Genomic DNA, 57,493 nt, shown 5'->3' on the forward strand with positions numbered 1-57,493 from the left:
CCTGCCGCTCCAGCACCCCGAGCAGCGCCCTCGAGGCGTCGATCACGTCGCGGCGCTTGCCGGCGGGCTTGAACATGGTCGGGGCGGCGCCGAGCTGCTCAGAGACCGGGATGTAGACATTTTCCAGCACCGAGAGCCCCCGGAACAACCGGTTGATCTGGAAGGTGCGTGCGATCCCGCGCTTGACCCGTTCGGCCTGCGCCACCTGCGTCACGTCCTCGCCGTTGAGCAGCACCTGACCCTCGGTGGGAGCCAGAACGCCGGTGAGCAGATTGATGAACGTGGTCTTGCCGGCGCCATTCGGTCCGATCAGGGCATGACGCGCACCCCTGTCGAGCCGGAAATTGATGTTGCTGGCGGCGACCAGCGCGCCGAACGTCTTGCCGACATTGCGAGCCTCGAGCAGGGCTTCGGTCATGGCGCCACACGCTTGCCGCGCAACCGGTCGAGCAGCGTATCGAAGATGCCGAGGATACCGTTGCGCGCAAACAGCGCGATGATCATCAGCATCAGACCGAGGCCGAGCTGCCATGCCGTCGGATAGATTTTCGCGAGATAATGCGACAGCACCATATAGGCGACCGCTCCGACGAACGCGCCGTAGAGCCGGCCATAGCCGCCGAGAACGAGAATGATCAGAACGGTTGCCGCGCGGTCCAGGCTGAGCACGCTGAGATTCACATAGGCATTGGCCTGTGCCCAGAGGCCGCCTGCGATCGCGGCGATCGCGGCCGAAATCGTATAGCACAGCACCAGCCGCTTGCGGACCGGCGCGCCGACGGCGTACATGCGCAAGGTGTTTTCGCGAATGCCTGTCAGGCTTTGCCCGAACGGCGAATAGACCAGCGTCCGCAGAAAGATGAAACAGAGGAACAGGATGCCAAGCACATAGAGATACTGGGTCGTCGGATACAACGGGCTGAACTCGAAGATGCCGAACAGCGGCTGAATCGTGACATTCGGAAGCCCGTCGAATCCGCCGGTCCAGTCGTGCCCGAGATTGGCGGCCTCCTCCAGAAGCACCATCGTGCAAAGCGTCAGCATCAGCAGCGTCAGCCCGGTCGTGCGCAGCAGCACATATCCGGACGCAAGGCCGCACAGCGCGCCGACGACTGCCGCGATCAGCAGGCCCGACAGCGGCTCGTTCCAGATGCCGTGGTTGGCCAGCATGCCGACGGCATAGGCGCCGACGCCGAAAAAGGCGGCGTGCCCAAGCGTGACGATGCCCGCATAACCAAGCGCAAGATCGAGCGACAGCGCGAACAGAATCATGATCAGCAGTTCGGCACCGAAGCCGAGATGATTCGGAAAGGCGAAGAAGAAACCAAGCGCCAGAATCCAGGGAAGCGGCTCCCACCAGCGCAGCCGGTGGCGTTCGGTCAGGCTTTGCGTCGGAAGCGGCACGGTCATGCCTCTTTCCTCCCAAACAGGCCCTGCGGGCGCCACAGCAGAAGCAGAATCGTCAGCACATAGATGAACAATGTGCCGCCCTGCGGGACGTATTTCTTGAGCACGAAATCGAGCACGCCGATCAGGAGCGACGCGTAGAATACGCCGGTGACGCGTCCCAGCCCGCCGACCGACACCGCAATCAGGAAGTACACGAGATACTTCAGGGCATATTGCGGATCGAGGCCGAGGAATTCGGCGCCGAGCCCGCCGCCGAGCGCGGCCATGCCGCTGCCGAAGGCGAACACGATGGTGAACAGGCGATCGATGTTGATGCCGAGCGATTCGGCCATGCGCCGGTTGTCGACTGCAGCGCGGATCTGGGCACCGATACGGGTGCGCTCGAAACCGAGCCATAGCCCGAGCATGATGATCGTGCCGATGACGATCAGTACGATCGAATAGGTGCGATATTCAATGAAGCCGAGGTCGAGCTGGCCCTGCAGCCAGGGCGGAAGGATCAGCGGCTGGTTTTCCGGCCCGACCAGCAGCGTCACCGAAGAGATCATCACGAAGACCAGGCCGATGGTGAACAGCACCTGGTCGAGCTCGGTCGCACGATAGAGCTTCGAATAGAACAGCCGCTCCATCACCACGCTGAACGCTGCGATGACCACAAAGCCGACAATCAGCGCGGGGACAAACGGGATGCCAAGCCTGGTCATCGACAGGACGATCACGTAACCGCCCAGCATGGCAAAGCCGCCATGCGCGAGATTGACGAATCCCATCAGCCCCATCGTGATCGACAGACCGACCGACACGATGAACAGCACCATTCCCGCGGCAAGGCCGCCGAGAATCATGCTCGCGACATCGATCCCGAAGATCACAGAACCCCGCCCCAAAAACCGTTCAAGGCCGCCGCGACGCGGGTGCGAAGCAGCGGCCTTGTACGAAACCTCAGATTAAAGCCGAATCACTTCTTGGTCGCGCAAGGCCCGATCTGCTGGACCTTGCACTGATCCTTCACCGCGTCGATCTTGCCGATCACCTTCTGCTCGAGCTTGCCGTCCTTCTTGATCAGCTCGGACAGATACTCGTTCATGACGATGTCGCGCGTCTCCGGATCGATCGAGATAGGCCCGCGCGGGCTGTTGAATTTCCAGCCCTTCAGCGCGGCAAGAGCGGCGTCGGTGTCCATCTTGCCCTTGGTCGCCTGGATCGCGGCGACGATGGCGGCCATGCCGTCATATCCGCCGACCGCCATGAAGTCCGGGGTCGAGTCCGCCCCGTAGTCCTTCTTCCAGGATTCCACCAGCCGCTTGTTCTCCGGGTTGTCGAGGAAAGCGTGATAGTGATGCATGGTGATGAGACCGATTGCGGCATCGCCCATCGCCTGCAGCTTGTTGTCCTGGGTGATGTCGCCCGGACCGATCAGCTTGATGCCCGCATCCTTCATGCCGAGTGCGTTGTAGGTCTTGACCACCGCCGAAGCATGGTCGCCGGCCGGGACGAACACGAAAAATACGTCCGGCTTCTTCTCCTTGGCGCGCTGGAAGAAGGGCGTCATGTCCGGCACCGCACCGGCGCCGCCCATCGGAATCTCGTCAATCACCTTGCCGCCGAACTTCTCGAAGCCGTTCTTGAAGGCGGCCAGGCTGTCCTTGCCGGGCGGGAAGTCGGTGTAGCCGACTACGGCGGTCTTGGCGCCGAGCTGCTTGGCGGCGGCTTCGCCCATGGCATAGCCCGAATGCCACATGCTGAAAGCGGTGCGTACATATTGCGGGGCCATGTTCGTAATATGCGCGGTTCCCGCATTCATGATGACGGCAAGCTTCTTGCCCGCGTTCACGATCGGCGCCGAGGCGATCGCGTCCGGCGAATAGAGGAAGCCGGCCAGCGCATCGACCTTGTCCTGCGTCAGCAATTCCTGGACCGCGACCTTGGCGTCGGCGCCGCCCGGATTCTTCGAATCGCGCTTGATCAGCGTGATCTTGTAGGGCGCGACCTTGTCGGCATTGAGCTTCAGATATTGCTCCATGCCGCGCTGGACCTGCTGGCCGAATTCGGCCCCGATCCCGGTATAGGGAAGCACGACCCCGACCTTGACCTCCTGAGCGCAAGCAAGACCGGTGGCGGCGGCCAACATGGCAGCCGAAAAGACAGCTCGTTTGATCATCTATAACTCCCTCTGGCGTGGCGCTTCAGCGCGCATTTGTTGGCTGCAAATCTATAGGGCAAGCGCCCACAGGCGCAAGCCGCGAGCGCGCACCAGATGGTAGCAGAAGCCGAATTCATCTCGTCAGGTGAAAATCATTGCTTATTGTTAAGGCGCGCCCGCGCCGCTTCACAGCACGCACTGCACAACCGCGTGGCGGCGACCGAACCAGTCCCGGCAAAACCTGATTTTCTCACATCACCGGCCAGCCCTCGGCCGGGGTCTTCCGCGGCGCACGGTTCCGCAATTCTTGCAGGAGCGAGCTTTCTGGTTCGATCAGAGCGCCACTCAAACGGGCTCACTGAATAGGCGTCAGCTCGCGCGTAGCAATGTAGCCGACAGGCCGGCCTTCGTGCGCGACAAGGGTCCAGCCTCGCTCACTGCGCACCACCGTCACGGGTGTCTTCGCATCCAGCTTGCGGACCCGTCGGGCGCCGAGCGCAGGCAGCACGAGAAGGTCAGACGCGGCCCCCGACACAGTATGGGTCGGCTTCGACGAAATCAGAATGTCGGGCGCGGCATCGGGAAAAATCCTGCTCGATTTCGCGATCGGATAATTCCCGGTAATGCGTACCTGCGGCACCTGGCGCCTGTTGAATACTTTCTGGCTGAGGGAGGTCACCTGGGCATGCACATAGGCCGCGAGTTCGGGCAGTTCCACAGTGCCGTTGCCGTCGCTGTCGGCGGCTCCGAGCGCTTCCAGGAGATTGTATGTGAAAAGCCCGTGCCCGCGGTATCCCTCGAATGCATCGGCGGTGTCGCTGGTCGCGGTCAGCACCGTGCGGCCGGTTGACTGCACCAGACGATCGTTCGCTGCGGCGCGTTCGAGCGCGCGGGTCTCGAAACCGTCGCTGGCCAACGAACCGCTCTCGCAGGTATCGAACAGCAGCACGCTCTTTCGCGCCGGGATCGATGCGAACCAACGCTGCCATTCGTCCTGTGCGATTCCCTGCTTTACGACCGACGACGCCCCGTTGAGCCTGAAGTTCTGCGGAATGAAGTAATAGCGGCCGTCCAGGGTTTTGCCGTGACCTGCGATGAAGAACACGAACACGTCGCTCGGACGGACCTCGCCTGCAAGCTTGCGGAACGCGTTATCGAGCGGCTCGCGCCGAACCTCGTCATCCCTGAGCAGGGTGACGTGGACGGATTCAAACAGCCCCTGTCCCGCTTGGCCGAGCGCCCGGGAAATCGCGGTCGCGTCCGGCACCGCATATTTGAGGCGAATGCCGGCATCCTCGTATTCGTTGAGCCCGACCGCCAGCATGAAAAGCCGCGGCCTTGCCGCATCGACCGCGGCCGGCGCCGTAACGGTGGCGCGTGCCGGCACCGATGCCACCAAGTTCTGGCTGTTATAGACGACTACTTCGATCTCGTTCTCGCCTTCGTCGAGAACCAGCGATCGCGTCAGACGCAGCGACTGCGGCCCGGATGGCGGCTGCTCGATGCCGACGGTCACGCCGTTGATGCGCCATTCGACGCGGCCGACGCCGCCTTCATGCGGTGTGATATCGATTGCCGCTTCCATGCTTGACCGCGCGAGACGCTCACCATCGCGCGGCGCGGCGATGCTGACGGACGGCGCGTTGCCGCTCGCCATGACGCGCGAGAGGTCGAGCCGAGCCGCGGCCTCGCGCACAAGACCACGTTCATCGCCGTTCAGCTTTTCCTGCACGAGATCGGGACGGTAAAGCGACTGGAAGAATTGCGAGATTGAGCGAACTTCGAGGCCGCGCACGACGCTCAGGAGTTCGCCGCCCCCTTCAGACGCCGCGAAAAACCCTTCCGGCGTTATCGCAATCCATTCTCCATTGGTCGCTGCAAGCACGCTCAGCAGCAGGCTGCCGGACGCAGCGTCCCAGATTCGAATCGTCGTATCTTCGCCCGCCGAGACCAGGCGCCTGCCATCGGAAGTTTGCGCGATCGCTTTTATTCCCGCCAGATGCCCGTTCAATGTTCGCAGGAGTTGCCCGCTTCCTGCGTCCCAAATTTTCAAGGAAGCATCGCCGCTGCCCGAGATCACCCGCGCGCCGTCGGGCGAAAATACGACCGAACTGACGCCCTGGGCATGCCCCTCCAGTTTTCGTGTCGATTGCGCTCCGGTAACCGCCCATAGTTTGACGGATTTGTCGGCGCCCAAAGTCGCAAACGTTCCTAATGCGACAAAGGCGCCGTCGGGTGACAGCGCCCCCGACGCAATTCCATTCTCATCCCGAAACAACCGGATTACTTTCCCGGTAGCGGTCTCAAGCAGTTTCGCCGAGGAATCATCCGTTCCAACGAGCAGCCGCGAACCATCGCGCGAAAAGACGATCGAGTTTACCGTGGGCACAACCCATGACGCCCATGAGGAGACTGGCGGCGAGAAATTCCGGACCAATCGGCCCGTCGAAACCTCCCAAAGACTGATACGGGCGCCATCTTTGCCGGGAGAGGTCCAGTTGGTGGTTCGCAGCAGTCGTCGGCTTGCGGCGTCCCAGACGCTGACAGCGCTGTCACTCGCTGAGGCCATTCGCGCGCTGTCGGCTGAAAAGGCGATGGTTCGCGCGCCGGAAGCGGCGACTTTGCTTCCATCTCCGGAAAAATCCACGCTCGCGACGATCTCCGAATGTTCGCCGATGTCGTGGATCAAGCGCCCGCTCACCATATCCCAGAGCCGCACAATCTTGTCGTCCCCACCCGAGACCAGCGCGCGACCATCTTTCGAAATTGCAACTGCGTTGACCGACATGGACTGCCCGCCGAAGGTCCTAATCAGCCTGCCCGTCCCTGCATCCCAAAGCTTCGCCGCCGCACCATCCGCACTCAGCACGGATTTCCCATCAGGAGAAAAAGCAACCGCATCCACCCGTTGGTCATGCGGATATGTTTGAAGCAATCGGCCGCTGTTGACGTCCCACAACTGCATCCCTTTTTCGTGCCCGGAAATGGCCTGCGCGCCATCTTGCGACAGAGCGACTGCCACTGCCGCCGAACCACCGAACGTTCGCAGGACGCGTCCGGATTCAATGTCCCACATGCGGAGCGCCTGATCCCATCCTCCGCTGAGAAGTTTCCGACCGTCCGGAAAGAACGAAATACCATCGCTGCTGGCCTCGAAGCCGACCTTGCTCGCGCCCGGATAGGTGTAGTTTCGAACAAGCCTGCCGGAGCCAACGTCCCACAGATAAAGCAGCCCCCTCTTTCCGTCCGCCGTCGCCCCGGATGCGAGCCTCGATCCGTCAGGGGAAAACGCAAGCGCGCCCGACCAGCCGCCAGTACCAAAATCAAACCGAATCGTATGGATGATCTGTCCGCTCGCGAGATTCCAGATCCTGATGGTCTTGTCCTGACCGGCAGACGCGAAACGTGTACCGTCCGGTGAGACGGCCAGCCGAACGACTTCGTCTGAATGTCCGGCGAAGGATTTCATCAAGCGACCGCTTGATGTTTCCCACATCCGAACGACCTTGTCTGCGCCTCCCGTGACGATGTGTGTGCCATCTCTGGAAAATGCCGCGGTCGAGGCTCCACCGGTGGCGTGGCGGCTCAACGTGCGGATGAGGCGACCAGAGCCAACGTCCCAGACCTTTACCGAGTTGTCGGCCCCAACCGTCAGAATCTGACGACCATCCGGAGAAAACGATACCGTGGATATGCCTATGGTATGCGAGACAAGGGGCACAATCTCGATTGGAGGCGACTGCGTCACCGGTTGCGCGACTGCAGGCGGTGTCCAGGGGGAGAAAAGAAGCAGTATCGCAACGCACTGTGACGCGGCGTAACGCATTGTGTTCCTCCGATACCCCGACAGCAGGCACTGGATCGCGGAGCAGCGCAATCCGCGTTCCGCCGCCGTCGCTGCCAACTCACATTGCCGCCCAGCCCTCGGGTGGAGTCTTGCCGGGATGCACGGTTCCGCAATTCTTGCAGGTGCGGGCCTTCTCGTCGGAATAGAATGCCTCGAACAGGGGCGGCAGGTCCTTCACGATATCCTTCACCTGGACCTCCACCCGGTGAACGCGCTCACCGCATTTGAAGCAGAACCATTCAAATCCGTCACGCATCGCATCCGTGCGGGTGCCTTCGACGACAAGCCCCACCGAGCCCTCCACCGGCCGCTGCGGGGAGTGGCGCACATGCGGCGGCAGGAGGAACACCTCGCCTTCCTTGATGATCACATCGAAGATTTTCCCGTCCTCGGCGATCTTGAGCATCATGTCGCCCTTGAGCTGGTAGAAAAATTCCTCGACCGGGTCGTCGTGAAAGTCGACCCGCCGGTTCGGGCCGCCGACGATCATCACCACCATCCCGGTCTTCTCGTCGAACAATTGCTTGTTGGAAACCGGCGGCTTCAGGTTGTTCTTGTTGCGCTCGATCCAGTCCTGGAAATTGAACGCCTTCATGCGGGGATGGATGGTCATCGTGGTCTCCTTCGGATCAGCGGTGGGTGGCGCCGCCGTCGACCGTCAGGCATTGCCCGGTCAGAAAGGCGGCGGAATCGGATGACAGGAATAGCACCGTGCCGGCAAGATCGTCGGGTGTTTCGGGCCGGCTGATGCATTGCTGCGCGACGATTCGCAGCTTCTGCTCGGGGCTGACGGTCTTGCGCTCGATCTCGGTGAAGGTCGCACCCGGCAGGATCGCATTCACCGTGATGCCATCCGGTCCAAGCTCGCGCGCCATCGAGCCGGCCATGCCGGCGAGCGCACTCTTCGACGCAATATAGTGAAGATAATTCGGCCGGCCGAGCGTGACGGCGCCCGAAGCCATATGGATGATGCGCCCCCATCGTGCGCGCCGCATCGCCGGAAGCACCGCGCGCGAGCACAGGAACGGACCGGTTACGTTGACGCGCAATACGCGCTCCCATTCCTCCAGGGGTATCTGGTCGAAGGGCCGCATCTCGAGCGTGGAGAAGATGCCGGCATTGTTGACCAGAATGTCGATGCGTCCGTAGCGCTGCTCGACCGCATCGACCATGGCTGCAATCGATTCGACCGACGCCACATCGGTCGCGATCGCGAAGGCCTGACCGCCACCGTCCACGATCTCCTTTGCCACCGCCTCCCCCTTGGCCGCGTTGAGTTCGGCGATCACCGGGATGGCCCCGCATGCGGCGTAGGCCTTGGCAAACACCTTGCCGATGCCCTGTCCGGCTCCGGTGATGACCGCGACGCGTCCGCGCAGCGACCCGAAATCGGTCCGGGACGCCGGGACATTCACGGTGGCATTTGCCGGAACATTCATGTCATGCCGCCTTCGATGCCGTCAGTTTCTCGAGCGCCGCACGCGCGTCCCATGGCGTCCACCACGGCTTCAATCCGAGGTCGCGCGCGATGATGCCGGCCGCAATATAGCTTGGGCCGCCCGAAATCGCTCCGCCCGGATGCGCGCCCGAGCCGGCGTAATAAAGGTTCGGCAGCGGGGTGCGATAGCCGAAATGGTTGTACATCACCTGTTCGGCATTGAAGGCGCCCATGAAGATGTCGCCGCCGCGCATGTTCGGCATCTCCAGCACATATTCGCGCGCGGTGTAGGCGTAGCGTCCGATGATATTGTCGCTGGTCATGTTGGGACAATAGCGCGCATAGACCTCCTCGATCCTGTCGGAGAATTCTTCCTTGAAATTCTCGAAGTCGCGGTCGCTCATCTCATCGAGCAGAGGCATGACGTGCCATGCATAGGTCGTGTGCTTTCCGGGCGGCGCCTGGGTCGGATCGAGCAGGCTCAGCGGCCCGGAGCCGAACTGGACGAGCCTTGGCACCCGGCCGGCCTGCACGTCCTGATGGGCCGCAAACAGATCGTGCATGGTCTCGGCGCCGAGGCTCCATTTCAGCGCGCGATTGACGTTGGGGTCGAACGCCGCCGCGGCGAAGGATGGACTCTCGTGCAGCGCGTGATGCAGTCCGAACAGCGTCCAGGCCGTGTATTTGAAATCGTCCAGCTTCCTCCTGAAATGCTCCGGCAATTGCTCGCGCCCGAGCAGGTCTTCCAGCGTCGTGTGCACATCGACCGTGCTTGCCACGAATTGCGAGGCGCGCACGGTCCGGCCATCGGCAAGCGCGATGCCGGTCGCACGCCCGCCCTCGACAACGACCTTGTCTATCGCGACCTGCGGCTGGAACGTACCGCCCGCGGCAATGAACGTCTCCATCAGTCCGCGCGCCAGATTGAACGAGCCGCCCTGACAGAGCTGGTAGCCGGTCTGCAGATCGAAGGCGCGAATCACCGAACCCATCGGGCTCGACTTCGACATCGTGTCGGTGAGCCAGGTGCCGAACAGCGACACCTTGAACAGGAACAGCAGCTTCACATGCTCGTTCTCGAACAGTTCCTCAACCACATCGAGCGGCTGGCGCCTCGTGACGGCGAGAAAGTCCCGCCCGATCGCGGTGCGCGCCAGCAGCGCCTCGCGCTCGGCCTGCAACAGCGGTTCGGCATATCGCTCCGGAATCAGAATTTTCGCAGTGATCTCCTCCGCGCGCGCATTCCAGTCGCGGAAGGTCTGCGCGTCCCTGTTCGAGAAGCGCGCGATATTGGCGACCGTCTCCTCCAGATCGCGACCGAGGACGAGCGCGGTACCGTCGAGATGCGCCTGGCCGAATTCGTAGCGCGGCGTGATGTAGGTTACCTTGTCGGCGAGATTCAGGTCGGCAAACCACGGCGTGTCGCTGATGCTGAAATGATTGATCGAGTGCAGGTTATGGTAGAAGCCGGGCTTGGTCACCTCGCGCGTGCACAGCCCGCCGCCATAGGTGAGCCTGCGGTCGACCAGCAGAATCTTCAATCCGGCCTTCGCAAGATAGCAGCCGAGAACGAGGCCATGCTGGCCCGCGCCGATGATGATGCCGTCATAGGTCCGCTCAAGTGGAGCCGCCACGCGCATTCCTCCGTCCGATATCGCCGGCCCATCTTATACAGCGAACACGGCGGGAAAATCCCGCGCGCGCATGGCGGACCTGCGTCCGCGCATCGCGACGGAACCGGGATTTCAGTACGGCTCACATTCGCAGGAGAGCTTCCCGGTAACGGGAGCGGATGTCAGAATCGATCACTGGCCTCTCGGGATTGCGAATTCTGTCCCGCGCGGCTTCATTCTTGACGTGCCTTCCGTCCGCCCTCATGCTGAAGAATGCTGAGTTCGTCATGAATCTCAAGACGGCAAGCACGCTCGGCCTTGCGGTGTCACCAGTGCCGCTCGCTCGCGCCCACGGGGTGATCGAATAGCGAATGAACAGGACACAGCCGGCAGGCGCGCTCGCCGGACGCCTCAAGCAGCCGGGTCTGATCTCGGCACCGGGCGTTTTCGACATGGTCTCGGCGAAGATCGCTGACGGCAGGGGTTTCGACGCACTGTACATGACCGGTTACGGCGTCGTCGCCTCGCATCTCGGCCTTCCCGATGCCGGTCTTGCGAGCTACACCGAAATGGTCGGCCGCGCAGGTCAGATCGCGAAGGGCACGACGACGCCGCTCATCGCCGACGGCGATACGGGCTATGGCGGCCTGCTCAATGTCGATTTCACCGTGCGCGGCTATGAGGCGGCGGGCGCACAAGCGATCCAGATAGAGGATCAGGCATTTCCGAAGAAATGCGGGCACACGCCGGGCCGCCGGGTGGTACCGCTTGAAGACGCCGCCCGCCGCATCAAGGTGGCGGCGCAGGCGCGATCGACGAAGGACTTTCTGATCGTGGCGCGCACCGACGCCCGCACCGCGCTCGGTCTCGACGAAGCACTGCGGCGCGGCGAAGCCTTCCTGGAGGCGGGCGCCGACATCCTGTTCATCGAAGCGCCCGAGAGCGAAGCGGAGATGGAGACGATCGGCCGGCGCTTCGACGCGCCGCTGATCGCCAACATGGTCGAGGGCGGCCGCACGCCGATCCTGTCCCGCAGCGAGCTGGAGCAGTTGCGCTTCAAGATCGCAATCTTCCCGGTTGCAGGCCTGCTCGCGATGGCCGCTGCGCTGCGGTCGGTCTATGGCGGGATCCGCGATACCGGATCGACCAGGGACTGGGACGGCGATCTGTACGATTTCGGCGCTTTCTCGCGGCTGATGGGCTTCGAGCGAATCTGGGCATTCGAGCGCGAGCACATGGAGACCTGAGAGCCATGCGCCGCAAGCGGACGCGCAGGGCACCGCCGCATGGCGATAGCGCGTAGAACGTCTCCCCGGTAACTCCCATTCAAGAACGGAATGCGGCGATGTCTGCGAATAACGGAGCGCGCGCAAAACCGCATGTCGGCGTTGGTCTGGTCCTAACGTCGGCGGTTGCCTTCGCCATCGGACCGACCTCCGCCAAGGTCGCGCTCGACAATGGCGCCAATATCCTGACCGTCGTGACGTCGCGCGGACTGATCGGCGCGACGCTGCTGGCGCTGCTGGTCGTTGTGTTCCGGCAAGGCTTTCGGATCAATCGCCCCGCCTTGCGCTGGTCTCTGCTGTGCAGCGGTTTTTCCGCACTCATGGTCTACGGACTGATCGGCGCGGTCGCGACCATTCCCGTCAGCGTCGCCATTCTGATTTTCTTTGTGCATCCGATCGTGATCGCGACCATCGTGCATTGGCGCGGCGGCGACCGGCTGACCGGCGGCAAGCTGCTGCTGGCTCTGGGTGCGCTCGCGGGCCTGGCGCTGGCGCTGGCGCCGACCTTCGACACACTCGATCCCAAAGGCGTTGCGCTTGCGGCGCTGGCTGCCGTCACGGTGTGCGGCGCCATCCTGTCCGGTGCGCACGCCCAGCAGCATGCCACCAGCACCCAGGTCAATCTGTACGTGACCGGACTTGGCGGCGCGCTGTTCGCCGTCATCACCTCGGCGCTCGGCGCCTGGTCGCTGCCGGCGAACGGCATCGGCTGGCTCGGACTTGCCGGGGCCGGCATCGGCATCGGAGTCGGACTGCTGACCTTCTTCGCGTCGTTTCGCTATCTCAGCGCGGTGCGGGCCACAATGCTGAGCAATGTCGAGCCGCTGCTGAGCATCCTGCTGGCCGCAGTGATCCTCGGCCAGTGGCTTGCGCCGGTCCAGTGGATCGGCGCCGCCATCATGATCGGCGCCATCGTGCTGTTCGAGGCCGCGGGCCGTCGCGAGCGTCTGATTGAAGGACACCCGATATCCCACGAGACTCGATAGGCACGCCTGTGCCTTGCGCCGTTGAGTATCTGCCCGCCAGGTGGGTACGGATCGACACAGTGGCGGTCGGCGCGCATTTTCGATCACGGCTGCAAGATCCAGGTTGTCTCAGCCTTGCCGAAGCGGTTTCCCGGTCTTGTCTCGCAATGCTTCGACGTCGGGCGCAAAGCGATCCAGGATCGCCTTTTCGAGATGCCGCGATACGTCCGCGCGTTTGCAGCCTTCGGGACTTCGGTTGACCAGGTCCAGCTTCCGCTCGGGTATATCCAGACGACGGCAGACGGCCGGCCATTCTGTCGATAGATTGGCGTAGTTGATGATGTAGTCGGCGCTCATTTGGCCGTTCTTGTCGAGAAACCGCGAAATTTGCGGAGAAAACACCCATCCGAAGGGACGCTCTTCCGACCACTTCCGCCAGAAATCCTCGAAGCTCATCCTGCCGGTATATTGCGGGAGGCGTGAGAAGGCCGGCTTTCGGTGAGAATTGTAGACGCTGACAATGTAATCCACGGGATCACGGATGACGCCGAACACGAATGGGCGCATGTCCGGAAGTCTGCCCAGAAGCCAGGAAAACCGTTCTTCGATCTCTGCCAGGGGCATATGCTTCCCCCAAAGCGAGCGCGTCAGCTGAATCTCAGCATGATGTCTCAGATGGTTTTCGATTGCAGTGGAACCGGTCTTCGGGGTCGCGATGAAAATGAAGTTTTTCCGCAGTCCAATCAGCAAATCCGCACCCGTTTAACGGAACAGCCCGACAATAAGCGCGGACGATAGAACGGGGGCCGGCCGGACGTCCAGCGCCAGTAGCAAAGCTGCACGGAGAACGCTCCATCCCGAGGCGGATTCATGAGCGACAGCCTGTAGCGCTCGCCGCCACCGGTTTGTCTCTCACCCTCGATGCGCTTTCGGCGGCGCGATCATTCCGATCAAGACCCGACCTTGCCAATATTCCGCCAAAGCATTGGAATACCGGTTGAGCCGGACCGGGGGAAAACGCCATGATTCGATCACACCGGTTTCTCGCGATCGTCACAGCGTGCCTGCCGGCGGTGGGCGTCTGTGTCGTGAGCCTGCTGCCAATCGCCAATGCGCGCGCGCAGGCCGCGGCGTGCGAGGATGCCGCCGAACTTGCGGTTCTGCCTTCCCCGCTTGCGCCGTGGAAGGGAGCGCCTCTGCGGGTCATCTTCGCGGCCGAGAAGCCCATGACGGGCGAATTGTCCCTCATTGCACCCAACGGACAGGTCGCGGCGCGGTCGAGCGAGCGGCGCGGCGGGCCGCCCTATTTCTGGTTTGCCGAGATCGCCGCTCCGGCCGCCGGAAAATGGCAGGCGCGGCTCGTGCGCGCCAATGCGCCGGCCGAATGCCGCACCATCACCCGCGAGATCGCCGTCGCCGCTACCCAGCCTCCACGGCCCGGCGGGGTCAGGAACAGCGTCTGGCCGATCCGCAATTCGTGGAACCGCACCGCCGAGAATCTGTATTCGGCCTGGATCGAGAAACTGTTCGAAGCGCCGCTCGATGCGTCACCGTCATGGCCGGCATTGCATGTCGTGCTGCGCGATCCGGCACGCAATGCGCTGCATAATCATCTCGGTCTGCGCGAGGATCAGATCAATCTCTACATTCGCCCCGACTGCGCCGACCTTCCGTATTTCCTGCGCGCCTATTTCGCCTTCAAGATGGGCCTGCCTTACGGCTACGCCAAATGCACGCGCGGCGGCGGCGGCAAGCCGCCGCGCTGCCCGGTCTGGTGGAATATCGAGAAGGAAGAACCGCAGCCCGAGGCGCCGGAAGACATCATCGCGGCTGCCGAAGGTCCGCCGCAAGGCGCGCCTGCGCAGCAGCGGTCCCCGGGCGGCCTGTTCGATATCTTCAAGCCGCAGCAGCCGGCCCAGACGCCCGAGACCCGGGCGGGACAGCGTTCGCAAAAGACCGCATCGCGGACCACGCCCGGCTTCGCAATTCCCCCCACCGGACCGGTGGCGAAGCCGAAGGCGCCGGTGCGGCCGCCACGGCCGACGTCGCTTGCACTGGGCTTCGGCCATTATCTGCAATTCAGCGTCGCCGATGGTGTGCATTCGGGCGCGGGGCGCACGCTCGCAGCCCATGAAGGCTCCGATTTCTACACCGTGCCGCTCACCCAGGAGAATCTGCGTCCCGGCACCGTCTATGCCGACCCCTACGGCCATCTTCTGATCATCGCCAAGCGCGTGCCGCAGACTCAAGGCAATGCCGGCGTGTTCCTCGCCGTCGATGCGCAGCCCGACGGCACGGTGGCGCGCAAGCGCTTCTGGCGCGGCAATTTCCTGTTCGCGCAGGACCCCGCGCTCGGCGATGCGGGCTTCAAGCGCTTCCGTCCCGTCGTGCGCGACAAGGGCGGCAGCTTGCGCCGGCTCACCGTCGCCGAGATTTCGAAGAATCCGAACTATGCGGATTTCTCGCTCGACCAGACCAAACTCGCGGTCGAGGATTTCTACGACCGCATGGATGACGTTATGTCGCCCGACCCGCTCGATCCGGTGCGGGCGATGCGCGAAGCGATCACCTCGCTCGAGGAGCAGGTGAAGGCGCGCGTCACTTCCATCGAGAACGGCCGCAAGTATCAGCTCAGCGGCAAGGGCGAGGCCTCGATGCCGGACGGCGCCGCGATCTTCGAGACCACCGGCGCCTGGGAGGATTTTGCAACGCCCTCGCGCGATCTGCGTCTGCTGATCGCCATGGACGTGGTGCGCCATTTCCCCGACCGCGTGGCGCGACGGCCCGAGCGCTATGCGATGCCGAAGGACAAGAGCCCCGATCAGGTGAAGGCCGAACTGCAGGCGGTGCTGACGCAGGAATTGTCCGCACGCACATTCTCCTATCCGCGCAGCGACGGCTCGCCATGGACGCTGTCGCTGAAGGACGTGATCGACCGCATCGTCGATCTCGAAATGGCCTACAACGTCAACGACTGCGTCGAACTGCGCTGGGGCGCGAAGGACGGCAGCGACGAAGCTGCCACCTGCAAGCGCAGGGCGCCGCAGGCCCAGCGCGCCAAGATGACGGATTATCGCGAATGGTTCAGCGAGCGGCGGCGGCCGCCGAGGACATAGATCAAGCGAAAGTGACCTTCATCAGTCAGGAATGAGCGGGCGCCCGCAATGATCGCGCGCTTTCTCGGGTCGGCACCATGTCACTCGCGCGACCGGCCGCGTGCCCGCGCGGCGCAGATCGCAGCGATGCTTGCCCTTGGCGCGGCGCTTCTGCTTTATGGCTCATCGTCATCACTGGCGCAGGCGCCTGCCATGGATCAACGGACCAACGGACTCATCATGCTCATCGAATTCGAGCAGATCGAGGGCATCCGCCAATGGGAGCAGCAGCTCGACCGGCGCAAACTCACCGCGCTCGTTCAGGCGCAGCATGATCTCATCGCCCGGCACCCAAAGGACTTCGCTCGGCTTGCGCTCAAGGGCTATCCGATCGCCGGGCTGTTTGCCGAGAAGCCGTTCTGGGACGTGCCCTACAAGGAGCAGCTGGCGCGCATGCGGGAGGTGAAGGAAGCCATCGAGCGGACCATCGTCCACAAGACGATGCGCGTCTTCGGCAGCAGGTATTTCGCCTATGACGAAAACACCTTGCGGGCGGCGGATGCACTCGGCGTCGAATACGTGCTGGCGCGCGGCACCGCCGCCGAGCGCGCCATCGTCTACGCACCGCGCGAATACAAGGCGAAAATCATCTCGGTTTCCAATGTGCCATTCGCCGAGATGGGGACCGGTTCGCTTTGCGATTACAGCCTGTGGGCGCGCGGCTCGACCGATGCCGATTTTGCCAATGTCGTGCAGAATGTGCTGGCGCGCCGGCCTTCGGACGTGATCCTTGTCTCGCACGCCTATCTCGGCGGCACCAAAGCGAAATGGTGGCGCACCTACGAGGCCGCGCTGCAGAACAGCCATGTCCGCTGGCGCAGGTTCGACGATTGGGTGAAGGCCGTCAGCCAGATCGACCTGCCCTACGATCAGATCCCGGTGAACCGCGAGGTCAAGTACCAGGCGCCAAAGCCGGCGACGCCGCTGGAGCAGATCGAAAATATTCCCGGCATGAGCACAATCGCGCCGGGAAAAACCGACGACCTGCTGTGCCAGTAGGGTTCGTCCCTGGAACCGTGTCGCGAAGCCACAGGAAGGCCTTACAGGCGCGCGGCGCTGCGCGGCGACAGGAGCGGTGCATCGTCCGGCGGCGGGCTGCGCTCCAGATCGGCGATGAGTTGCTTCATCTCGGCGATCTCGCGCCGCTGGGCTTCGAGGATTTGATCCGCAAGCTTTCGCACACGCGGATCCCGGATATTCGCGCGTTCGCTGGTCATGATCGCGATCGAATGATGCGGAATCATGGCCTTCATGTAAGCCACATCGCCGACCGTGTCCTGGCTGCGAACAAGATACAGCGCGCCAGCAAAGACGACAATCGCAGCCACCACGATCCCCACATTCACGGCCCGGCGCCGGTACATGGTCCACATGAATCCGAGCATGATTGCGGTCATTGTCGCGCCCATGACCAAGGCCATCCAGGTCCGGGTCTGGCTATACCAGACATGGTCGAACGCATACGTGTTCAGGTACATCAGCCCGAACATCGTGACGGTGGAGACGGCAATCATCCCTGCAAATTTCGCGTAAGACATGGTGTCCTCCAAACGGGGACAATCGCGACCGGAGCCGCCGGTTCCCGACGCGGCAGGGCCCACAGCGCACTCCCGCGGGCGAGCATCATTCGAAATTGATCCGCAACAGCTTCAATCACACAGCGTGGTCATGCCGCCGCCTCCTGCGGCGCCGGCGGATTGATCCACACGGTGTTGATCTGCCGTTCCAGCGACCGGATGATCTCGCCGCATTCGCCGATGGCTTGTGTCAAGCAGGACTGCCTGGATAACCCGTGTATTGCTTCAAGGGGCGGCTTCGGCGTTAATGCTGCAGACCATGCCGCATTGACCCTCACGCGCCAAAGCGGTAGCCAAAAACCAAACCATAACGTGAGGAAACCACCATGCTCCGACTGCTCGCCGCCTCCAGCCTGGTCGTTACATCGCTCGCCGCCACCCAAGTTCCGGCTCAGGCGCAAACGCCTGCCAAGGACTGGCCGCAGCGCAACGTCACCATGATCCTGCCGCTTGGCCCCGGCAGCGGCGTCGACATCACCACGCGCCTTCTTGCCGACAAGCTCGCGGCGAAATGGGGCAAGCCGGTCGTTGTCGAAAACCGCCCCGGCGGCGACGCGATCGTGGCGATCAACGCCTTCGTGTCGGCCAACGACGACCACACCTTCCTGATGGCGCCGACCTCCACCTTCACGGCGCATCCCTTGCTGCACAAAACGCTGCCCTACAATCCGGACGATCTCGTCCCGATTGCGCGCGCCACCAATACGATCATCGCCATCGGGGTGCCGGCCTCGCTCGGCGTCAATACGGTGGCCGACTTCGTGAAGCTCGCGAAGGAGAAGCCCGGCCAGCTCAATTATGCGGGCACCACCGGCGCGGTCGATTTCGTGGTGTCGGGCTGGCTGAAGGATGCGGGCATCGACGTCGCCAAAATTCCGTACAAGGACGGCGTGCAGGCGCTTACCGATCTTGCCGAAGGCCGCATACAGATCTACGGTGCAGCCTATGCCATCATGCGGCCCCAGGTCGCCAACGGCAAAGTGAAGGTGCTGGCGCTGATGAATGGCCAGCGCGCGCCGGCTCTGCCCGATACGCCGACCGCGAAAGAGGCCGGCTTCCCGTCGCTGACGCTCGATGGCCTCGTCGGCCTGTTCGGATCGAAGAAGATGTCGCCGGAATTGCGCGACCGCATCGCCGCCGACATGATCGAGGCGGCCTCCGACCCCGCAGTCGTCAAGAAACTGACTCCGATGGGTCAGGTGGTGCGGCCGGGACCGGCCAAGGAATTCGCCGCCGAGATCGACGAGCAGCGCAAGGTCATCGCCGAATCCGCAAAGCGCGCGGCCGGGAAATAGCGGGGGCGGCGGCCGCGGATCAGACGATCACCGCCAAGCGAAGATGCCCGGCGTGCAATGCGCCGGGCATCTGTCGAATCCGCATCCGGCCGGACATACCCGCTGAAAAGGGCTGGCGCATTGAAAAGGGCTGGTCCGCGGTGAAGACGCGGCTGGCGGATACACGCTAATTGATGATTTTGGTCAGGTCACGGGTCGCCAGATAGCCCAGAGGACGGCCATCGATCGCGATCATGCTCCAACCCGCCCTGCTATTGATCAGCGCCACCATGGTATGGGCCGGAAGCTTGCGAACGCTCAGCGCGCCCATCACCGGCTGGATCAGCAAGTCCGTATCCCTTGCAACGAAATGGGAGGCCGCTGGACTTCCGGCGTCCGGCTCAGATGCAGCCAGGACGCGCAGTCGGCTGCCAAGCGGATAATTGGAACTGGTGATCCGGAGCTGAGGTATCTGCCGCCTTTGATAAACACGCTCGCTCAGGATGCTGACCTTTGTGTGAACATAGGCCGCAAGTTCATTGAGCTCGATCTTGCCATTGCCGTCGCCATCGGCGCGATCGAGCGCTTCAAGCACGTTGTATGTGAACAGTCCGTGACCATGAAAGCCCTCTTGCGCTTCTTCGGTGCTGCTGGATGCCGTGATGATCGACCGGCCCGTCGCCTGCGAAAGCCTGTCGTTGGCGACGCCGCGTTCCAGCGCGCCCGCATTCCGGTCCTCGACCGTCAACGAGCCGCTCTCGCAACTGTCGATGAGCAGAAGACTTCTCTTGGCCGGAATCGTCGCAAGCCACGCCTGCCACAGGTCCTGGGACACACCCATGCTTGAAACGATCCGGTCGAGGCTCGCGCGCGAAAAATCCCGATCAGGAACGCGAACGTCCTGCGGCACGAAATAGTATCGTCCGTCGATTGTGACGCCGTGGCCTGCAACATACAGCAAGAAGGCGTCGGATGTGCGGACCCTGCCTGACAAGCCGCGGAATGCCGCGTCCAGTCCGGGAATCGTGACCTTGTCGTCGGTCAAGAGAGTGATATCGACCTGATCGTATACCCCGGCCCCAGCCTTGGCCAAGCCGTTGGCGATCGCGGTTGCGTCCTGAACTGCAAAATTCAGCTTCCAGGGCTGTTCCGCATATTGGTTCACTCCGACGGCAAGAACAAACAGTCGCGGTTTGACGTTTGCCTCTCCGGTGGCGACCTTCACGCCAACACGCGCCGCCAGGGACGAGATCAGGTTGGCCTTGTTGTAGACGACGGTCTCAATGCGATTGTCTCCTTCGTCCAGTGTGAGCTGACGCTTCAGCTGCACGGGGCCATCCGTCCGGGACGCTGCGGACGCGACGTTTTCATCGACCGCAACGGTCACGCCATTCACCCGCCACTCCACACGGCCGACGCCGCCTTGATCGGGCTGGAGATTCAAGACAGCCGGGACCTGAAAGCCGGTAATCGTCTCGCCTTCTTTCGGTGATGTCAGTGAGACGACCGGAGGGCGACCGCTTGCGAGCACAGTGCTCAGGTCGAGTTTTTGCGCGGCTGCTTTCACCAATCCCCGCGGATCACCCGCAAGCTTCTCAGCCACCAGGTCCGGCCGGTAAAGCGACTGATAGAATTGCTCGACCGAGTAAGTCTGCAGGCCATGGACCAGACTAACGTCGAGTGGATTGTTGAGTGAGCCGGTAAAAAACCCTTCCGGCGTGATGGTCATCCACCCGTCCGATTCCATCAGAACCAGGGTCGCCAGGGGTTCTCCCGAAGAGGTCCAGAGTCGAGCCGTATTGTCTCTGCCTGCGGTCAGGATCCTCTGCTCGTCAGGCGAAAAGATAACCTTCGTTATCGTGCCACCATGTTCGGGCAGCGTCCGGATCGGCCTTCCGGTTCGGGCGTCCCATAATTTTACGACATTGTCGTTTGCACCCGACAGGAGCAACTTTCCACTGGGCGAAAAGCCGAGCGCGTAGACTTCGGAATTGTGTCCGCTCATTGACGAGAGCAGTTTGCCGGTTGCGACGTCGTGCAGCGTCACTTTGCCGTCCCGACGCCCGGTCGCCAACACCCTGCTGTCGGGCGAGAACGCGACGGAACGCGGCAAGTCCGGTGCCATGAACTCACGGATCGCCCGCTCAAGAGCATTCCGTGACGGGTCGGCTTCCTTGATCGTTTTCAGATTGCGGCCGGTTGCGAGATCCCACAGCCGGAGGGTTCGGTCATGACTTCCCGTTGCCGCACTCTTGCCGTCCGGTGAAATGACAGCGGCCGTGATACCTTTGCGGTGCCCCTTGAGTATCCGGCGGACGTTCCGGGCAGTATCCAGAATCGTGAGGTCATTCGAGCCGCCTGACCCGAAGAACAGAAGCGTCTTGCCATCTGGAGCCATGGCTGTGGCATCTTCGCGGGAGCGGCGCAGGACCTCGCCCGTTTCGGCATTCCATGCGGTAAGGGGTTGGAGGCCAACGGATAGAATTTCCTTTCCGTCGGCGGCATAGGCGAGATGGGTCGGCCAGGAGCGGTCGCCGAAGCTTTGTCGCAATTCACCGGTCTTCGCATCCCAGGTCCTTATCCGATCATCGCCGGTCGCAAACGATTGCGAGTCTGGCGCGAAGGCGGCCGACCGCAACTGCTTGCCGGTGCCTCTGACATCGCTCTGGACGCCACGGCTCAGGATAAGAATCTTTTCACCGACCTTGTACAGGTGAGCTGAATTGTCAGGCGACGACAGCCGCTCCGACCCCGGCACCCGAAACCTGTTAAGCGTCAGGTTATGAGATTGGCGCAATTCTCTTCCGCTTGCGGCGTCCCAATGACGAAAGACGTTCGACTTTTCGGTCCTGGTGATGATTTCACGACCATTTCCGGAATAAGCCAGTTCTTCAAACACCTCGCCGCTGCCTGCAAGAAGGCGAAGCTTGCGACCGGCGGAAATATCCCAGACGCAGATTGAATAAGAGCTGCTCAGCGGCGCCTGCTCATTCGTGCACGTGGCTGCCAGCAAGTTCGGATCGGTCGAGAACGCCATCCGACGGATATACTCACCGGTTTGGATGACCCGTAGCGAGCGGCCGTCCACAAGATCCCAGACGGTCATCGTCTTGAATTCGTCTGCAACGACAATTGTGCGGCCGTCCGGAGAAATATCCAGCGCATCGATGCTCCCGCGATGGGGCAGGGTGCGCAAAAGCCGGCCGGTCGAAACTTCCCAGAGCTTGACGGTCCGGTCATAGCCTCCGGTCGCGACAAGCTTGCTGTCGGGTGAGAATGCGGCTGAGACGACCGTATCGGAATGCCCGACGCGTGCGACGACTTCACCCGTCTGACCGGATGCTCTGAAATTTGTTGAGACAAGAATGGAAATTGAGACCGCAGCAACGGCAATCGATGCGCGAACTCTCATCTGACGTCCTCACGGCGGATGCACAGCATGCGAATGCATTGCAACATGAGCTGGACAATATCAGCAGCATAACGGGGAAGCACCGACAGCTTCAATCCCGAGACGATGGAGATCGGCCGGCGAACAGCTTCGGCCGGCACTCGGATCGGTCGCAAACGAGTGATCGAGGCAGTGATGGGCAATCCGCCGCGCATCGGTGAAGCGGGGGCAAACATACGCTCAGACCGTCGCCGACCACCGCAGAGGCTAGGCGCGACCAGCGCCGCGCATGGCCGACGAAAGGTCCGACGATCGCCGAGAACTGCCGGGAAAATTGGTCGGAGTGGCAGGATTTGAACCTGCGACCCCCTCGTCCCGAACGAGGTGCGCTACCAGGCTGCGCTACACTCCGACACTGGAAGGCCGTGCTTATAACGACGCCCCGCCCGACCCGCAAGGCAAGCGACAGGGCTATTTTTTCCCGACCATGCGGGAAAAAAGCGGGTAATAACCGCAGCATGCATGTGATGTCGAAAACGCGCCTGATCAAGGCAGGGCCGCGCGCGGCGCAGGCCGCCGCCGAGTGCCTGGCGCGCGGCGGACTGGTGGCGTTCCCGACCGAGACCGTTTACGGCCTGGGGGCGGATGCCACGAACGGACAGGCGGTCGCGCGCCTCTATGAGGCGAAGGGCCGGCCGGCCTTCAACCCGCTGATCGCGCATGTGGCCGATGTCGAATCCGCTCGCAAACTCGCGGTTTTCAACGCCGATGCGGAGCGGCTGGCCGCGGCCTTCTGGCCGGGACCGCTGACCCTGGTGCTGAGGCGAAAGCCCGGCTGCCCGGTGTCGGATCTGGCCACCGCCGGCCTCGATACCGTTGCCATTCGCGTGCCGGATCATGCACTTGCGCGCGACATCCTGCACGCTTTCGGCAGGCCGGTGGTGGCGCCGTCGGCCAATGTATCGGGACATGTCTCGGCCACGACGGCGGTGCATGTGCTTGAAGACCTTGACGAAAAGATCGACCTGATCGTGGACGGCGGGCCGGCGCCGGTCGGCATCGAATCCACCATCGTGGCGTGTCTCGATCAGCCGGTCATCCTGCGGCCGGGCGGGCTGTCGCGCGGAGACATCGCCGCGACGCTTGGCCATCAACTCGCGCAACCCCTTGAATCCAGAGACGAAACCCCGCTCGCGCCGGGCATGCTGGAGAGCCATTATGCGCCGCGCACGCGGCTGCGCCTCAACGCCACGCAGGTCGGACAGGGCGAAGCCCTGCTCGCGTTCGGGGCGCCGCTGTCCGGCGCCGCGGCGACCCTCAATCTCTCCGAACGGGGCGACCTCGGCGAGGCCGCTGCCAATCTGTTCGGCCATTTGCGGCGTCTGGATGCGATGCGCGCGCCGACCATCTGCGTCATGCGCATTCCGTCTGCCGGTCTGGGCGAAGCCATCAACGACCGGCTGCGCCGCGCCGCCGCCCCGAAAGATATCCCCCCGTCATCCTCGTAGAAATGCGCATGCTCACGCCCGACAAGGACCTGATCACCAAGTTCACCGAGATCGTCGGCGAGAAATACGCCATCACCGATCCGGACGTGCAGACCGCCTATCTGCACGAGCAGCGCGACCGCTGGCCGGGCCATTCCCCGCTCGTCCTGCGGCCCGACTCCACGCAACAAGTCTCCGCGATCCTCAAGCTCGCGAACGAGACCCGCACCGCCATCGTGCCGCAGGGTGGCAACACCGGACTCGTCGGCGGACAGGTCGCGCTCAATGGCGAGATCATTCTCTCGCTCAATCGCATGACCAAAATCCGCGAGGTCGATCCGGTGACCAACACGCTGACGGCGGAAGCCGGCGTCACCCTGCAGCGCGCGCGCGAAGCAGCAGCCGAGGTCGACCGGCTCTATCCGCAGCTTCTTCCGTCCGAAGGCACCTGCACCATCGGCGGCAACCTCTCCACCAATGCCGGCGGCACCGCGGCGATCGCCCATGGCGTCGCGCGCGCGCATGCGCTCGGCCTCGAAGTGGTGCTCGCGGACGGCCGCGTGCTCAACAATCTCAACAAGCTGAAGAAGGACAATACCGGCTACGACCTCAAGAACCTGTTCATCGGCGCCGAGGGCACGCTCGGCATCATCACCGCGGCGGTGCTGCGCCTCGTGCCGCGCCCGCGTTCGGTCGAGCTTGCCGTGTTCGGCGTGCCATCGGTGCAGGCCGCGGTCGATCTGCTCGGACTTGCCTATGAGCGCGCGGGCGCGCAGGTCACAAGCTTCGAACTGATGACGCGGATGAATGTCGAACTGGCGGTGCGCTTCATCGAGGGCACGCGCGATCCGCTCGACGCGCCGCATCCCTGGTACGTGCTGATGGAATTGTCGTCGCAGGCCGAGAGCGGCTTGCGCGATCTCATTGAGGCGATTTTCGAGGCCGGCGTCGAACGCTCCCTGATCGACGACGGCGCGATCGCGCAATCGCTCGACCAGGCCAGCGCGTTCTGGCGCATCCGCGAGGAAGCGGGCGACGTGCAGAAGCGCGAGGGCGCCTCGATCAAACACGACGTGTCGGTGCCGGTCGCGGCGATCCCCGCCTTCATCGCGGAGGCGAGCGCAGCGGCGGTGGTAATCGTGCCCGGCGCGCGGCCGATGCCGTTCGGCCATGTCGGCGACGGCAACATCCATTACAACGTGACGCAGCCGCCCGGCATGGACAGGGCCGCGTTCATGGCGCGCGAGGACGACATCCAGCGCGCGGTGTTCGGCGTGGTCGCGAAACACGGCGGCTCGATCTCGGCCGAACACGGCATCGGCATCGCCAAGCGCGAATGGCTGCCGCGGGTGAAGGATGAGGTGGCGCTTTCGGTGATGCGCCAGCTGAAAGCGACGCTCGACCCGAACGGGATTCTCAATCCGGGGAAGGTGCTGTAGGTGCGGAGGCGAAATTAGCGAGTTAAAAGGAATTTCAAATGCTCGCGAAGAGCTGAGCGAGCGTAGTCCGGATCAATGCTCTTTTCGCTCATCCATCTAAAAAGATTTTCGATGCTTTCCGCTGTGAGTTCGCGCAGGTATTGATCGTAATCCCTGATCTGCCCAGACTTTAGTAGGGCTTGGCACCTATCCCGCACATATTCTTCATAGTCACGAGCGGTTTCGAAATCTGCCAACCGCTTTGGACGGAAGGCATCCTCCCTTCGAAACTCCAGAATGAGCCCGCGCGACATGCAGTTGCTGATATGCCACCACGGTTAACGATGCGTTAATTTTGGACTTTCTTGAAACGCAGAGCGTCAAAACCCGCCAACTCAAGCGTTCCCAAATAACCCGCCTGAGTGTCTTTCATTCGGAAATGAAAGACCACTTTTCGGTCCATGGCCTCAATACGCACATCCTCGTTTGATATCTTTTTCCATCGCAAACCCAATAGTCCAGTGCCAGAAACCGATGCGGTACCGTCTGGATAAAAATATATAGAAACCAGAGGGGCCTGTTCTGCAACCCACTTCCCCTCCATAACGAATTCTGATCGACAGGAAATGAGTAGCGTGCTCAAAGCCAGCGCGAACAAAAATGATAGACCCCGCACGTTTCGCATAGGAGCGAGCACTCACGATCGCCTTTCAACTATGGTTCGCCAATCTTTCGCTCTTTGAACAACTGCAAAGTCTTCTCAATTTGAGTAGCGTGATTCTGAAGGATGATTGTTATCTTTGCATCGAGATTTTCTCTTTGTATGTTGCACCATTGCTCTACCTTATCTAATTCCTTATCGTAATTTTCCTTTGTTATTTGACCCGAGGATAACAGGGCCGAGATTCTTTTCTTCCGCGTCTCCTCTTGCACCCGAACTTGCACGCCAAACTCCAAACCAAAATCAATTAGCTGGTCCTCGAATTCGTTTGAGAGTTGCGCAATCTCACGCTCAACCTTCCCACTTACTCGCATATATTCTGCGAATGCCTGCTTTTTTGCACCATCCAATTCAAGGCTTAGCCGATAGAGAATTTCTTGCTTTTGCTTCTCGAGCATATTGATAAAAATCTCGCCGAGTTGCTTTCGCATCTCGGCCTTGGACCGATGATCAAATCGAACGCGGTCTAAGAAACCTAAATCCTCGCGCCGCGAAGCCACATGACGCTCGGTGCTCACAATTTGTGTAACTTTTGTGCCATCTTCATTGTCGCCCTTGCCTTTGGAATAGAAGGACGCGGGCTTATCTGATTTTGACGGGTTTCCCCAAATTGCTGGTCTCTTTTCTTCCTTGTCTCCAGCCATAAGTTGCCTCGCTTTCCACAAATCGGCCAGTCGATGTATGCAATTGCAACCTGCGTTTGTAGGTATTATCCTAACCATACTACCTGGGGTCAAGCCCTTCGGCGCGGGGCAGGATGCGCTCTAGAGGGCGCAAAGCGGGGATGGGGGGATGTTTAGTCGGATCTTCTACTATCTCGCGGGCATTGACCAGAGAATCATCTCTGAATGCCCCGCCACTGATCGGCTTTGGGCCACCCACCTCGGATTGTCACTCCTCTTGGCATTTGTTGTGGTTTTCGGAATCTCCTTTCACGCTACCGGTTACGTCGTAGATGGCCTGCCGATGCGAGCGGTCGTTTCGCTTGTTATCGCACTAACAATATTTCTCTTTGATAGGGCGATTTACCAATCCGACTGGTTCTCACAAGGTCTCTTGGTAATTGGAGGTCGCGAACAACCGCTAGATCGGAGGCGCGCCGCGAGAATTACTGTTCGGCTTGCCATTTCTTTAGCCTTGGCCTTTATTCTTTCTATTTTTCTCGAATTGGCCGTCTTCTCCGACACCATCTCAGCGAAGATCAAACAAAATCATCTCAAGACGAACCAAAATACATTTGACGATATTAAGAAGGCTGAAGCCGCGTACGATGCTGAAATAGCGTCTAGGAAAACAAGACTCGTCGATCTGGAAAATACCTATTCCAAAGAAGCCGCCAACGAGGTAATTCTTAGTGGTAATGCCAAAGCTCAGTTCGAAGCCCTTGAAAATCAAAAGTCTGAAATCAAGAAAAAGACAAATGGACTAACTCATTTTATTGCTGATTTTGAGAAGCAGATTTACACCTTCCAACAAGACATGAATGCTGAAGAGCTTGGTATTTCGGTTCGCCCCCATAATACGGGTCTTGCGAAACGTGGGCCTAGGTATGAATGGGCCAAGCGCGAAAAAGAACTCATTGAAAAGGTGTTGGCAGGAAAGAAGCAAGAGCTTCTTGAGTTGGACGCAAAGACAAAGCAACTTGAAGACTCTCAACAACGGTTGGTTGCTGAAGCAACAGCCGAACGCCAACGGAACAGGGCGGACTTCGAATCAAAGCGAGATAATTTGGGAAAGCGAATCGAACGAGAAAAGCTTGAACTACAAGAAATGCAAGCTCTGCGGACTGCGCGCTTCGATAGCTTTCGGAAGACTGCAACAGACTCGCCCGCATTCCAGAAATTGCGCGACGACCCGTTAGCGCGAATGACCGCATACCAAGAGCTGAAGAATGATCCAAAGGACGGAGGAACAATCGTTTTCTTTTCGTGGATGACCAAGCTTTTCGTAATTTTCTTGGAGGTTGTCCCCGTACTCGCAAAGATATTCTTTTCGCCCCCAAGCGTATACGCGGCACGAATACGTTCGGTTGTTGAAAGGGAAAGCGAGTTGGCTTTTTTGGCGAAGGAGCGAGATGTTTACTCCGACAAGCTCACAACCTTGGCGAAAGAACAAGAACTCTCGAAGTGGCGAGAGGAATTGGACGAGGCTCAGAGGAGGCGCGAGCGAGCTGCGATTCTCCAAGAACAAGTGGTTAGGGAATTCCCATTTCGATCGGCTGGAACTGATCGGAGCTAAAGGCTAATTTTTGAGATCATGGAGTAAGCATCTCGGAGCATGGGCCGCGCTCTCCTTCGAGACGCGCCTGCGGCGCTCCTCAGGATGAGGGCGCAAAGATCGTAGCCCGCGTGAGCGCAGCGACACGCGGGGTATGATCCGTCCCGGATGTCGCTTCGCTCATCCGGGCTACGGCCGAATAGCAAGAGGAACGGCCAGCCCTCCCATCTGTTTGTTACAGAGACGCAAACCCTTCGCAAGAAGTGAGATACCAACGTGACACCCAAAAACACTATCTGCCTTTGGTTCGACAAGGACGCGGAGGATGCGGCGCGCTTCTACGCCGCGACGTTTCCGGACAGCAAGGTGACGGCCGTGCGCAAGGCGCCGGCCGATTTTCCCGGCGGCAAGAAGGACGATGTGCTGACGGTGGAATTCACCGTGCTCGGCATTCCCTGTAACGGGCTCAATGGCGGGCCGGTGTTCAAGCAGAGCGAGGCGTTCTCGTTCCAGGTCGCGACCGACGATCAGGCCGAGACCGACCGCTACTGGAACGCCATCGTCGGCAAAGGCGGGCAGGAAAGCGCCTGCGGCTGGTGCAAGGATCGCTGGGGGCTGTCGTGGCAGATCACGCCGCGGGTGCTTAGCGATGCAATGGCCGCCGGCGGCGATGAAGCGAAGCGCGCGTTCGAGGCGATGATGACCATGAAGAAGATCGACGTCGCCGCGATCGAGAAGGCGCGGCGCGGGTAAAGCGCGTCACGGCGCCGCGCGGTCGCGACGGCGGGGGTCATCCTTCGGGGCGATCGGGCATGGCGTCCGGCCGCCGCCGCAGCATGTGCACGCAGCGCAGCGTGAGGATCATCTCGTCATTCTGGTTCCAGCACGGATGGTCCATGATCACCACGCCGCGATCGGGCTTTGATGACGACACCCTTACCTCGACCACCTCGGCGGCGGCGCGGATGGTGTCGCCCGGCCGCATCGGCTTGAGCCATTTCACATTTTCCATGCCGGGCGAGGCGATCACCGACTTCGGCCACAGGTCGAGATCGAAGAACAGCCGCATCGACAGGCTCAGGGTGTGAAAGCCGGATGCGATCAGGCCGCCAAAGGCGGACTTCTGCGCCGCGACGGGATCGATATGGTAATATTGCGGGTCGAACTCCTTGGCGAAGGCGATGATTTCCGCTTCGGTCACGGTCCGGCTCGCGGTCTCGAAGCGCTGACCGGCTTTCAGGTCGTCCAGAAAAAGGCTCATGCGGTTTTTCCCCCTTGCGGGTATTCCTAGGACGGCCGGCGGCGGAAGTCCCGTCGATTTTTTCCGAATACGGATTTGATTTTTTTGGGTGCCTTGCTAGCCTGCGGAAAACGGGAGGAAGACCAATGCTCGATCTGCCGCGCGCGGACCACGTCGGAAGCCTGCTGCGGCCCGACGCGCTGAAGAAGGCGCATCGCGCTCACATGGACAAGAAGATCGACGATGCCGCGCTCGAAAAGGTGGTGGCGGAATGCATCACCGACGCCGTGCGGCACGAGGAACAGGCCGATCTCCGCTTCGTCACCGACGGCGAATTCCGCCGCGGCTCGTGGTTTCTCGGCTTTGTCGAATCGCTGTCCGGCATCGAGCTGAAAAAGGCCGAGCTGATGTTCCGGCTGGGCGGTCACGAGGCGACCTGGTTCGGCCCCGTGGTCACCGGCAAACTCAGCCGGAAACATCCGATCGTGGTGAACGACTATCGCTTCCTCGCAGGCATCACCTCCCGCACGCCCAAGGTCACCCTGCCGACGCCCAGCATCCTGCATTTCTTCGGCGGCAAGGAGGGCATGGACCCGAAATCCTACAAGGACCGGGACGCGCTCGCTGAAGACCTGTGCGCCGTCTACCGGCAGGAGATCGACGAACTCTATCGCGCCGGCTGCCGGGTGGTGCAGCTCGACGAGGTCGCGCTCGCGCTATTGTGCGACGAGTCCATCCGCGCCTCGCTGAAAGCCAGCGGAGAAGACCCGCAACAGCTCACCGATTTCTATTTCGACACGATCGCGCTGGCGCTGAAGGACAAGCCCGCCGACCTCGCCGTGCTGGTGCATCTGTGCCGCGGCAATTACAAGGGACACTGGATGGGCCAGGGTGGCTACGACCCGATCGCGGAAAGGCTGTTCGCGTTGCCCGGGGTCGACGGCTATCTGCTCGAATATGACAGCGAGCGCGCCGGCAGCTTCGCGCCGCTGCGCTTCCTGCCGAAGGGCAAACGCGGCTATCTCGGCGTCATCAGCAGCAAGACCGGCGCGCTCGAAAGCATCGACCAGCTTCGCCGGCGCCTGGATGAAGCCTTCAAGCATGCGCCGGAGGATCGGCTCGGCGTCAGCCCGCAATGCGGCTTCGCATCCAGTGTCGGCGGCAACCCGATCACCGAAGCCGAGGAATGGGCGAAGCTTGGGCGTGTGACGGAACTGGCGCGCGCGGTGTGGGGAACGAATTAGCGATCCCCCCTTGATAGCCCGCAGCAGGTCCCCCATCCGGCCCGCTGGTGCGCGCCGCCCTGCCCTCTTTCGGGGAGAAGGATTTACCGGCTTCGGTCTGCCGGGATCGTGCGCAGCTCTTCCTTGGTCAGAACGGGAATTTTCAGCCATTCCTCGGGTTGGTCGAGATGGTCGGCATTCACGCCCTCGAGCCGGCCCTGGTAGAAGGGGGAAAGCTTTGCCCGCTCGAATGCCAGCCGCTTGCGGGCTTTCTGAATCCCGCCGATCCGCTCGCGCGAGGCGGCAGGAAACGTCAGGTCTCGATAGTCCATGGCGCCCTCCCGGGAGCTTTGAGTCCATGGCGCCCTCCCGGGAGCTTTGCGGTTGCCGGGGCCCGCGAGCAATCACAACGTGAAGCGCTGAAAAACTTCAAATCCGAATTCGGTTTTTTATAGATGGCAAGATCGACGGTCCGCAAGGCGGCTCCGAAACGCGGTGATCGTGAAACGGGTCCGGCGCGCGTGCCGACACCGCACGTGAAGCGGAAGCAGGACCGCCGCCGCAGCGCCATCATGGATGCTGCCGCACTTGTTTTCGCGGAACGCGGCTATTTCAATGCCACCATGAAGGACATTGCGGACCGGCTCGGCATGCGGCCGGCAAGTCTGTATCACTATTATCCCTCGAAAGAAGCCGCGCTCGAGGACATGTGCCGCGTCAGCGCGGTTGAATTTTGCGAGCGGCTGCAGGCCATTCTCGCCCGTGGCGGCCCGGCCGTGGCCATGGTACGTGCCGGCATGCTCGCACACCTGACCAGCGAGCGCCGCGCCTATGTCGAGAATTTTGCGTTTTCGCGCCGCAACCTTCCGCCCGGCGTGCTCAAGGAACTGAACGCACTCGCGCGCGCCTATCGTCAGCTCTGGAAAAGGATTTTCGTGCGCGGTGCCGAACGCGACGAGTGGCGCGCCGATCTCGATCCCGATGTTGCGGCGGATGCGGTGCTTGCCTTGTGCAACAGCGCCGCGACGACCTTGCCACGACGCAAGAATGCGGATCAGGACGCCGCCATGAAATGGGTCGAACTGTTTCTGCTGGGTACCCGGAAGCGCTAGGCTTGTGGAAGCCGCATGCCGGCCGCCGGTCGATCGCTACCTCGCCAGCCCCGCGGTTTCGCGCCTGTATCACTCCGCCGCCTGCGGCAACGGCTCGTAGCCGAGCGCGCGGCTGAGTTCTGCGGCACGGCTCATCAGCATCTGCGACAACCGAGCCTGCGCCTTTCGGTTGAAGCGTGTCTCCGGTATCGTAATGCACAGGCTGCCTACGACCCGCCGCTCCGAGTTGAACAGCGGCGCGCCGATCCCGACCGCGCCCTTGATCTTCTGGCCATGCGTGATGGCATAGCCGCGCGTCCGGATCTCCGACAGATCGGCGAGCAGCGCATTGCGGGCCGGCAACGCTGCTCCGGTCGCGGGCGAAGCATCGTTGTCTCGCAATGCCGCCTCGATCGCATCCGGCGGCAGGAAGGCCAGCACTGCGCGTCCGGTGGCGCCCCAGAGCAGTGAATGCGGCTGGAAGAACTCGATCCGGTAGCGCAACGGATGCGACGAGAATTCTGCGTGCAGCGCCATCACCTTTCGCCGCTCCGGAACGTATTGCAGCAGGCAGCATGTCTCGTCGCATTCCTGTACGATGGTGCGCATGAACGGCCTGGCGACGTCGACGATCCGTACCTTGGAGGCAAGCAGCGACGCGATCCGCACCAGCTCAAGCCCCGGAGCGTAAACCGGGCGGTCCGCGCGGCGCTCGACCATTCCTTCGTCGCCGAGAAGTCCGAGCAGCCGATGCACTGTACTGGCCGGCAGCTTCAGGGTCTGGCAGAGAGACTTGATCGATACCGCGCCGTCGGATTCGGCAAGACAGGCGAGCAATTGCACCACACGTGCAACCGTGCCCGCAGCTGAGGCATCGCGCATCCTCGCCGGCACCAGGTTCGAGTCGGCATTCGATGGATCCGGCCGGCTCATGCTCTCTCTGGCTGTTCTTGGAAAAACGCTTCCGCAACCGCGAAAAATATCGGCACAGCAAGGAACGTCAAGTCGATTTTCCGTTCAGCGGAATCGTTGACCATTGAGCGGAACTGGGGCACAGATCATCGAAAGAAGAAATCATGATGGCAGCACAACGATTGCTGCCCCGGAGGAGCAAGGAACATCCGCATGCGCTTATTCGCTCTCGTGTTCGCTGCCCTGGCGGTCCTCGGCGCCCCGCAGACACTCGCACAGGAATTTCCATCGCAGCCGGTGCGCGTGGTGGTTCCGTTCCCGCCTGGCGGGGGCACCGACATTCTGGTGCGGCTCATCCAGGACAAATATTCCGCGAAGCTCGGTCAGCCGGTGGTGATCGACAACAGGCCCGGCGCCGCCGGCAATATCGGCGCAGGCGTGGTGGCAAAGTCCAAGCCCGATGGCTACACCCTGCTGGTGCAGGCGACCATCGTCGGCATCTATCCCTCGGTCTATGCGAGCCTGCCTTACGATCCGCAGAAGGACTTCATCTGGATCGGCGGCGTCGCGGAATCGCCCGCGGTGATCGTCACCAATCCCAACTCGAAATACAAAACCATCGCCGACCTGATGGCAGAGGCGAAAGCGCGGCCCAAGCAGGTCAACTTCGCCTCCGCCGGCGTCGGTTCGCCGCAGCACCTGGCGACCGAGCGTCTCGGCCGGCTCAACAAGGTCGAGTTCACCCATGTGCCCTACAAGGGCTCGGCGACCGCGGTGACCGATCTCCTGTCCGGCGTCCTCGATTTCGGTACGCTCAGCTTCAGCTCGGTCCTGTCGCTGATCCAGGAAGGCAAGCTGCGCGCGCTTGCGCTGGCAAGCGACAGCCGCAGCAAGCTGATGCCGGACGTGCCGACCCTCAAGGAATCGGGGCTGGGCGACGTGTCGGGCACCGTGCGTTTCATCATCGGGGCGCCGGCCGGAACGCCAGAAGCAGCGGTCGAGAAACTCAGCGCCGATCTCAATGCGGTGGTGAAGGATCCCGACATTCAGGCAGGCTTCGCCAAGCGCGGTTATGAGATCACGCTTGCGACCCCGAAAGAAGTGCTGACGATGGTGCGCGAGCAGAAGGAATTGTGGGATCCGCTGGTGCGCGAGCTCAATCTGAAATTCAACTAGCCGCGGAGTTTTGATCGTGGCCAGGCCGCTCGGATTCGTCGGCTGCGGTCACATGGGCGGCGCCATGGCGCTGCGTCTGGTGGAGGCCGGATATCCGCTGGTGGTGTGCGACCCCGACGCGGCGGCGCTCGCACCGCTGATCGAAAAAGGGGCAACCGCATTCGAAACGCCGCGCGAGGTTGCCGACCGCGCAGAAATCGTTTTCGCCTGCCTGCCGTCGCAGGAGATCAGCAAAGCGGTCGCCTGCGGCGACGACGGGGTGGCGCACGGCAAGGCGATCCGCATCTACATCGAGTCCTCGACCATCGGACAGCCTACCGTAACGGCCATCGCCGACAGGCTCGCTGCCGCGAACATCGCCGTGCTCGACATGCCGGTCAGCGGCGGCCCAAGCTGGGCGCGCGAAGGCAAGCTCACCACCATCCTGTCCGGACCGGAGCATGCCCGCGACGCGGTTGCGTCGATTCTCTCACGCCTCGCCGGCCGCACCATCGTGGTCGGCGACACGGCCGGGCTCGCGCAGGTGGCGAAGATCGTCAACAACGCGCTGTCGCTCACCGCGATGATGATCACCTCGGAGGCGATGGTCACCGGCGTCAAGGCCGGCGTCGATGCCGCCGCGCTGATCGAGGTCATCAATGCCGGGACCGGACGCAACTCGGCAAGCGTCGACAAGTTTCCGAAATCGGTCCTGCCGCGCAAATTCGCCTATGGCGGGCCGATCGGTATCGGGCTCAAGGACATGGAGCTCTATATCGATCTCGGCCGCACGACGGGGGCATCTACGCCGGTCGGCGCGACGGTCGCCGACATGTGGCCCGTCATTACCGAGGATGTCGGCGCGCACAGCGACCTGACCGCGATGGTCCGCTATTTCGAAAAAATCGCCGGCGTCGAAGTCCGCGGCGATGGTCACGACGATCCCACGCAGTCAAACTAGGCACGGGAGCAAAATCCATGAAAAGCATGTTCGCCGCGTCGGCTGTCTTCGCCGCTCTTTGCGGAACCGCCTTCGCGCAATCCGACTATCCGAACCGCCCGATCACCATCATTGTCAACATCACGCCCGGCAGCGGCACCGACCTGATCGCCCGCACCGTCGCCGACGGACTGAAGACCATCCTGAAGCAGCCCGTGGTGGTCGAAAACCGGCCCGGCGCCGGAGGCTCGATCGGCGCCAATGTGGTCGCCAATTCCGAGCCGGATGGCTATCGGCTGCTCGTCACCTCCTCCGCCATCGCCTCGCTGCCGGCGGTGCAGACGTCCCTGCCCTACGACACCGAGAAAGATCTCACCCCCATCGCGCCGCTCGCCGATCTCCCGGCCGTGGTCTGGGTCTCCCCCACCAAGGGCATCAAGACCATCAACGAACTGGTGGAGAAAGCGCGCAAGGCGCCGGGCGAAGTCATGTTCGGTTCGAGCGGCGTCGCCAGCGCCTCGCATCTCGAAGTCGAGCGCATGCGTGCCGCCACCGATATCAAGCTGGTGCATGTGCCCTATCGCGGCGCGCCGGAAGCGATCGCCGACACCGCGGCGGGGCGCGTCGATTTCGTGATCGCGCCGCTCGCCTCGGGCCGCGCCTTCATGGACAACAAGCAGTTGATCGCGATCGCGTCGACCGCCAAAAAGCGCTCGCCGCTGATCCCGGATGTCCCGACGATCACGGAATCCGGCCTCAAGATGCGGATGGGCGCGTGGGTTGGCCTGTTCGGTCCGAAGGGCATGCCCGCCGACCTCGTGCAGAAAATCCACGCTGCAGCCATCGCTGCGATGGCCTTGCCGGAATCGAAGGACCGGTTTGCCAAACTCGGCGGCGACGTGATGCCGCTGTCGCCGGCCGAGTTCAAGAAGCTGGTCTCCGACGAAATCGCCGAGAACAAGGAATTGCTGAAGAGCCTGTCGCAGGAAAAGAAGCACTAGTCGCCGCGTCATTCCGGGGCGTGACGAAGTCGCGAGCCCGGAATCCAGAACGACAAGCTACGAAATCTCGGCTCTGGATTCCGGGCCCGGCCCTGCGGGCCGTCCCGGATGACAATCACTCCCCGCGCTTGGCGAAATAGGTCTCGCTGTCGTATTGCGCGCCGATATGCAGGCCGCCATCGACAATGACATGGGTACCGGTGCAGCCGCGCGACGCGTCGGAGCAGAAGAACAGGATCGGGTCGGCGACCTCATCGGGCAAGAGCCATCGCCCGAGCGGAACCTGTTTCGGAACCGCCGCCCTGCTCTTCGCGTCGATCTTGGCGTCCATTTGCGGGGTCATGATCGGGCCCGGCAGCACTGCATTCACGCGGATATTGTCGCGCGAAAGTTCGAACGCCGCATGTCGCGTCAGACCCAGCACACCGGACTTCGCCGCGGTGTAGCTGACGCCGTTGTTGAACGACATCTGGAACGCAGCGAGCGAGCCGACCGTGACGATCTTCCCGCCGCCCGCGCGCCGCATCGCCGCCGTCACCGCCTTGATGCAATAGAATGGTGCCGTGAGATTCAGGCCGACAATGCGACCCCAGTCTTCCGGTGTGGCGCTCTGAATCGTGGTCGGCGAACCGCCTCCCGCGACATTCACCAGAATATCAATCCGCCCGAAGGCGGCCTCCACCTCATCGACGGCGCGGCCCACCTCGTCCCATTGGGTTACATCGACACGATGCACCGAGAGCGCGCCGGACGACGACGCCTTGAGCTGATCGAGCCGGCCCCGGTCGCGGTCGAACGCCGCCACGCTCGCCCCCGCTTCCAGGAAGCGTTGCACCGTCGCCGTTCCGATGCCACCCGCCCCTCCTGTGACGATCGCGACGCGGCCCTCGAACTCACCCCTGGTCATTCTGTTATTTTCCGTTGAGTGGAAAGACCTTTTGTTGAACGGAATGATACGGACTGATAACAGACTTGCCAAGCGCGCGCGGCATCGCGGCCGCGCGGGGAGTCACTCGGAGAGAAGTCCACATGACCTATAGCGTGACCGACATCGCGAAGGTGATGCAGACGCCGCTCAAGCTCAACAGCAAGCCGGGTGACAAGATCCTCGTGATCACCGACACCCGGATGGATCCCGTGCTGTGGCAGGGCCTCCAGAAGGCCGCCAACGATCTCGAGATCGAGCCTGTGATCGCGATCATGAATCCGCGCGCGGCGCATTCCTCCGATCCGGCAAGCCCGATCTATCGCGCCGCGCTCGATCCCGAACTCGATCTCGTCATCTATCTCACCTCGACGGCCATGGCGCATGCCCGCATCACCGACGACCTGATCGACAAAAACCAGCGCTTCATCCTCATGGAGGAGCTCAATCCGGCCATGCTCGGTCCCGATGGGCCGGCCGGCGCCGACTATGCCGCCATGAACGAGGTCGGCCTGCGCATCGCCAAGGCCTATACCGAAGGCGACACCTGCCACGTCACCTGTCCGAACGGCACCAATCTTACCGCCAGCATCAAGGGCCGCCCCGGCCGCTCGATCGCCGGCATCCCGATCCGCATGAAGCCGGATGGCGGCGGCGGTTGCGCCTTCCCGGACGGCGAAGCGCATGTCTGTCCGGTGGAAGGCACCGGCAACGGCACCGTCGTGTTCGACCTGACCGCACATTCGGTCGGCGCGATCAAGGAGCCGCTGAAGCTCACCATCGAAGACGGCTGGGTCACCAAGATCGAGGGCGGGCGCGAAGCGGCGATCTGGCGCGACATCCTTGAAAAGCATGGCGACCGGAACAGCTACAACTGCCCCGCCGAAATCTCGATCGGCCTCAATCCGAAAGTGACGCCGACCGGCTGGATGCGCACCGACAAGAAGATGTACGCCACCTCCCATATCGGCATCGGCGACACGATTGCGCTTGGCGGCACCTGCCATGCCAAGCTCCGGCTCGAGGGCGTGATCCGCCATCCGGAAATCTCGGTCGACGGACAGACGCTGACACGCGGCGGCAAAATTCTGGTCTGACCGGATGGCGGGGCGACTGCCGTGCGCATGATCTCCGCAGCAGAAACAATTGACGCCCTGTCGATTGCCGAAGCCGCGGACATCATCGCCGATACCTACAGGGCACTCGGCAACGGCGACGTCGAACCATCCACCCCATCGGCCATGCGGGTGGCCGGTCCGCCGCATCGCATCCAGCTGAAGGGCGCGACCCTGAAGCATGACGGCATTGCCGGCGCGCGGCTCTCTTCGCGCGGGCATCCGCGCCTGATGCTGTGGAATCTCGATAGCGGCGCGCCGATCCTGTTTCTGGAGGAGAACTGGCTCTATGCGTTCCGCACCGGCGTGTCCGCGGCCGTGGTGGCGCGCTGGCTGATGGCGCGATCGCGCCCCCGGATCGCGCTGATCGGCGCGGGCGCAATCGCAACGCATATGGCGCACGCCTTCGGCGAATTATGCGCGCCCGAGATCATCACGGTCGCGTCGCGGACGCGCGAATCCGCCGAACGGCTCGCGGCCAATGTTCGTAACGCGCGCGTGGTGGTCGCGGATTCGATCGAGGATGCGGTGCGCGGCGCCGATATCGTCGCCACCATCACCACGGCGCCTGCACGCATCGTACGATCGGGCTGGCTGAAGCCCGGCGCGGCCGTTCTCCCGATGGGCGGCGGCCCGGAATTCGATATTGGCGCCTGGCGCGGCTCCACTCACCGCTTCGTCGACGATCTCGATTATGCGCTGTATCAGGGCGATCTCGCCGGCTGGGTCGCCGACGGGGCGCTGACCCAGGCGGAGGTCGCCAACAACATCATCGGGATCGGCGAAGTGGCGAATGGCCGCTGGGCCGGACGGCGCAATGAAAATGAAAGCGTGCTGGCAGTGATCCAGGGCCTGACCGCGCTCGATCTGGCGCTGGCCTACCGGATTCTGCAGAAGCGGAACTGATGCTTCATCTGGTGTCGCTGCGGACAGGAAGGGTCGCCAGTTCGTCCCCCGGGATATCCACCCGCTCGGGATGCGCCATCAGATAGCGCCCAGCCTTGTCCACCCCTAGCGTATGCACGTAGAACGAGGTGGTGTCGCCATCGCGCGCTTCCATCACCGGCGACGGCGCCGACACGATCACCAGACGCCCGCAGCGGCCGATCCAGTCGATATGGCGGTGGCCGTGCATGACGATGGCTCGCCGCGCGATCCGCTGCACCTGGCGCACGAACCACGAGCCGTTGATCAGCGCGGTTCCGATCCGCTCCGACAGCTTCAGCGCGGGTGTCGGGTATTCCACCATGTGATGATGCAGCGCGACGATCCACTGCGCCTTCGGAAATTGCCGGACCACCGCATGCATGGCGCGCGACTGTTCCGCCGACATCAGCCCGAGCGCATTGGTGAACGAGAAATGCGTCAGCGCGGTAGAGTTCAGCAGGATGATGCCGAGCCCGTCATCGGTCCCGGGCGGCAGCACGACCGGAAAGGCCTCGGCCCAGACCCGCGCGAGCTTCGCTGACAGCCGGATCGTGCCGGTATCTGCGAAGGTCGCGATGTCGTCGGCATAAGGCGCGAGCGCCTCGTCCAGGGTCTTGCCCAGCCGCCGTTTCTCCAGATCGACGACATGCGTGCGTTTGCCCTGTACGGCGGAGATACCGGACAGAGCCCGCATCTCGCGCAAGCGTCGGCCCGGGCTGGTCGGAAAATCGAGCTTCGCCGGATTGGAGCGGTCGACCACGTTGATATCATGATTTCCGGGGAGAATGAGGCAGCGTTCCGCAATTTTCGGGTGCCGCAGCATCGCTACAAAAAACTCCGCCCATTCCGCCGAGCGTCCGGCATCGGTGATGTCGCCGGTGATCAGGATATGGTCGAGCGGATTTTGCGCATGCATCTCTTCAAGCCGTGCGAGAACCCGGGCGAGCCTGCTGTTCCCCTGCGGACCGAGGCGTCCGCTTTCCAGCCGGAAACCGAAGCGCTCCCCAACGACATGGACATCCGACAGATGGACCACGCGCCACGACCGTTTCAGCACCGACGCATCCACGAAATCCCACCAGCCGCGCGGCTGGTCCATCGACGCATCGGCCAGGCCCCACACGAAGGTCACCGCCGTGCAATAGGCGAACAGAATCACGCCGGCATTGGCGAGCGCCGGAACGATCAGGCTGACCGGCGACAGCAGATCGGCGAATTCCGCGCTCCAACGCGTATGCGGTCCGATCAGCCAGACGATGAACAAGGAAATGACACACAGGAGGAGTCCGGCGGCCGCCGCGCTGAAGGCACGCAGCCGCGCGCGGCGCTCCTCGTCCAGCCAGCGCCCCAGTGCAATCTCGGAAAAATGGCGGATGGCCTCCCGGGACAATGCGTATAGCGGCTGTACCGCCATCGCGTTGAGCGCCCAGAATGCCTGCTCCGCGATTCGGAACAGGGTGCGACCGCCGAACCATCCGACCGCGAGTACGATGAGAATGATGGCGAAGGTGAGCAATCCGCCATAGGTGGACCCAATGCTACGCGAGAAAGTCGCAAGCCATGCCGAGCCGATCAGCGGCGTTAGTCCGAGCAGGATACACGGCAGCGCCACCAGCAGCAGCCAGGCGGCGATGAGCTTCGGCAGACTGATCTCGACCAGCAGCGTGCCGGCAAGCGACAGGAGCGAACGCCCCTTGGTGCTGGACGTGTCGTCTTCGACGTCGCCCTTGCGTGGATCGAGCAGCAGGGTCATCCGGCCTCGCGCAAGGGCACGACCCGTTCGTCGCGCATCATGCCGTCATCTTCGCGGAATGCATCTGCGCTGACGGGTGATCTGCTTCTTGCCGCCCACCTTTGTGTGATTTCCACCGATCACTTCCTTGATCTGACCTTTCGGGCAGCTCCCGTCGTCGACCAGCACACGTTCTCCTTCCTTCATGGCACCCATGGCCGGCTCGCGCTTGACGATCTGGGCACCGGCAGGTTCCGACAAAGCCGCAACGGCGAGAACGGCGATCAGAAGAGTTGGCAACATGGGCATTGCGATTGTCCTCGGATTGGCGTGTGACGGGTCGGATTATAGCCTGCCGTCGTCCGGATGCTCCGCCGATTCTGGGCGCGCCGGAGCGTTTCCGCCGCCATCCCGCTTGCGGTGGCCGTCGAGCGTCGTCTGCAGCCGTTCGAATTGCAGCCCGATATCGCCCCGCATCGCTTCAAGCGAACCGAAGCATTCGGTTAGAGTGGCGATGCGCTGCTCCATTTCGGCCTTCGTCTTCGCGAGGCGTTCAATCCGCGCGCCGATCGTGTCGCTTTCGTCCTTCTCGAGCGAGAGCAGGGCCGCGTCGAGGCGATCCTGCGCTGTGACCACGCCGCCGAGCAATGCCTTCACTCCCGATTCAGCGTGCTTCAGCGGGGTCAGTTCAGACTGCAGCTTTTCCAGCCGACCCCGGATCTCCGACAGGCTTTCAAATGCCTGCTCGAGCGCGCCAAGGCGGGTGTGACCGCGGTTGAGGAAGCCCTCCGCCTCTTCGAGTCGCGTATGGAGATTCTTTCCGCTTTCGTCCTTCTCCAGGTCGCCAATAGTTCGCTCGATCAGCGCCTGCCGCTCCTTTATTTCGCCAAGCATGGGCTCGATCGTGCGACGCTTTTCCGAGACCGATCCCAATTGGGCGCGCAACGATTGCTGCCGGCTCCGAATTTCGTCGATTCTGCTCTGCAGATCGACGGCTTCGTTCTGGACCGCCTGTTGCGACGTCCGCGTCTCCGCCTCTGCCAATCGCTGCTGAACGTCGTCGATGGTCGCGACCGGATCGGTGCCGACAAGATGTCGCACCGCGGCGTCGGCGCCACTCTGCTGTTCGTCCGCAGCCGCGCTGTCATCGCGCAGTCCGCTCATCCTTTTCTGCAGAATGTCAAGGGCCTGAGACTGCTGTGCGATTTTGCTGGATTGCATCATCGCGACAGCCAGAATGAAAACGAATACCGCGACGACGACAGCGATCGCAATTTTTTGCTCGATCGGCGCACCGACAATTGCGTCCCAGATGGCGCCCGGCGCTGTGCCCAGGCTCTGCTGAAACACGACAACAGCCCCAACAACCAACGCGCCGCCGATAATCAGTAAAACACGCATCGCCAGTCCCCCGCCCTCTCCGCGCATCGCCCGAAGCGAACCTCATAGGCATATTGGGGAGCGGCGCAAGCGCAGCGGCCGGATTTTCGAATTTCGAGCAAATTCCGCCCTCGCCTGACGGATCAGAAAAAATTCCATCCTCCTAATGACATGGCCTGTCTGAATGGCGCATCGGCCGGCATCGGCACGATCTGAATCGTCGATCAAAATCCTGCGAGTGGCGATCAGAAATCGGCGGGCGCGGATACGCGCGTCGCCAGCGGCCAGCAGGTCGGCCTTGAGGAAGCACGCTTCAACCTTGATGACCGTGACGCCGAGACCGCAACCCTTCGACGCTGTCATGGGGTGCGACACAATAGGGTGGCGCGCGGTACCGTTTCAAACGGCTTATGGCCCTCCCGCATCCCGATGGTGTCGTAACCGCGGCGTCAATGTCCGAGTGCCGTCTCCTCATGATCCGATCAGAGCTGGAAGCTCGGCAAGCGTCTTGATTTCATCATTCGGAATTCCGGGAAGGCGCTCACGCCGTTGTCCGTAGCGATTGCACCAGACCACCTGCATCCCGAATGCCGACGCAGCATAGGCATCCCATGCATTGGATGACAGGAAGCAAATGCGCTCCTTCGGAATGCCGAGCCGGTCCACGGCAAGCTGATATACTTTGCGGTCGGGCTTGTAGATGCCGACCTCTTCCACCGACAAGACCGCGTCGAACAATCCATCGAGTTTCGCGTTCTTGACGACGGCATCGAGCATCCGAGGGGTGCCGTTCGACAGAATGGCCAGGCCCATTTCCGCGCCCTTGAGGCGGCGCAACAGGGCCGGAACCTCGGGGAACGCATCAAGCGCGAGATACAGCGCCATCAGCCGGTCGCGCAGCTCGGCCCCCTGCAGGCCGAGCGTTTCCATGGCGAAGTCGAGTGCGTCGCCGGTGACCTGCCAGAAATCCGCATGCCGATTCTGTACCGCACGCAGCCATGTGTATTGCAGCTGCTTGTCGCGCCATAATGCCGTCAGCTTGTCAAAATCGTCGCCGATTTCGGTGCGGCAGCCGCGTGCCGCCGAGGCAAAATCGAACAGAGTCCCATACGCGTCGAAAACGCAGGCCCGTATGTCGTTTAACGTCGCCATGCCAAGACCGATCTTGCCTGGGACAAGCTTGCTATCTGGGCAAATATCGCCGGTCCCGACGTCCAACGCAATCCGGCTGGCCTTCGGCGCACGCACCCTCGAGGAGAGAATGCCATGACACTCCTGATTTCGAACAAGGAGCGGCGCATGGAAGTCACTTGCTTCCGAACGCGATGCGGTCTTTGCGCGCACCTCGGTTGCACCAACGAAGTGATGGGCTGGGCTCTCGTGTGGCCCGGGCAATGCGTCCAGCACAGGCGCCGCGTCCGCGGGGCGTTGAGCGTCGGAACGGTCACGCGCAGCTTGACGTCCGGCGCAGACAAACCATTCATGATCGTATCAAGAGCGTATTCGCCAAGCTGTTCGCGTGCAGCATTGTCTATTGCTGCGCGCCCGAATATTGCAGGCTGATCTTGGCCGAGACCTCCCGCAACCTCGGCACCAGGACATTGTCGACCTGGCCTTGCGGCAACGCGTCGCGCAGGAAAATCAGTGCCATCGCAGCGATCGCGGAGTCACCCGAAAAGACCGGGACAGAAATCGCGCGCGTCCCCTCGATCGGTGTGTTGTAGTCCTGGACACCATAGCCGCGCGCAAGCGCTTCGGAAATCCTGACCCGCGTCTTCTTCGCAACATCGGCGCGCTCCGACGCCTTTTCCTGCAACAACGACGAGCGGATGATATCCTCGCGCAGCCGCGGCTTCGACCACGCAAGAAGTGCGATACCCGAAGCGGAATGAAGGAGCGGAAACCGCACATGCTCGAACCGCCGCAGATTGATCGGCGCACTGTCGCGATTGGACACCTCGATGACCATGGTTGCGCCTTCGCGGACCATGAATTCCGCCGGCCATTTCACCACGGTCGCGAAGTCGTTGAGCATGCGGCGGATGATCTGGGTGGGCGCGCTTTCGCGGTGGAGCGAACTGAACAAATCGCGCACGCGAGGCAGCAACCGGTAGCCCTTGTTCTCCGCGCGCTCGACATAGCCGGCCGCTCTCAGCGTATGCAGCAGCCGGACGATCGTGGCCTTCGGGAGGCCCGTGGCGTCGACCAGCATTGAAAGGCTGGCCGGCGAAAATTCGTTGATGGCCGACAACACGGAGAGTCCACGTTCGAGCGCATGTACTGTTTGCGGTTGATTGCCAGCCATGGGCTGCTCCGGGCGGTGAGACCAGTTCCGCGTTTTGGTCCATTGTGCGGACCACCGGTCTATTCTGCTTCCTCTCGATCACCCTGTGAAGTCACTATTCGCCTAACCGCCAAAAAGGCGAAAACGACTCATCTGGGAGGATGCAATGCAGGTCGGACGTTGGAATCGTCGATCGGTTTTGAAGGGCGCGGCGGTGTTGCTGGGGGCGACAGCCGCGCCGGGCGCGCTCGCGCAAAACCAGAATACGGTTCGCTTGATTTACCCATTCGCCGCCGGAAGCGGAGGCGACACCCTGGCCCGGATCGTGGCCGAGAAACTCAATGCGGGGCTGTCAGTGCCGGTGATCGTCGAAAACCGCACGGGCGCTGCCGGCCGGATCGGCGTCAAAGCCGTGGTGGCGGCGGAGCCCGACGGAGCGACGTTGCTGTTTGTGCCCAATCCGCCGGTCGCGATCTATCCACACTCCTACCCCAACCTCGAATACGATCCGGTGCGTGATCTGACGCCGGTCTCGCTCGCGGCAACCTTCGATGTCGCCCTCGCGGTCTCCTCGAAGAACGACATCAAGACCGTCAAGGAATTGATTGCCTGGGCGAAGGCCAACCCGTCACAGGCGAATTACGGTTCGCCCGGCGCCGGCGGGCTCGGGCACTTCCTCGGGGTCATGGTCGCGACCGATACCGGTCTTGACCTCAAGCATGTCAGCTATCGCGGCTCTGGAGCGGTCATGGCCGACCTCCTTGGCGGGCAGATTCCTATCGCCGTAATTCCACTTGGCGATGCGCTGGAACTGCATCGCGGCGGCAAGGCGCGGGTGCTCGCGACATCGGGCGACGCACGGTCGCCGCTCCTGCCTGACGTGCCTACGATGAAGGAGGCCGGCATCAACGCCCAGGGCCAGGGGTGGTATGCGGTCTACGCGCCCGCCAAGACCCCGCCCGAGACGGTGAAGCGGCTCAACAGGATCATCGTCGATGGCCTGTCGGATCCGGCGACCAAAGAGAAGATCCTGAAACTGAACATCGTCCCGCGAACGTCGAGCCCGGAAGAACTGGCCGCTTTCCGCGATGCGGATAGCGCGCGCTGGGCGCCGGCAGTCAAGGCATCTGGATTCAAACCACAACCATGAAGCTGTTCTCATACAAGAACCGCCCGGTCCATTTCGGACCCTACCCTTTGGAGCGGCTGCGCCGGTCATCGGCGCCGCCCGACCTCGCCACAGTTCCGAGGATGGCGCCGGTCTCGTTCGACGACCCGGACAATCCGGAATCGCTCGTCAACGCGATGACGCGCTATATCGGCATGTTCGACGTGGTGCGGGACGGCGCGGTGACGCCGATCCCCGCGGAGATTCCTGACGACCCGCAGCAGCGCTCCGACCATCTGAAGGCGGCCGGCTATTATTACGACGCCACCATGGTTGGCGTCGCCGCATTGCCGGAAGCGGCCCTTCTGAAAACGCCGATCCGCAATCCGAGCCTGCCGGTTCTGGTGGCCGAGCTGGAAAAAGGTCAGCCCAAGAGCTTCGCCGCTGGCATCGATGTGATCTATGCCGACGTGCTGGACTCCGCGCGCAAGACGCTGGGGCCGATCCCGCATCACACCCATGCGCTGGTCTTCCTGGTCGAATATACCCGCGATCCGGCGCCCTCCGAACCCGGTACCGAATGGTTCATGGACAGCCAGGCGCAGCGCGCCGGCCTGCTCGCCGCCAACACCGCGATCCTGCTGTCGAGCTATATCCGCCTGCTCGGCTATGAAGCGCGCGCGCATACGGTGACGAGCAGCGACGTCGATCTGAACAGGCTCGCGGTCGCGGCGGGGCTTGCGCATGTCACCGCAGATGGCGACGCGATCGAAAACCCCTATGTCGGACGCCGCTTCGGCCTCGCGGCGGTGACGACAACGCTGGCACTGGCACCCGACCTGCCGCTCGCCGCGCCGCGTTTCGCCGACCGGCTCCACAGCCACGGGCCTGCATGGTGGCTCGGCAAGGGCACCGTGAAGAATGCCTTCAACCGCGTCCCTTATCGCAACCGCCCGTTCCATCTCGGCGCCTATCCGTTCGAGAAGCTGAAGCGGCGCGACGAAACCACGACCTTCATCGACGAGCCGCGTGTCCCGCGCTTCCCCAAACGCGCCGACTTTTTCGCCCGCGCCGTATTCGGCGACATGGGCAAGGAGATGCAGAACAACGCCAAGGGCGGCTTCTATGTGCAGAAATCCGCCATCGGCGCCTGCGCCCGCCGCGCGCTCGGCGCGCTGCTGCTGCTGCAATTCGGCGAGGCGCGCGGGCCGGTCTCTGCGTCGGTCGCCGACCCAAAGCGCAACGCCGCGAACGTGAAGGCGGCGTCCTACTACATGGCGACCGACGCCATCGGGCTCTCACGCTGTCCGGAATGGGCCTATTACAGCCACGACGCTGCCGGCAACGTGATGAAGCCGTATCACAAGAATGCGGTGTCCATGCTCTACGACCAGGGGCACGAGACCTTCGAGGGCGCCAGCGGCGACGACTGGTTTTCCGTCGCGCAAAGTATGCGCGCCTATCTGCGCTTCTCGCTTCTGGGTGGAGTGATCGCCGAGCAGATCCGCAGGCTGGGCTATTCGGCGCGCGTGCATACTGTGCTGGATGGCGACGTGCTGCAGCCGCCGCTGCTGCTGCTGTCGGGTCTCGGCGAGGTCTCGCGCATCGGCGAGGTGATCCTCAATCCCTATCTCGGACCGCGGCTCAAATCAGGCATCGTCACCACCGACCTGCCATTCAGCTACGACAGGCCGCTCGATTTCGGATTGCAGACCTTCTGCAACAATTGCAACAAATGCGCGCGCGAATGTCCGTCCGGCGCCATCACCGCCGGACCGAAGCTGATGTATAACGGCTACGAGATCTGGAAGTCGGACGCGGAAAAATGCGCGCGCTACCGCATCACCAATCAGGGCGGCGCGATGTGCGGGCGCTGCATGAAGACCTGTCCGTGGAATCTGGAAGGGCTGTTTTCGGAAGCGGCGTTCCGCTGGGTGGCGATGCGCTTTCCGCAAGCCGCGCGCTGGATCGCCTGGCTCGACGACAAGCTCGGTCGCGGCGGCATCAATCCGGTCAAGAAATGGTGGTGGGATATCGATCTGGATCGCGCCACCGGGCAGCACAAGCGCGCCAAGGCGACCCATGCGCGCGGGCTCAACCGCGAACTCGACCTCAAATACGAGGATCAGACATTAGCGGTGTACCCGGCCGATGTGATGCCGCCGCCGTTTCCCGTGCCGTTCCCGGTCAACCGCGAGGCGGGGATCGAGCGCTACCGTTCAATGTTGTCGCCTGACGAACACAAGGCAAGGCTCGTGCGCGGCGAAACGGCCGGTCTGGTGCCGCAATTCAAGATGCCTGACGGACCGCCGCCGGTCTTTCCGGTGATCCTGAAGCGCCGCGAGGACATGGCCGAGGACGTCGCCCGCTTCGAGTTCGTCGCGGCCAATGGCGGCGAACTGCCGAAATTCGACGCGGGCGCGCATGTGGACGTGGTGATCGCGCCGGAATATCTGCGGCAGTACAGCCTGGCCGGCAACCCCGCCGACAATTCCAAATATGTGCTCGGCGTTCAGCGCGAGCCGCAGGGCCGCGGCGGCTCCATGCTGATGCTGCGCGCGTTCCGCGAGGGCCGTCGCGTTTTCATCTCGCCGCCGCGCAACCACTTCCCTCTGGAAGAAGGCGCGACAAAGTCGTTCCTGTTTGCAGGCGGCATCGGCATCACGCCGATGCTCACCATGGCACATCGGCTGCACGACTTGGGGCGCGATTTCGAACTGCATTACAGTGCTCGCAGCCGTCCGTCGGCCGCGTTCATGTCGGACCTGTCGCAGGTGCCTTGGCACAATCGCGTGCGACTGCACATGAAAGACCAAGGCGCTCGTGCCGATTTCGACCAATTGCTGCCCCGCTATCAGGACGGGTTTCATCTCTACACATGCGGATCGCCGCGCTACATGGACGGGCTCTACGCAACCGCCGATGCCAAGGGGTGGCCGGAAGAGGCCCTGCACCGCGAATATTTCACCGTGCCGGAGCCGCCAGATTATGTGAACGAGCCGTTCACGCTGAAGCTGGCACGCAGCGGCAAGCAGATCGAGATTCCCGCCGACAAACGGGCGACCGACGTACTGGCGGAGATGGGTATCGTCGTGGATACGAAATGCTCCGACGGGATCTGCGGCGTCTGCGCGGTCAAGGTCCTGTCCGGTGAGGTCGAACATCGCGATCACGTCCTGAGCAAGAAGGAACGTGAGCAGAGGATGATCCTGTGCTGCTCGCGGGGCGCACAAGCCGGCAGCGAGATCGAAGTCGACCTCTAGGCGGCGGCAAATTTCGTAATCATGTCGCGGACGGAGACCATCGATATGTCGGATGATAGATATGAGAACAGACAGAATCTGGAGATTTTCTGCTGGCCGGAATTGATGGAGACGTTCCAGACCCTGGTCGAACGGGTGATGGTCGCCGAGAACAATCTGAGCCGGCAGATCCGCAGCGAGATTTTCACAATGGCCAGCATCGCCGGCGGTTGTCAGCACTGCCAGGCGCACGGTGCCTACACGCTTCACATGATGGGCGTCGGCGAGGATCGGATTCGGGACATCTGGACCTTCGAACAATCGGCGGAGTTCAGTGCAGCGGAACGGGCGGCCCTGCGTCTGGCGCGAGATGCGGCTCTGGTGCCGAACGAAGTCGTGCCTCAGCATATTGCCGAATTGCGCAAGCATTACTCCGACCGCCAGATCGTCGAGATGCTCGCGGTCATCAGCCTGGCCGGCTGGTACAATCGCTGGAACAACTCCATTGCGACCGTGACCGACCAGGAATCGGTCGACTGGGCCGAGTCAAGCCTAAAGACAATCGGCTGGGAATTGGGCAAGCATGCCGGCGCTCCGCACGAGCAGCGCCGGAAGCATCCCCGCTCGACCGATCCGGATCGGGTCGAATATTGAACCGAGGAACAACGCCATGGATCAACGCACCCTGCCCGCACCGCGCCTTGCGCCGCTGCCGCCCGAAACCACGCCGGACCTGAAAGCCCAGTTCGATGCCACCCACAAGCGCATGGGCTTCGTGCCGAATTCCATGCTGATCATGCAGCGCGATCCCAATCTGACGCGCGCCTTCGCCCAGATGTCCGCGGCAATCTGGACCCCGGACAGCAAGGTCGACCTGAAGCTGAAGCGGCTGATTTCGCATGTCGCCAGCCGCTCGGCCGGCTGCCGCTATTGCATGGCGCATACCGCGGAGGGCGCGGCCAAGCTCGGCGTCGAACAGGACAAGCTCGACCAAATCTGGAGTTATCAGACCAGCCCGCTGTTCACGCCGGCCGAACGCGCGGCGCTCGATGTCGCTGTCGCCGCCGGCTGCGTGCCGAATGCGGTTTCTGACGAAATGTTCCTGGAATTGCGAAAGCACTGGAGCGATGAACAGGTGGTGGAAATCGTTGCCGTGATCGCGATGTTCGGGTTTCTGAACCGCTGGAACGACACATTCGCGACGCCGCTCGAAGACGCGCCGCTGCATTTCGGCGAAACCCATCTCGCTGCGCAGGGCTGGGACGCCGGCAAGCATCGGCGCTGACACGCGCACGGTGCCGCGTCTTCCGGTGGTGGCTCTTGCGGCGTCAGCGCGGCGCGCACGGAGGGCAGACACGGCCTTTCGCTGCGATCGGGATTGCGCCCCCGGAGAGAATGGCCGCGACGATACCGCTCATCAGGCATCATGGCAGCCGCCATCAACGGAGCAGCCAAATCACAAGGCGTATTTTGGCTCGCTGGCTGCGATCTCTGCCTCGGGCAGTCCAAGCTCGCGCCGCACGATGTTTGCCCCGCGCACGATCGCGATCATCTTGTAGAAGGCATGCGTGCGGCTCATGCCCTCGCGGCCGAATCCGCAATCGGAGCTGAGCAGCAATCGCTCCGGCGGCACCGACTTCAACGCCTTGCGGATCAAGGCCGCGATGTCTTCCGGCAGCTCGATCTGGAGCGTGCGATGATTGACGACACCGATGCAGAGCTTTTTTTCGTTGCCCAGCACGCTCGCGACGTCGGCTATCTCTGCGCCTTCGTTCTCGACCGCCTCGATCGTGATGACATCGACGTCAAGGCGACCAAGGTATGACAAGGTGGGCTTGTAGGACGGACGCTGCCCCAGCCTCTGGGCAAACGGATTCCCCCAGCAGGTGTGACACCAGACCTCGGTCTTGTCGCGCAGCCCGGCGACCTCGCGGTTGAAGGCATCGATGTAATCGTCGAAGGACACCTCGCCCATCACGCCGCCGCTGCCGTGCAGGCAGGGCTCCTCGAGCTGGATAACTGCGCAGCCGGCATCGGCGAGGCGGTGATGCTCGGCGTTCAACGCCGCCGAAAACGCGAAGAGCTGCTCGAGACGATCCTTGTAATAGCCGCCGATCACATAGCGATCAAGCATCTGCCCGCAGCAGCTTCCCACCTTGACCGGCTTGTGGGTCAGGCGTTGCGCCACTTTCCAAACGGCATCGTATTGCAGCGTGCCGGGCCCGATCGGCCCGACCACCTGAGGCGGTCGCACCGTGCTGATGAACTCGCTCATGATATCGCCCGAATTCTCGGCGCGTCTGACGAAATCGGGCCGTCGCTGACCGCCCGGGTTCGGGACGCCGCGCTCGCGCGAACTCAGGCCTTCCATGCGGTCGAAGGCATAGCCGAACCAGGAACGTCCGCCGATGTCGTTGTCGAACCGCATCTCGCCGTCGGTGACCAGATCAAGCCCCGCGCGGCACTGGTCGCCTATCAGGGCGCCGATCGCATCGCTATATTGCTCGCGATAGGTAGCATCACCGTTGAATGCGGTGAGAAAGCTGCGCCCGTTCAGGTTCTCAGAAAACCAGTGCGGGCGCGGCAGCGAGCCGGTGATCGTGGTGGCGAGCGGCGTATCTTTGGTTGCTACGAACATGTTTCAGCCGCTTCACTTGATGTCATAGCCGATCTTGTCCGTCACGGTTACGATCCTGCCGGTCTTTTCGTCCCACTTGTAGACGCGGTAGGCTTGGCGCAGCCGGAAGTGATTGGCCTTGTTCCATTCGATGGGCGCGCCGCGCATTCCCTTGAGGTCCACCTTGATGTTTTCAAGCGCCGCCTGAATCTTGGCGGGCGAAACCGGCCAGCCGGCCTGTTTGAGCGCGGCCTCGATCACCAGCGCTCCGATCCAGCCATCGCTCATCTGGTTGGCCGGATAACGGCTACCCACCTTTGCGACTGATTCCTCGATTTCCTTGTGGACAGGCAACTGCTCCTGAAACAGCGTGTTTGTTCCGATCACATAGAAATTCGGATCCTTCAGGCGCTTGAGTTCGGTTTCCGCTTCTTGATGGGCCCAGGCGATATAGCTGCCGGTCCATCCAAGGCGTCGCAAGGATTCAAAAAGGCGAGTCTGCATGATCCAGGGCGCCCATGAGTAGACCCATGTCGGGTTCGCGTCCTTCAGCTTGGTCGCGAAGGAGGTGTAGTCGGCCGTGGCCGGCGGAATGAGTTCCTTGCCGACCGGGGTCATGCCGAGGCTCTCGGCATGTTTCTCGGCGAACTCAATTTCCGCACGCGAAAGCGGTATGATGGCGGCGGCGAAGCCGATGCGCACCGGCTCCTTTGCCGTTTCCTTGATGAAGCTCAGTGCGCCGCGGCTGTCGTAATTCGATGCGAAGGCGGTCGTGCAGAACTGGCCGGCCGCGGCTGGCGGATGCACTTCCTTCGGACAGGCAGAACCGACGAAAAGCACCGGCACCCCGGCGCGCTGCGCTTCGGCCAGGGTCGGCGCGAAGGTCGACGACAGGCCGGAATGGATGATCAGGGACACGTTCTCCTGCGTCAGCAGGCGCCGGACATTGGTGCCCGCCTTCAGCGCCTCGCCCTGATCGTCGAGAATGACGAACTTGACCGGCTTGCCGTTGATGCCGCCACTCGCGTTGACCCGATCAAAATATATCCGGATGCCCTCGATAACCGGAGCGAATGTCGATGCAGTGGGGCCCGTCAACCCGGCGGTCGCGCCGATGACATACCCATCTTGAGCTAGCGCCGATCCGGCAGCCATCGCCGCGGTGGCGATACCCAGTAGCATCCGTCGCATCCGTCACCTCCCAAGATTTATTGTTTCCGTTCCGTGCGCGATCGCATGCGGACAGGCTTCCGGTTCATGTTGCAACCTGCCGTTCGGCCTGCTTTCGTAACCGTCGTCAGGCTTCTAGAAGCCTCACTCCATTCGTACCGGATCGCCAAACGCCTCGCGGTGGGAACGCTTCGATTTCTGCCGCTGAAATGCAACGCCAATGGAGCAAACCCGCAATCGATTTATCATCATCGGTTTCCGTACAAATTCTCATGCGAAAGAGTACTGGCCGCAGATGGGACGTAAGAGTGCCTGCTTTGCAGTGCGACCACGCACTGCTACAGGTAGTCGCAGGTGTCGACCTGGCTCAAGCTCCCGTCAGACGCATGAATCTTGATTGTCCTCGTCCCGACCCGCATCCGCGACCTGCAACCTTTCCGATCGCGCCGGGCGCATGCGACTGTCATGCCCATGTCATCGGACCAAGCCACCTGCACCCGTTCGTGCACGACCGGGCCTACACGCCGCCCGACGCGCTGCTTCCCGACTATCTGCATGTGGTGCGCATGCTCGGCCTTCAGCGCATCATTTTGGTCCAGCCGAGCATGCATGGAACCGACAACACGGTCATGCTCAACGCGCTACGGGACGCGCGCGCTGAAGGCATACAGGGCTACGCTATTGCCGGAGTCGAGGAGGATTGCAGCGAGGAGGATTTGCAGCGCTTGCATGACCGGGGCGTCCGCGGCATCCGGCTGAACATGATCTATGGTGGCGGGAATGCCGCCAATATCGGCGCCGCTGCGAAACTGGCTGGGAAGCTTGCGCCGCTTGGATGGTGTCTGGAATTGCTTCTCGACGTCTCGCATTTCGGCGCGAACCTGACCGAATTTGACGACCTTGGCGTTCCGCTGGTGATGGATCATTTCGGGCATATGGCCGCGCACAAAGGCCCGGACGATCCGGGCTTTCGCGCATTGATCGAACTCGTCGAACGCGGCAACACATGGGTCAAACTCTCCGGGTCGTATCGCCTCGCGGGCGATACCGACTTCCGGGCGGATGTGAAGCGCCTGGCGCGGGCGCTGGTCGAAGCGGATCCGGAGCGGATGCTGTGGGGGACGGATTGGCCGCATACCCTGTGCTCCATTCCGATGCCCAACGACGGCGACCTGCTGAATCTTCTGGCCGACTGGGTTCCGGACCCGACGACACGGACTCGGATCCTGGTTCATAATCCGGCAGCGCTATACGGTTTCGAAGCGGGAAAATCAGGAGGTACCGAGTGAAATTGTTCTGGACGCCCGCTTCGCCCTTCGTGCGCAAAGTCATGGTCGCGGCGATCGAATGCGACCTTGATCACCGGCTTGAGGTTCACCCAACTTACTGGCCCCACGAATGGGCGACTCAGACGGTCGATTTCGATCCGCAATTCATCGCGGCCAATCCGGTTGGCCGCATTCCCACGCTCGTGACCGAAGATGGCATCGCGTTGCCGGAGGCGAACTGGATCTGCAGCTACCTCGACTCGCTGCTGGAAACGCCACGGCTGTTCCCGCTTTCCGGCAAGCCGCACTGGGAGATGCTCCGGGTACTCGCGATAGCCGATGGCGCGATCGAGGCGATGATCCTCCGCCGCGCCGAGACATTGCGTCATCCGCCGGAGCGCTCTGAGGATTTCATCGGCAAGCAGCGCGCCCGCATCGCTCGCTGCCTGGATGAGGTCGAGAAATCCTTGCCGGCTTTCCGAGAAAGCGCGGTCGACATGCGCCATATCTCGATCGCGATCGCATGCTCCTATATGGACTTCCGCTATGAGGCGGATCACTGGCGAAATGGGCGCCCGGTGCTGGCCGCCTGGCACGAGCGCTTCTCGCAACGTCCTTCGATGACGCGCACCCAGCCCGGCGAGACGCCGCAATCACCCGGCCGTTTGCATCGCTGACATCGACCGGCAAACCGCTGGCAGCGTTGCTGCATCGCAGCTTGACTCTGAGCCTCACGAGTTCAAGCATTGCCGATATCAAAATGGCGTTTCATTATTCGAAATGGCGGTCGTGACGGAACAGACGGTTGCAAGCGCGCGTGACACCGCAAGTCCGGGCACCTCCACCTTGGACCTCGGTTTGCGCATCGTTGAATTTCTGGTGCGCGAAGAGCGGCCCGCGCCGCTCGGCAAGATCGCAGGTACCTTGTCGGCCTCGAAGGCGACCGTTTATCGCCATCTGCAGACCCTGGTGCGACATGGCTTTGCCCGGCGCTGCGCGGAGAGGGGCAGCTACCAGCCCGGCGTGAAGCTCCTGGTACTCGGCGAGGCGTCACGGCGTTCATTCGACGTGGTTCCGCTTGCGCGGGACGAACTCACTGAGCTCGGCAAGTCCACCGGACAAACCGCCAGTGTCGCGGCCCTCGTCGACCACGAACTTGTGGTGCTCGACATCGTGCAGGGCCATTCGGTCGTCGAGTTCGGCACGCGTCCGGGCACGCGCCTCGGGACCCATGCGAGCGCACTTGGAAAGGTCTGGCTCGCCTTCGGGCCCGAAGACGAACGCGCGCGCGTACTGTCCGCGCCGCTGAAACCATGGACCTCCAACACAATCGTCGAGACGACGACTCTCGAACGCGAGGTCGCGCAGGTAAAGAAGCGAGGATGGGCAACGGCGCCAAACGAGACCATCATCGGAATAAACACGATCGCGGCGCCGGTCTTCAATCATCGCGCCGAACTGGTCGCATCGCTCGGCATCACCGGCTCGATTCAGTTCATCGAGCCCACGCCCAAGCGCGCATTGATCGAAGCCGTGGTCGCCGCCGCAAAGCGCGTGTCGCGACGACTGCAAAGCGGATCGTGACATGTCCTGTTCAGTAGCGGTCGACATCGGCGGCACCTTCACCGATATCGTATTGCGCCTGCCCGACGGCCGCATGATCATCGACAAGACACTGACCACGCCGCACGATCTTATCGAAGGCTTCATGCGCGGCGTCAGAAGCGTCCTGCAAAAGGCTTCGTTGCGGCCTGCCGATATCGACGGCCTCATCGTTCATGCCACGACGGTCGTCACAAATTCCCTGATCGAGCGCAAGGGCCGGCCGACCGCCCTGTTGGTGACCGAAGGGTTCTGCGACACTCTGCTGATCCGCAACGAGAACCGTTACGACGTCTACGATACCCAGATCGAGTTTGCTGAGCCGCTGGTCCCGCGGGATCACACCTACGGCGTGACGGAGCGCACCCTCGCCGATGGCCGGATCATGGCGGTTCCCGATATCGGCGAAATCCGGCAGATCGCCCGTGTGCTGCATGCACGGGGCGTTTCCGCGGTTGCGATCTGCTTCCTGAACAGCTTCGCCAATCCGGCCAATGAGCGGCTGGCAGCCGATCTGCTGGCGCGCGAGATGCCAGACGCCTTCATATGCACCTCGTTCGATGTGGCGCCCGTGATCCGGGAATATCCGCGCACATCGACCACCGCCGTCAATGCCTACACCATGCCGATCGCCCGCCCCTATCTCGATCGATTGAGCGAACGGCTGCGTGCGGACGGGTTTTCACAATCGCCACTGATCATGCTCAGTTCGGGCGGGGTGGTCGGCTCCGATCGTGCCGGACGCAGTCCGGTTCGAATGATCGAAAGCGGCCCCGCAGCCGGCGCGCTCGCAGCCGCCTATTACGGCGAGCGTATCGTCATCGAGCGGCTGATCGCATTCGACATGGGCGGGACGACTGCAAAGGCATCCCTGATCGAGAACGGCATTCCGCTGGTCACCGGTGAGTTCGAGGTCGATCGACGCTACCGCTTCAAGCAGGGCAGCGGCATGCCCATTGCGGTTCCCTCTATCGATCTGATCGAAATCGGGGCGGGTGGCGGCAGTATCGCGCATCTTGACGCGCTGGGCTTGCTGAAAGTCGGGCCCGAGAGCGCGGGATCGGTGCCAGGTCCGGCGTGCTATTCGCGCGGCGGGACATCGCCCACCGTCACCGATGCAAACCTCGTGCTTGGCCTGCTCGATGCCAACAATTTCCTCGGCGGCGAGATGATTCTGGACCGGAATGCCGCCGAGCAAGCGATCGGAAGGATCGCGGCAAAACTCGAACTGCCAATGATTCAGGCTGCGCGCGGCATCTTCCGCATCGTCAATGAGACAATGGCGTCTTCCGTCCGAACCCATGCTACCGACCGAGGCGTCGATTATCGCAACCTGCCTCTCTTCGCGTTCGGTGGTGCAGGCGCGATACATGCCTGCGCCGTCGCCGAGTTGCTCAGCTGCGCCACCGTGATCGTGCCGCCGAAATCCAGCGTACTGTCAGCGGTAGGCACGCTTGTGACGCCCGCCAGGCTCGATCTGATGCGAAGCTATATCGCAAGCATCAACCATATCGACTGGGACAGGGTGAGCGCGGTGTTTCGAGAGATGCGCGAGGAAGCGCTCGGCGCACTCGAAGAGGCCAGTGGAAGGAACGAGACCATCGAACTGCACTACGAAGCCGATCTTCGCTATCACGGGCAGCAATATGAAGTCACCGTCGCGCTCGACTTCGATCCCGATCGCGCAGGTGACCATGGGCGGCTGCAACGCCTCTTCGAGCAGGCCTATCTCGCACTCTACGGAAACAATCCGTCCAATGTTGGGATAGAAGTCGTCACGTGGCGGCTGTCCGCGCGCACGAGGCTGGATCACACCCCGATCGGCGAGTCTCTCCCCCTGGTTGCCGGGCCAAGGCGCGGCCGGCGCGAGGTCAACGCCTTCGGCGATGCCGTAGAGGCTGACGTCTTCAGCCGCGACACCCTGGCGCTGGGTCAGGTCATGCCAGGTCCTGCCATCATCGAAGAGCGCGAAACGACAACCATCGTACCGCCCGGCTGGTGGGCGACGATCGACCGGTTCGGTTGCATCGTGATATCGACGGAGCGTTCATGATGCCGTATGCCGACGCGGTCGAGCTTGAGATTCTCTGGGCAAACCTGATCGGCATCGTATCGGAGCGCGCGCGAGCGCTTCAGCGGACAGCCTTCAGCCCGATCGTGCGCGAGGCCGGCGACCTCGCCTGCGCTCTGTTCGACCGCCGCGGCCGCATGGTGGCGCAGGCAGATACCGGCACGCCCGGACATATCAATTGCCTTGCCAACGCCGCCACCTCCCTTGCCGAAATGTTCCGCGGCTCGCTAGACCCGGGCGACGTCATCGTGACCAACGATCCATGGCTGTCGGCGGGACATCTGTTCGACATCACGATGTTGACGCCGTTGTTCTTCGGGCGAGAACTGACCGGCTTTTTCGGATCGACCATCCACTACACCGATATCGGCGGATCGGGACTCGGAACCGGCGCGCGCGACGCACACGAGGAAGGACTGTGGATTCCGCCGCTGAAGCTTTATGAACGCGGCAAGCTCAACCAGACGCTTTTCCGTATGATCGAGGCCAATGTGCGAACGCCGAAAGCTGTCGCTGGCGATCTGTCGGCACAACTCGCGGCCGGGCAT

50 protein-coding genes and 1 tRNA gene (1 of these 51 cut by a window edge) are annotated in these 57,493 nt (G+C 62.3%); 26 read left to right on the plus strand and 25 right to left on the minus strand.

The features are described from left to right. The 8 genes from AB7F49_RS12620 to AB7F49_RS12655 form a co-directional block, all read right to left on the minus strand. On the minus strand, window positions 1-418 hold a 418-nt coding region (locus AB7F49_RS12620), incomplete at its 3' end, for an ATP-binding cassette domain-containing protein (RefSeq protein WP_428522799.1). Next, window positions 415-1,410: a branched-chain amino acid ABC transporter permease gene (locus AB7F49_RS12625; RefSeq protein WP_428522801.1), complete on the minus strand. Its 996-nt coding sequence runs from the start codon at window positions 1,408-1,410 to the stop codon at window positions 415-417. The genes AB7F49_RS12625 and AB7F49_RS12620, both read right to left, overlap by 4 nt. Beyond that, window positions 1,407-2,282, minus strand: coding sequence for a branched-chain amino acid ABC transporter permease (locus AB7F49_RS12630; RefSeq protein WP_428522803.1), 876 nt, complete (start codon window positions 2,280-2,282; stop codon window positions 1,407-1,409). Before AB7F49_RS12630 ends, AB7F49_RS12625 begins: the two co-directional genes overlap by 4 nt. Window positions 2,283-2,368: 86 nt before the next feature. Next, window positions 2,369-3,571 carry an ABC transporter substrate-binding protein gene (locus tag AB7F49_RS12635; RefSeq protein WP_428522805.1) on the minus strand — a complete coding sequence of 401 codons (1,203 nt, stop codon included), beginning with the start codon at window positions 3,569-3,571 and terminating at the stop codon, window positions 2,369-2,371. A gap of 337 nt (window positions 3,572-3,908) precedes the next feature. Then, window positions 3,909-7,379 (minus strand): beta-propeller domain-containing protein, encoded by a 3,471-nt coding sequence (locus AB7F49_RS12640; RefSeq protein ID WP_428522807.1) that lies wholly within the window; start codon window positions 7,377-7,379, stop codon window positions 3,909-3,911. A gap of 79 nt (window positions 7,380-7,458) precedes the next feature. After that, window positions 7,459-8,013 (minus strand): 3-hydroxyanthranilate 3,4-dioxygenase, encoded by a 555-nt coding sequence (locus AB7F49_RS12645; protein ID WP_428522809.1) that lies wholly within the window; start codon window positions 8,011-8,013, stop codon window positions 7,459-7,461. A gap of 16 nt (window positions 8,014-8,029) precedes the next feature. Further along, the gene (locus tag AB7F49_RS12650; protein ID WP_428522811.1) at window positions 8,030-8,839 is read right to left on the minus strand and encodes an SDR family NAD(P)-dependent oxidoreductase; all 810 of its coding nucleotides are present in this window, start codon (window positions 8,837-8,839) and stop codon (window positions 8,030-8,032) included. A 1-nt stretch (window position 8,840) separates the two neighbouring features. Then, window positions 8,841-10,472 (minus strand): phytoene desaturase family protein, encoded by a 1,632-nt coding sequence (locus tag AB7F49_RS12655; protein WP_428522813.1) that lies wholly within the window; start codon window positions 10,470-10,472, stop codon window positions 8,841-8,843. A gap of 350 nt (window positions 10,473-10,822) precedes the next feature. Between AB7F49_RS12655 and AB7F49_RS12660 the strand changes: the two genes are divergently transcribed. Together AB7F49_RS12660 and AB7F49_RS12665 are read left to right on the plus strand one after the other, a co-directional pair. Next, entirely contained in the window at window positions 10,823-11,698 is an 876-nt protein-coding gene (locus AB7F49_RS12660) for an isocitrate lyase/PEP mutase family protein (RefSeq protein ID WP_428522815.1), read from the plus strand. Window positions 11,699-11,796: 98 nt separating this feature from the next. Then, window positions 11,797-12,723 carry an EamA family transporter gene (locus AB7F49_RS12665; RefSeq protein WP_428522817.1) on the plus strand — a complete coding sequence of 309 codons (927 nt, stop codon included), beginning with the start codon at window positions 11,797-11,799 and terminating at the stop codon, window positions 12,721-12,723. Window positions 12,724-12,831: 108 nt separating this feature from the next. Here the strand turns inward: AB7F49_RS12665 and AB7F49_RS12670 are convergent, their stop codons facing one another. Then, window positions 12,832-13,452, minus strand: coding sequence for a sulfotransferase family 2 domain-containing protein (locus AB7F49_RS12670; RefSeq protein WP_428522818.1), 621 nt, complete (start codon window positions 13,450-13,452; stop codon window positions 12,832-12,834). Window positions 13,453-13,724: 272 nt separating this feature from the next. Between AB7F49_RS12670 and AB7F49_RS12675 the strand changes: the two genes are divergently transcribed. Both AB7F49_RS12675 and AB7F49_RS12680 read left to right on the plus strand, forming a co-directional pair. After that, window positions 13,725-15,818, plus strand: a complete 2,094-nt coding sequence (locus AB7F49_RS12675) for a hypothetical protein (RefSeq protein ID WP_428522820.1) — start codon at window positions 13,725-13,727, stop codon at window positions 15,816-15,818. Between the two features lie 48 nt (window positions 15,819-15,866). Further along, window positions 15,867-16,856 (plus strand): hypothetical protein, encoded by a 990-nt coding sequence (locus tag AB7F49_RS12680; RefSeq protein ID WP_428522822.1) that lies wholly within the window; start codon window positions 15,867-15,869, stop codon window positions 16,854-16,856. Between the two features lie 41 nt (window positions 16,857-16,897). On the opposite strand, the gene AB7F49_RS12685 is transcribed toward AB7F49_RS12680, so the two are convergent. Beyond that, entirely contained in the window at window positions 16,898-17,395 is a 498-nt protein-coding gene (locus AB7F49_RS12685; protein ID WP_428522823.1) for a DUF305 domain-containing protein, read from the minus strand. Between the two features lie 365 nt (window positions 17,396-17,760). Here AB7F49_RS12685 and AB7F49_RS12690 point away from each other — a divergent pair, with 365 nt between their 5' ends. Then, complete coding sequence (locus AB7F49_RS12690; RefSeq protein WP_428522825.1) at window positions 17,761-18,729, plus strand: Bug family tripartite tricarboxylate transporter substrate binding protein; 969 nt, start codon at window positions 17,761-17,763, stop codon at window positions 18,727-18,729. A gap of 166 nt (window positions 18,730-18,895) precedes the next feature. Here AB7F49_RS12690 and AB7F49_RS12695 read toward each other — a convergent pair whose 3' ends face one another. Beyond that, window positions 18,896-22,120 (minus strand): caspase family protein, encoded by a 3,225-nt coding sequence (locus AB7F49_RS12695; RefSeq protein ID WP_428522827.1) that lies wholly within the window; start codon window positions 22,118-22,120, stop codon window positions 18,896-18,898. A gap of 314 nt (window positions 22,121-22,434) precedes the next feature. Further along, window positions 22,435-22,511, minus strand: a tRNA-Pro gene (locus tag AB7F49_RS12700). Window positions 22,512-22,626: 115 nt separating this feature from the next. Here AB7F49_RS12700 and AB7F49_RS12705 point away from each other — a divergent pair. Both AB7F49_RS12705 and AB7F49_RS12710 read left to right on the plus strand, forming a co-directional pair. Next, window positions 22,627-23,607: an L-threonylcarbamoyladenylate synthase gene (locus AB7F49_RS12705; protein ID WP_428522829.1), complete on the plus strand. Its 981-nt coding sequence runs from the start codon at window positions 22,627-22,629 to the stop codon at window positions 23,605-23,607. Between the two features lie 2 nt (window positions 23,608-23,609). Next, window positions 23,610-25,025 (plus strand): FAD-binding oxidoreductase, encoded by a 1,416-nt coding sequence (locus AB7F49_RS12710; RefSeq protein ID WP_428522831.1) that lies wholly within the window; start codon window positions 23,610-23,612, stop codon window positions 25,023-25,025. 14 nt (window positions 25,026-25,039) lie between these two features. Here the strand turns inward: AB7F49_RS12710 and AB7F49_RS12715 are convergent, their stop codons facing one another. Next, complete coding sequence (locus AB7F49_RS12715; RefSeq protein WP_428522832.1) at window positions 25,040-25,318, minus strand: hypothetical protein; 279 nt, start codon at window positions 25,316-25,318, stop codon at window positions 25,040-25,042. A 400-nt stretch (window positions 25,319-25,718) separates the two neighbouring features. Further along, entirely contained in the window at window positions 25,719-26,369 is a 651-nt protein-coding gene (locus AB7F49_RS12720) for a hypothetical protein (RefSeq protein WP_428522834.1), read from the minus strand. A gap of 148 nt (window positions 26,370-26,517) precedes the next feature. Here AB7F49_RS12720 and AB7F49_RS12725 point away from each other — a divergent pair, with 148 nt between their 5' ends. Both AB7F49_RS12725 and AB7F49_RS12730 read left to right on the plus strand, forming a co-directional pair. After that, window positions 26,518-27,963, plus strand: coding sequence for a DUF4407 domain-containing protein (locus AB7F49_RS12725; RefSeq protein WP_428522836.1), 1,446 nt, complete (start codon window positions 26,518-26,520; stop codon window positions 27,961-27,963). Between the two features lie 255 nt (window positions 27,964-28,218). Then, complete coding sequence (locus AB7F49_RS12730) at window positions 28,219-28,695, plus strand: VOC family protein (protein WP_428522838.1); 477 nt, start codon at window positions 28,219-28,221, stop codon at window positions 28,693-28,695. 37 nt (window positions 28,696-28,732) lie between these two features. On the opposite strand, the gene AB7F49_RS12735 is transcribed toward AB7F49_RS12730, so the two are convergent. Beyond that, entirely contained in the window at window positions 28,733-29,203 is a 471-nt protein-coding gene (locus tag AB7F49_RS12735; protein ID WP_428522839.1) for a MaoC family dehydratase, read from the minus strand. 125 nt (window positions 29,204-29,328) lie between these two features. On the opposite strand from AB7F49_RS12735, the gene AB7F49_RS12740 reads away from it, so the two are divergent. Next, window positions 29,329-30,426 (plus strand): 5-methyltetrahydropteroyltriglutamate--homocysteine S-methyltransferase, encoded by a 1,098-nt coding sequence (locus tag AB7F49_RS12740; RefSeq protein ID WP_428522841.1) that lies wholly within the window; start codon window positions 29,329-29,331, stop codon window positions 30,424-30,426. Window positions 30,427-30,509: 83 nt separating this feature from the next. Here AB7F49_RS12740 and AB7F49_RS12745 read toward each other — a convergent pair whose 3' ends face one another. Further along, window positions 30,510-30,737, minus strand: a complete 228-nt coding sequence (locus AB7F49_RS12745; RefSeq protein WP_428522843.1) for a hypothetical protein — start codon at window positions 30,735-30,737, stop codon at window positions 30,510-30,512. A gap of 123 nt (window positions 30,738-30,860) precedes the next feature. Here AB7F49_RS12745 and AB7F49_RS12750 point away from each other — a divergent pair, with 123 nt between their 5' ends. Next, window positions 30,861-31,517 carry a TetR/AcrR family transcriptional regulator gene (locus AB7F49_RS12750; RefSeq protein WP_428522845.1) on the plus strand — a complete coding sequence of 219 codons (657 nt, stop codon included), beginning with the start codon at window positions 30,861-30,863 and terminating at the stop codon, window positions 31,515-31,517. Between the two features lie 69 nt (window positions 31,518-31,586). On the opposite strand, the gene AB7F49_RS12755 is transcribed toward AB7F49_RS12750, so the two are convergent. Beyond that, window positions 31,587-32,429, minus strand: coding sequence for an IclR family transcriptional regulator (locus AB7F49_RS12755; protein ID WP_428522847.1), 843 nt, complete (start codon window positions 32,427-32,429; stop codon window positions 31,587-31,589). Window positions 32,430-32,621: 192 nt separating this feature from the next. Here AB7F49_RS12755 and AB7F49_RS12760 point away from each other — a divergent pair, with 192 nt between their 5' ends. The 3 genes from AB7F49_RS12760 to AB7F49_RS12770 are packed head-to-tail and all read left to right on the plus strand — an operon-like array spanning window position 32,622 to window position 35,504. Next, window positions 32,622-33,584, plus strand: coding sequence for a Bug family tripartite tricarboxylate transporter substrate binding protein (locus AB7F49_RS12760; RefSeq protein WP_428522849.1), 963 nt, complete (start codon window positions 32,622-32,624; stop codon window positions 33,582-33,584). 16 nt (window positions 33,585-33,600) lie between these two features. Further along, window positions 33,601-34,524: an NAD(P)-dependent oxidoreductase gene (locus tag AB7F49_RS12765; protein ID WP_428522851.1), complete on the plus strand. Its 924-nt coding sequence runs from the start codon at window positions 33,601-33,603 to the stop codon at window positions 34,522-34,524. 17 nt (window positions 34,525-34,541) lie between these two features. Beyond that, the gene (locus tag AB7F49_RS12770; RefSeq protein WP_428522853.1) at window positions 34,542-35,504 is read left to right on the plus strand and encodes a Bug family tripartite tricarboxylate transporter substrate binding protein; all 963 of its coding nucleotides are present in this window, start codon (window positions 34,542-34,544) and stop codon (window positions 35,502-35,504) included. 115 nt (window positions 35,505-35,619) lie between these two features. Here AB7F49_RS12770 and AB7F49_RS12775 read toward each other — a convergent pair whose 3' ends face one another. Next, window positions 35,620-36,411, minus strand: coding sequence for an SDR family NAD(P)-dependent oxidoreductase (locus AB7F49_RS12775; RefSeq protein WP_428522855.1), 792 nt, complete (start codon window positions 36,409-36,411; stop codon window positions 35,620-35,622). 122 nt (window positions 36,412-36,533) lie between these two features. On the opposite strand from AB7F49_RS12775, the gene AB7F49_RS12780 reads away from it, so the two are divergent. Both AB7F49_RS12780 and AB7F49_RS12785 read left to right on the plus strand, forming a co-directional pair. Continuing rightward, complete coding sequence (locus tag AB7F49_RS12780; protein ID WP_428522856.1) at window positions 36,534-37,526, plus strand: aminopeptidase; 993 nt, start codon at window positions 36,534-36,536, stop codon at window positions 37,524-37,526. A gap of 27 nt (window positions 37,527-37,553) precedes the next feature. After that, window positions 37,554-38,450 carry an NAD(P)-binding domain-containing protein gene (locus AB7F49_RS12785; RefSeq protein WP_428522858.1) on the plus strand — a complete coding sequence of 299 codons (897 nt, stop codon included), beginning with the start codon at window positions 37,554-37,556 and terminating at the stop codon, window positions 38,448-38,450. 4 nt (window positions 38,451-38,454) lie between these two features. Here the strand turns inward: AB7F49_RS12785 and AB7F49_RS12790 are convergent, their stop codons facing one another. From AB7F49_RS12790 to AB7F49_RS12800, 3 genes are read right to left on the minus strand one after another with little or no spacing between them, the layout of a single operon-like run. After that, entirely contained in the window at window positions 38,455-40,224 is a 1,770-nt protein-coding gene (locus AB7F49_RS12790) for a metallophosphoesterase family protein (RefSeq protein WP_428522860.1), read from the minus strand. 45 nt (window positions 40,225-40,269) lie between these two features. After that, window positions 40,270-40,512, minus strand: a complete 243-nt coding sequence (locus AB7F49_RS12795) for a DUF6719 family protein (RefSeq protein WP_428522862.1) — start codon at window positions 40,510-40,512, stop codon at window positions 40,270-40,272. Between the two features lie 36 nt (window positions 40,513-40,548). After that, window positions 40,549-41,097 (minus strand): hypothetical protein, encoded by a 549-nt coding sequence (locus AB7F49_RS12800; protein ID WP_428522864.1) that lies wholly within the window; start codon window positions 41,095-41,097, stop codon window positions 40,549-40,551. 39 nt (window positions 41,098-41,136) lie between these two features. Here AB7F49_RS12800 and AB7F49_RS12805 point away from each other — a divergent pair, with 39 nt between their 5' ends. Continuing rightward, entirely contained in the window at window positions 41,137-41,595 is a 459-nt protein-coding gene (locus tag AB7F49_RS12805) for a hypothetical protein (RefSeq protein ID WP_428522866.1), read from the plus strand. A 459-nt stretch (window positions 41,596-42,054) separates the two neighbouring features. On the opposite strand, the gene AB7F49_RS12810 is transcribed toward AB7F49_RS12805, so the two are convergent. Together AB7F49_RS12810 and AB7F49_RS12815 are read right to left on the minus strand one after the other, a co-directional pair. Next, window positions 42,055-42,735: a haloacid dehalogenase type II gene (locus AB7F49_RS12810; protein ID WP_428522867.1), complete on the minus strand. Its 681-nt coding sequence runs from the start codon at window positions 42,733-42,735 to the stop codon at window positions 42,055-42,057. Window positions 42,736-43,114: 379 nt separating this feature from the next. Then, complete coding sequence (locus tag AB7F49_RS12815) at window positions 43,115-43,888, minus strand: IclR family transcriptional regulator (protein ID WP_428522869.1); 774 nt, start codon at window positions 43,886-43,888, stop codon at window positions 43,115-43,117. A gap of 145 nt (window positions 43,889-44,033) precedes the next feature. On the opposite strand from AB7F49_RS12815, the gene AB7F49_RS12820 reads away from it, so the two are divergent. From AB7F49_RS12820 to AB7F49_RS12835, 4 genes are read left to right on the plus strand one after another with little or no spacing between them, the layout of a single operon-like run. Then, window positions 44,034-45,017 carry a Bug family tripartite tricarboxylate transporter substrate binding protein gene (locus tag AB7F49_RS12820; RefSeq protein ID WP_428522871.1) on the plus strand — a complete coding sequence of 328 codons (984 nt, stop codon included), beginning with the start codon at window positions 44,034-44,036 and terminating at the stop codon, window positions 45,015-45,017. Further along, window positions 45,014-48,238, plus strand: coding sequence for a 2Fe-2S iron-sulfur cluster-binding protein (locus tag AB7F49_RS12825; protein WP_428522873.1), 3,225 nt, complete (start codon window positions 45,014-45,016; stop codon window positions 48,236-48,238). Before AB7F49_RS12820 ends, AB7F49_RS12825 begins: the two co-directional genes overlap by 4 nt. Window positions 48,239-48,283: 45 nt before the next feature. Next, on the plus strand, window positions 48,284-48,871 hold the full coding sequence (locus tag AB7F49_RS12830; protein WP_428522875.1) for a carboxymuconolactone decarboxylase family protein: 588 nt from the start codon (window positions 48,284-48,286) through the stop codon (window positions 48,869-48,871). Between the two features lie 16 nt (window positions 48,872-48,887). Then, window positions 48,888-49,502 (plus strand): carboxymuconolactone decarboxylase family protein, encoded by a 615-nt coding sequence (locus tag AB7F49_RS12835; protein WP_428522877.1) that lies wholly within the window; start codon window positions 48,888-48,890, stop codon window positions 49,500-49,502. 171 nt (window positions 49,503-49,673) lie between these two features. Here the strand turns inward: AB7F49_RS12835 and AB7F49_RS12840 are convergent, their stop codons facing one another. Together AB7F49_RS12840 and AB7F49_RS12845 are read right to left on the minus strand one after the other, a co-directional pair. Continuing rightward, window positions 49,674-50,855, minus strand: coding sequence for a hypothetical protein (locus tag AB7F49_RS12840; RefSeq protein ID WP_428522879.1), 1,182 nt, complete (start codon window positions 50,853-50,855; stop codon window positions 49,674-49,676). A gap of 12 nt (window positions 50,856-50,867) precedes the next feature. Next, window positions 50,868-52,025, minus strand: coding sequence for an ABC transporter substrate-binding protein (locus tag AB7F49_RS12845; protein WP_428522881.1), 1,158 nt, complete (start codon window positions 52,023-52,025; stop codon window positions 50,868-50,870). Between the two features lie 365 nt (window positions 52,026-52,390). On the opposite strand from AB7F49_RS12845, the gene AB7F49_RS12850 reads away from it, so the two are divergent. The 5 genes from AB7F49_RS12850 to AB7F49_RS12870 form a co-directional block, all read left to right on the plus strand. After that, a complete protein-coding gene (locus tag AB7F49_RS12850) occupies window positions 52,391-53,293 on the plus strand; it encodes an amidohydrolase family protein (protein ID WP_428522883.1) in 903 nt (300 codons plus the stop codon). Further along, the gene (locus AB7F49_RS12855; RefSeq protein WP_428522885.1) at window positions 53,290-53,949 is read left to right on the plus strand and encodes a glutathione S-transferase family protein; all 660 of its coding nucleotides are present in this window, start codon (window positions 53,290-53,292) and stop codon (window positions 53,947-53,949) included. The genes AB7F49_RS12850 and AB7F49_RS12855 overlap by 4 nt, the downstream gene beginning before the upstream one ends. A gap of 112 nt (window positions 53,950-54,061) precedes the next feature. Further along, window positions 54,062-54,856 carry an IclR family transcriptional regulator gene (locus tag AB7F49_RS12860; RefSeq protein WP_428522887.1) on the plus strand — a complete coding sequence of 265 codons (795 nt, stop codon included), beginning with the start codon at window positions 54,062-54,064 and terminating at the stop codon, window positions 54,854-54,856. Window position 54,857: 1 nt separating this feature from the next. Further along, window positions 54,858-56,927: a hydantoinase/oxoprolinase family protein gene (locus AB7F49_RS12865; RefSeq protein ID WP_428522889.1), complete on the plus strand. Its 2,070-nt coding sequence runs from the start codon at window positions 54,858-54,860 to the stop codon at window positions 56,925-56,927. After that, on the plus strand, window positions 56,924-57,493 hold the 5' end (the start) of the coding sequence (locus AB7F49_RS12870) for a hydantoinase B/oxoprolinase family protein (protein ID WP_428522891.1). It continues 996 nt past the right edge of the window; 570 of the gene's 1,566 nt are visible here — the first part of the coding sequence; the start codon lies at window positions 56,924-56,926; its stop codon lies beyond the right edge, outside the window. Before AB7F49_RS12865 ends, AB7F49_RS12870 begins: the two co-directional genes overlap by 4 nt.

It is taken from the genome of Pseudorhodoplanes sp. (assembly GCF_050250235.1).
Lineage (GTDB): Bacteria > Pseudomonadota > Alphaproteobacteria > Rhizobiales > Xanthobacteraceae > Pseudorhodoplanes.

Bases quoted from the DNA above. Each gene is read 5' to 3' on its own strand.
- AB7F49_RS12625 (WP_428522801.1), bottom strand. From the start codon at position 1,410: ATGACCGTGCCGCTTCCGACGCAAAGCCTGACCGAACGCCACCGGCTG.
- AB7F49_RS12635 (WP_428522805.1), bottom strand. From the start codon at position 3,571: ATGATCAAACGAGCTGTCTTTTCGGCTGCCATGTTGGCCGCCGCCACC.
- AB7F49_RS12640 (WP_428522807.1), bottom strand. From the start codon at position 7,379: ATGCGTTACGCCGCGTCACAGTGCGTTGCGATACTGCTTCTTTTCTCC.
- AB7F49_RS12645 (WP_428522809.1), bottom strand. From the start codon at position 8,013: ATGACCATCCATCCCCGCATGAAGGCGTTCAATTTCCAGGACTGGATC.
- AB7F49_RS12650 (WP_428522811.1), bottom strand. From the start codon at position 8,839: ATGAATGTTCCGGCAAATGCCACCGTGAATGTCCCGGCGTCCCGGACC.
- AB7F49_RS12660 (WP_428522815.1), top strand. From the start codon at position 10,823: ATGAACAGGACACAGCCGGCAGGCGCGCTCGCCGGACGCCTCAAGCAG.
- AB7F49_RS12665 (WP_428522817.1), top strand. From the start codon at position 11,797: ATGTCTGCGAATAACGGAGCGCGCGCAAAACCGCATGTCGGCGTTGGT.
- AB7F49_RS12675 (WP_428522820.1), top strand. From the start codon at position 13,725: ATGATTCGATCACACCGGTTTCTCGCGATCGTCACAGCGTGCCTGCCG.
- AB7F49_RS12680 (WP_428522822.1), top strand. From the start codon at position 15,867: ATGATCGCGCGCTTTCTCGGGTCGGCACCATGTCACTCGCGCGACCGG.
- AB7F49_RS12685 (WP_428522823.1), bottom strand. From the start codon at position 17,395: ATGTCTTACGCGAAATTTGCAGGGATGATTGCCGTCTCCACCGTCACG.
- AB7F49_RS12690 (WP_428522825.1), top strand. From the start codon at position 17,761: ATGCTCCGACTGCTCGCCGCCTCCAGCCTGGTCGTTACATCGCTCGCC.
- AB7F49_RS12695 (WP_428522827.1), bottom strand. From the start codon at position 22,120: ATGAGAGTTCGCGCATCGATTGCCGTTGCTGCGGTCTCAATTTCCATT.
- AB7F49_RS12705 (WP_428522829.1), top strand. From the start codon at position 22,627: ATGTCGAAAACGCGCCTGATCAAGGCAGGGCCGCGCGCGGCGCAGGCC.
- AB7F49_RS12710 (WP_428522831.1), top strand. From the start codon at position 23,610: ATGCGCATGCTCACGCCCGACAAGGACCTGATCACCAAGTTCACCGAG.
- AB7F49_RS12715 (WP_428522832.1), bottom strand. From the start codon at position 25,318: ATGTCGCGCGGGCTCATTCTGGAGTTTCGAAGGGAGGATGCCTTCCGT.
- AB7F49_RS12720 (WP_428522834.1), bottom strand. From the start codon at position 26,369: ATGGCTGGAGACAAGGAAGAAAAGAGACCAGCAATTTGGGGAAACCCG.
- AB7F49_RS12725 (WP_428522836.1), top strand. From the start codon at position 26,518: ATGTTTAGTCGGATCTTCTACTATCTCGCGGGCATTGACCAGAGAATC.
- AB7F49_RS12735 (WP_428522839.1), bottom strand. From the start codon at position 29,203: ATGAGCCTTTTTCTGGACGACCTGAAAGCCGGTCAGCGCTTCGAGACC.
- AB7F49_RS12740 (WP_428522841.1), top strand. From the start codon at position 29,329: ATGCTCGATCTGCCGCGCGCGGACCACGTCGGAAGCCTGCTGCGGCCC.
- AB7F49_RS12745 (WP_428522843.1), bottom strand. From the start codon at position 30,737: ATGGACTATCGAGACCTGACGTTTCCTGCCGCCTCGCGCGAGCGGATC.
- AB7F49_RS12750 (WP_428522845.1), top strand. From the start codon at position 30,861: ATGGCAAGATCGACGGTCCGCAAGGCGGCTCCGAAACGCGGTGATCGT.
- AB7F49_RS12755 (WP_428522847.1), bottom strand. From the start codon at position 32,429: ATGAGCCGGCCGGATCCATCGAATGCCGACTCGAACCTGGTGCCGGCG.
- AB7F49_RS12760 (WP_428522849.1), top strand. From the start codon at position 32,622: ATGCGCTTATTCGCTCTCGTGTTCGCTGCCCTGGCGGTCCTCGGCGCC.
- AB7F49_RS12770 (WP_428522853.1), top strand. From the start codon at position 34,542: ATGAAAAGCATGTTCGCCGCGTCGGCTGTCTTCGCCGCTCTTTGCGGA.
- AB7F49_RS12775 (WP_428522855.1), bottom strand. From the start codon at position 36,411: ATGACCAGGGGTGAGTTCGAGGGCCGCGTCGCGATCGTCACAGGAGGG.
- AB7F49_RS12780 (WP_428522856.1), top strand. From the start codon at position 36,534: ATGACCTATAGCGTGACCGACATCGCGAAGGTGATGCAGACGCCGCTC.
- AB7F49_RS12785 (WP_428522858.1), top strand. From the start codon at position 37,554: ATGATCTCCGCAGCAGAAACAATTGACGCCCTGTCGATTGCCGAAGCC.
- AB7F49_RS12790 (WP_428522860.1), bottom strand. From the start codon at position 40,224: ATGACCCTGCTGCTCGATCCACGCAAGGGCGACGTCGAAGACGACACG.
- AB7F49_RS12795 (WP_428522862.1), bottom strand. From the start codon at position 40,512: ATGCCCATGTTGCCAACTCTTCTGATCGCCGTTCTCGCCGTTGCGGCT.
- AB7F49_RS12800 (WP_428522864.1), bottom strand. From the start codon at position 41,097: ATGCTTGGCGAAATAAAGGAGCGGCAGGCGCTGATCGAGCGAACTATT.
- AB7F49_RS12810 (WP_428522867.1), bottom strand. From the start codon at position 42,735: ATGGCGACGTTAAACGACATACGGGCCTGCGTTTTCGACGCGTATGGG.
- AB7F49_RS12815 (WP_428522869.1), bottom strand. From the start codon at position 43,888: ATGGCTGGCAATCAACCGCAAACAGTACATGCGCTCGAACGTGGACTC.
- AB7F49_RS12820 (WP_428522871.1), top strand. From the start codon at position 44,034: ATGCAGGTCGGACGTTGGAATCGTCGATCGGTTTTGAAGGGCGCGGCG.
- AB7F49_RS12825 (WP_428522873.1), top strand. From the start codon at position 45,014: ATGAAGCTGTTCTCATACAAGAACCGCCCGGTCCATTTCGGACCCTAC.
- AB7F49_RS12830 (WP_428522875.1), top strand. From the start codon at position 48,284: ATGTCGGATGATAGATATGAGAACAGACAGAATCTGGAGATTTTCTGC.
- AB7F49_RS12835 (WP_428522877.1), top strand. From the start codon at position 48,888: ATGGATCAACGCACCCTGCCCGCACCGCGCCTTGCGCCGCTGCCGCCC.
- AB7F49_RS12840 (WP_428522879.1), bottom strand. From the start codon at position 50,855: ATGTTCGTAGCAACCAAAGATACGCCGCTCGCCACCACGATCACCGGC.
- AB7F49_RS12845 (WP_428522881.1), bottom strand. From the start codon at position 52,025: ATGCGACGGATGCTACTGGGTATCGCCACCGCGGCGATGGCTGCCGGA.
- AB7F49_RS12850 (WP_428522883.1), top strand. From the start codon at position 52,391: ATGAATCTTGATTGTCCTCGTCCCGACCCGCATCCGCGACCTGCAACC.
- AB7F49_RS12865 (WP_428522889.1), top strand. From the start codon at position 54,858: ATGTCCTGTTCAGTAGCGGTCGACATCGGCGGCACCTTCACCGATATC.